Origin of the sequence: Bacillus sp. Y3 (assembly GCF_008123875.1) — a bacterium.
GTDB classification, from domain to species: domain Bacteria; phylum Bacillota; class Bacilli; order Bacillales; family Bacillaceae; genus Bacillus; species Bacillus altitudinis.
The window spans coordinates 1-57,671 of record NZ_VSSC01000003.1 but is presented as its reverse complement, the minus strand read 5'-3'; the positions used below and the strand labels follow the sequence as shown (position 1 = coordinate 57,671).

52 protein-coding genes and 1 other RNA gene (1 of these 53 running past the window's edge) are annotated in these 57,671 nt (G+C 41.4%); 38 read left to right on the top strand and 15 right to left on the bottom strand.

Going from position 1 to position 57,671, the window contains the following annotated elements; translation table 11 throughout:
• Nucleotides 1-10, bottom strand: the 5' portion of a protein-coding gene (locus FXF70_RS05165) for a terpene cyclase/mutase family protein (protein ID WP_148779950.1). Its footprint begins 1,868 nt before the window's first position; only the first 10 of its 1,878 coding nucleotides appear in the window; its start codon is at nt 8-10; its stop codon lies off the left edge, out of view.
• Between the two features lie 50 nt (nt 11-60).
• Here FXF70_RS05165 and FXF70_RS19015 point away from each other — a divergent pair, with 50 nt between their 5' ends.
• On the top strand, nt 61-312 hold the full coding sequence (locus tag FXF70_RS19015) for a hypothetical protein (protein ID WP_187424759.1): 252 nt from the start codon (nt 61-63) through the stop codon (nt 310-312).
• Here FXF70_RS19015 and FXF70_RS05160 read toward each other — a convergent pair.
• Nucleotides 309-1,793, bottom strand: coding sequence for an aldehyde dehydrogenase family protein (locus FXF70_RS05160; RefSeq protein WP_017359492.1), 1,485 nt, complete (start codon nt 1,791-1,793; stop codon nt 309-311). The genes FXF70_RS19015 and FXF70_RS05160 overlap by 4 nt on opposite strands.
• Nucleotides 1,794-2,002: 209 nt before the next feature.
• Here FXF70_RS05160 and FXF70_RS05155 point away from each other — a divergent pair, with 209 nt between their 5' ends.
• The 8 genes from FXF70_RS05155 to FXF70_RS05120 all read left to right on the top strand — a co-directional run bounded on the left by FXF70_RS05155 (nt 2,003) and on the right by FXF70_RS05120 (nt 7,722).
• Nucleotides 2,003-2,215: a DUF6501 family protein gene (locus FXF70_RS05155; RefSeq protein ID WP_008346502.1), complete on the top strand. Its 213-nt coding sequence runs from the start codon at nt 2,003-2,005 to the stop codon at nt 2,213-2,215.
• Between the two features lie 49 nt (nt 2,216-2,264).
• Entirely contained in the window at nt 2,265-2,402 is a 138-nt protein-coding gene (locus tag FXF70_RS05150) for a YozQ family protein (protein ID WP_017359491.1), read from the top strand.
• A gap of 277 nt (nt 2,403-2,679) precedes the next feature.
• On the top strand, nt 2,680-3,021 hold the full coding sequence (locus tag FXF70_RS05145) for a PH domain-containing protein (protein ID WP_008346505.1): 342 nt from the start codon (nt 2,680-2,682) through the stop codon (nt 3,019-3,021).
• Between the two features lie 177 nt (nt 3,022-3,198).
• Nucleotides 3,199-3,846, top strand: coding sequence for an SDR family oxidoreductase (locus FXF70_RS05140; RefSeq protein WP_110487746.1), 648 nt, complete (start codon nt 3,199-3,201; stop codon nt 3,844-3,846).
• Between the two features lie 91 nt (nt 3,847-3,937).
• The gene (locus FXF70_RS05135; protein ID WP_017367441.1) at nt 3,938-4,438 is read left to right on the top strand and encodes a TraR/DksA family transcriptional regulator; all 501 of its coding nucleotides are present in this window, start codon (nt 3,938-3,940) and stop codon (nt 4,436-4,438) included.
• 133 nt (nt 4,439-4,571) lie between these two features.
• Nucleotides 4,572-4,757, top strand: a non-coding RNA gene (ssrS, locus tag FXF70_RS05130) — 6S RNA.
• A gap of 135 nt (nt 4,758-4,892) precedes the next feature.
• Nucleotides 4,893-6,674, top strand: a complete 1,782-nt coding sequence (gene recQ, locus FXF70_RS05125) for a DNA helicase RecQ (protein WP_148779949.1) — start codon at nt 4,893-4,895, stop codon at nt 6,672-6,674.
• Between the two features lie 256 nt (nt 6,675-6,930).
• Nucleotides 6,931-7,722, top strand: a complete 792-nt coding sequence (locus FXF70_RS05120; RefSeq protein WP_007500712.1) for a LysM peptidoglycan-binding and 3D domain-containing protein — start codon at nt 6,931-6,933, stop codon at nt 7,720-7,722.
• Between the two features lie 152 nt (nt 7,723-7,874).
• Here FXF70_RS05120 and FXF70_RS05115 read toward each other — a convergent pair whose 3' ends face one another.
• A complete protein-coding gene (locus FXF70_RS05115) occupies nt 7,875-8,381 on the bottom strand; it encodes a GNAT family protein (RefSeq protein WP_008346514.1) in 507 nt (168 codons plus the stop codon).
• A 204-nt stretch (nt 8,382-8,585) separates the two neighbouring features.
• Here FXF70_RS05115 and FXF70_RS05110 point away from each other — a divergent pair, with 204 nt between their 5' ends.
• The 4 genes from FXF70_RS05110 to prpB all read left to right on the top strand — a co-directional run bounded on the left by FXF70_RS05110 (nt 8,586) and on the right by prpB (nt 12,804).
• Nucleotides 8,586-9,125, top strand: coding sequence for a DUF420 domain-containing protein (locus tag FXF70_RS05110; RefSeq protein ID WP_008346516.1), 540 nt, complete (start codon nt 8,586-8,588; stop codon nt 9,123-9,125).
• A 167-nt stretch (nt 9,126-9,292) separates the two neighbouring features.
• On the top strand, nt 9,293-10,435 hold the full coding sequence (gene mmgD / locus FXF70_RS05105) for a citrate synthase (RefSeq protein ID WP_025207495.1): 1,143 nt from the start codon (nt 9,293-9,295) through the stop codon (nt 10,433-10,435).
• Between the two features lie 2 nt (nt 10,436-10,437).
• On the top strand, nt 10,438-11,874 hold the full coding sequence (locus tag FXF70_RS05100; RefSeq protein WP_148779948.1) for a bifunctional 2-methylcitrate dehydratase/aconitate hydratase: 1,437 nt from the start codon (nt 10,438-10,440) through the stop codon (nt 11,872-11,874).
• A gap of 12 nt (nt 11,875-11,886) precedes the next feature.
• Nucleotides 11,887-12,804, top strand: a complete 918-nt coding sequence (gene prpB / locus FXF70_RS05095) for a methylisocitrate lyase (protein WP_148779947.1) — start codon at nt 11,887-11,889, stop codon at nt 12,802-12,804.
• An 87-nt stretch (nt 12,805-12,891) separates the two neighbouring features.
• On the opposite strand, the gene FXF70_RS05090 is transcribed toward prpB, so the two are convergent.
• Both FXF70_RS05090 and FXF70_RS05085 read right to left on the bottom strand, forming a co-directional pair.
• A complete protein-coding gene (locus FXF70_RS05090) occupies nt 12,892-13,554 on the bottom strand; it encodes a lysozyme family protein (protein WP_017359484.1) in 663 nt (220 codons plus the stop codon).
• Between the two features lie 97 nt (nt 13,555-13,651).
• Complete coding sequence (locus FXF70_RS05085) at nt 13,652-14,977, bottom strand: APC family permease (protein WP_148779946.1); 1,326 nt, start codon at nt 14,975-14,977, stop codon at nt 13,652-13,654.
• A 187-nt stretch (nt 14,978-15,164) separates the two neighbouring features.
• Here FXF70_RS05085 and czrA point away from each other — a divergent pair, with 187 nt between their 5' ends.
• Nucleotides 15,165-15,494 (top strand): Zn(II)-responsive metalloregulatory transcriptional repressor CzrA, encoded by a 330-nt coding sequence (gene czrA / locus FXF70_RS05080; RefSeq protein WP_007500691.1) that lies wholly within the window; start codon nt 15,165-15,167, stop codon nt 15,492-15,494.
• Nucleotides 15,495-15,529: 35 nt separating this feature from the next.
• Here czrA and FXF70_RS05075 read toward each other — a convergent pair whose 3' ends face one another.
• Nucleotides 15,530-16,054, bottom strand: coding sequence for a CcdC protein domain-containing protein (locus FXF70_RS05075; protein WP_025207492.1), 525 nt, complete (start codon nt 16,052-16,054; stop codon nt 15,530-15,532).
• A 118-nt stretch (nt 16,055-16,172) separates the two neighbouring features.
• Between FXF70_RS05075 and FXF70_RS05070 the strand changes: the two genes are divergently transcribed.
• The 7 genes from FXF70_RS05070 (at nt 16,173) to FXF70_RS05040 (ending at nt 22,180) form a co-directional block, all read left to right on the top strand.
• Nucleotides 16,173-17,096, top strand: a complete 924-nt coding sequence (locus FXF70_RS05070; RefSeq protein ID WP_148779945.1) for a helix-turn-helix transcriptional regulator — start codon at nt 16,173-16,175, stop codon at nt 17,094-17,096.
• Between the two features lie 54 nt (nt 17,097-17,150).
• Nucleotides 17,151-17,627, top strand: a complete 477-nt coding sequence (locus FXF70_RS05065; protein WP_148779944.1) for a GyrI-like domain-containing protein — start codon at nt 17,151-17,153, stop codon at nt 17,625-17,627.
• Between the two features lie 38 nt (nt 17,628-17,665).
• Nucleotides 17,666-18,385, top strand: coding sequence for an MBL fold metallo-hydrolase (locus tag FXF70_RS05060; RefSeq protein ID WP_148779943.1), 720 nt, complete (start codon nt 17,666-17,668; stop codon nt 18,383-18,385).
• Between the two features lie 3 nt (nt 18,386-18,388).
• Nucleotides 18,389-18,961, top strand: a complete 573-nt coding sequence (locus FXF70_RS05055) for a TetR/AcrR family transcriptional regulator (RefSeq protein ID WP_008346533.1) — start codon at nt 18,389-18,391, stop codon at nt 18,959-18,961.
• Between the two features lie 151 nt (nt 18,962-19,112).
• Nucleotides 19,113-19,994, top strand: coding sequence for a hypothetical protein (locus FXF70_RS05050; RefSeq protein WP_148779942.1), 882 nt, complete (start codon nt 19,113-19,115; stop codon nt 19,992-19,994).
• The gene (locus FXF70_RS05045; RefSeq protein WP_148779941.1) at nt 19,957-20,562 is read left to right on the top strand and encodes a DUF4166 domain-containing protein; all 606 of its coding nucleotides are present in this window, start codon (nt 19,957-19,959) and stop codon (nt 20,560-20,562) included. Before FXF70_RS05050 ends, FXF70_RS05045 begins: the two co-directional genes overlap by 38 nt.
• A complete protein-coding gene (locus tag FXF70_RS05040) occupies nt 20,555-22,180 on the top strand; it encodes a YndJ family protein (protein WP_148779940.1) in 1,626 nt (541 codons plus the stop codon). Before FXF70_RS05045 ends, FXF70_RS05040 begins: the two co-directional genes overlap by 8 nt.
• Here the strand turns inward: FXF70_RS05040 and FXF70_RS05035 are convergent.
• Nucleotides 22,177-22,656 (bottom strand): hypothetical protein, encoded by a 480-nt coding sequence (locus tag FXF70_RS05035; RefSeq protein WP_007500681.1) that lies wholly within the window; start codon nt 22,654-22,656, stop codon nt 22,177-22,179. The two genes, FXF70_RS05040 and FXF70_RS05035, sit on opposite strands and share 4 nt — an antisense overlap.
• 264 nt (nt 22,657-22,920) lie before the next feature.
• Between FXF70_RS05035 and csaA the strand changes: the two genes are divergently transcribed.
• From csaA to FXF70_RS05020, 3 genes are all read left to right on the top strand, one after another.
• Nucleotides 22,921-23,253, top strand: a complete 333-nt coding sequence (csaA, locus tag FXF70_RS05030) for a chaperone CsaA (RefSeq protein ID WP_148779939.1) — start codon at nt 22,921-22,923, stop codon at nt 23,251-23,253.
• Nucleotides 23,254-23,762: 509 nt separating this feature from the next.
• Nucleotides 23,763-25,154 carry a glycoside-pentoside-hexuronide (GPH):cation symporter gene (locus tag FXF70_RS05025; RefSeq protein ID WP_007500679.1) on the top strand — a complete coding sequence of 464 codons (1,392 nt, stop codon included), beginning with the start codon at nt 23,763-23,765 and terminating at the stop codon, nt 25,152-25,154.
• A gap of 24 nt (nt 25,155-25,178) precedes the next feature.
• Nucleotides 25,179-26,786: a glycoside hydrolase family 43 protein gene (locus FXF70_RS05020; RefSeq protein ID WP_148779938.1), complete on the top strand. Its 1,608-nt coding sequence runs from the start codon at nt 25,179-25,181 to the stop codon at nt 26,784-26,786.
• Nucleotides 26,787-26,832: 46 nt separating this feature from the next.
• Here FXF70_RS05020 and xylR read toward each other — a convergent pair whose 3' ends face one another.
• Nucleotides 26,833-27,993 carry a transcriptional repressor XylR gene (gene xylR, locus FXF70_RS05015; RefSeq protein WP_074041997.1) on the bottom strand — a complete coding sequence of 387 codons (1,161 nt, stop codon included), beginning with the start codon at nt 27,991-27,993 and terminating at the stop codon, nt 26,833-26,835.
• Nucleotides 27,994-28,206: 213 nt separating this feature from the next.
• Between xylR and xylA the strand changes: the two genes are divergently transcribed.
• From xylA to FXF70_RS05000, 3 genes are all read left to right on the top strand, one after another.
• Entirely contained in the window at nt 28,207-29,544 is a 1,338-nt protein-coding gene (gene xylA / locus FXF70_RS05010) for a xylose isomerase (protein ID WP_148779937.1), read from the top strand.
• 33 nt (nt 29,545-29,577) lie between these two features.
• A complete protein-coding gene (gene xylB, locus FXF70_RS05005; RefSeq protein ID WP_148779936.1) occupies nt 29,578-31,071 on the top strand; it encodes a xylulokinase in 1,494 nt (497 codons plus the stop codon).
• A gap of 94 nt (nt 31,072-31,165) precedes the next feature.
• Nucleotides 31,166-31,852 carry a glycoside hydrolase family 11 protein gene (locus tag FXF70_RS05000; protein ID WP_007500674.1) on the top strand — a complete coding sequence of 229 codons (687 nt, stop codon included), beginning with the start codon at nt 31,166-31,168 and terminating at the stop codon, nt 31,850-31,852.
• 46 nt (nt 31,853-31,898) lie between these two features.
• Here the strand turns inward: FXF70_RS05000 and FXF70_RS04995 are convergent, their stop codons facing one another.
• Nucleotides 31,899-33,938: a molybdopterin oxidoreductase family protein gene (locus FXF70_RS04995; RefSeq protein ID WP_148779935.1), complete on the bottom strand. Its 2,040-nt coding sequence runs from the start codon at nt 33,936-33,938 to the stop codon at nt 31,899-31,901.
• 118 nt (nt 33,939-34,056) lie between these two features.
• Complete coding sequence (locus FXF70_RS04990) at nt 34,057-35,253, bottom strand: cytochrome P450 (protein WP_148779934.1); 1,197 nt, start codon at nt 35,251-35,253, stop codon at nt 34,057-34,059.
• Between the two features lie 469 nt (nt 35,254-35,722).
• Between FXF70_RS04990 and proC the strand changes: the two genes are divergently transcribed.
• Genes proC through FXF70_RS04975 form a run of 3 tightly spaced genes read left to right on the top strand, consistent with a single transcriptional unit; the run spans nt 35,723 to nt 38,953 of the window.
• Nucleotides 35,723-36,520 carry a pyrroline-5-carboxylate reductase gene (proC, locus tag FXF70_RS04985; protein WP_019743319.1) on the top strand — a complete coding sequence of 266 codons (798 nt, stop codon included), beginning with the start codon at nt 35,723-35,725 and terminating at the stop codon, nt 36,518-36,520.
• A 27-nt stretch (nt 36,521-36,547) separates the two neighbouring features.
• Complete coding sequence (gene proB / locus FXF70_RS04980) at nt 36,548-37,666, top strand: glutamate 5-kinase (protein WP_135227082.1); 1,119 nt, start codon at nt 36,548-36,550, stop codon at nt 37,664-37,666.
• Nucleotides 37,667-37,684: 18 nt separating this feature from the next.
• On the top strand, nt 37,685-38,953 hold the full coding sequence (locus tag FXF70_RS04975) for a glutamate-5-semialdehyde dehydrogenase (RefSeq protein WP_148779933.1): 1,269 nt from the start codon (nt 37,685-37,687) through the stop codon (nt 38,951-38,953).
• Between the two features lie 200 nt (nt 38,954-39,153).
• Here the strand turns inward: FXF70_RS04975 and FXF70_RS04970 are convergent, their stop codons facing one another.
• Entirely contained in the window at nt 39,154-39,723 is a 570-nt protein-coding gene (locus tag FXF70_RS04970) for a GNAT family N-acetyltransferase (RefSeq protein ID WP_072368380.1), read from the bottom strand.
• Nucleotides 39,724-39,811: 88 nt separating this feature from the next.
• On the opposite strand from FXF70_RS04970, the gene FXF70_RS04965 reads away from it, so the two are divergent.
• Nucleotides 39,812-40,633: a MerR family transcriptional regulator gene (locus FXF70_RS04965; RefSeq protein WP_148779932.1), complete on the top strand. Its 822-nt coding sequence runs from the start codon at nt 39,812-39,814 to the stop codon at nt 40,631-40,633.
• Between the two features lie 59 nt (nt 40,634-40,692).
• Here FXF70_RS04965 and FXF70_RS04960 read toward each other — a convergent pair whose 3' ends face one another.
• The 3 genes from FXF70_RS04960 to gltC form a co-directional block, all read right to left on the bottom strand.
• Nucleotides 40,693-42,522 carry an ABC transporter ATP-binding protein gene (locus tag FXF70_RS04960; RefSeq protein WP_125590408.1) on the bottom strand — a complete coding sequence of 610 codons (1,830 nt, stop codon included), beginning with the start codon at nt 42,520-42,522 and terminating at the stop codon, nt 40,693-40,695.
• Nucleotides 42,519-44,252 carry an ABC transporter ATP-binding protein gene (locus tag FXF70_RS04955; RefSeq protein ID WP_148779931.1) on the bottom strand — a complete coding sequence of 578 codons (1,734 nt, stop codon included), beginning with the start codon at nt 44,250-44,252 and terminating at the stop codon, nt 42,519-42,521. Before FXF70_RS04955 ends, FXF70_RS04960 begins: the two co-directional genes overlap by 4 nt.
• A gap of 94 nt (nt 44,253-44,346) precedes the next feature.
• Entirely contained in the window at nt 44,347-45,249 is a 903-nt protein-coding gene (gltC, locus tag FXF70_RS04950) for a glutamate biosynthesis transcriptional regulator GltC (RefSeq protein ID WP_060832389.1), read from the bottom strand.
• Between the two features lie 153 nt (nt 45,250-45,402).
• On the opposite strand from gltC, the gene gltB reads away from it, so the two are divergent.
• The 7 genes from gltB to FXF70_RS04915 all read left to right on the top strand — a co-directional run bounded on the left by gltB (nt 45,403) and on the right by FXF70_RS04915 (nt 57,099).
• Nucleotides 45,403-49,974 (top strand): glutamate synthase large subunit, encoded by a 4,572-nt coding sequence (gene gltB, locus FXF70_RS04945; RefSeq protein ID WP_148779930.1) that lies wholly within the window; start codon nt 45,403-45,405, stop codon nt 49,972-49,974.
• Between the two features lie 16 nt (nt 49,975-49,990).
• On the top strand, nt 49,991-51,475 hold the full coding sequence (gltD, locus tag FXF70_RS04940; RefSeq protein WP_008346585.1) for a glutamate synthase small subunit: 1,485 nt from the start codon (nt 49,991-49,993) through the stop codon (nt 51,473-51,475).
• 223 nt (nt 51,476-51,698) lie between these two features.
• Nucleotides 51,699-52,391 (top strand): DUF421 domain-containing protein, encoded by a 693-nt coding sequence (locus tag FXF70_RS04935; protein WP_035391798.1) that lies wholly within the window; start codon nt 51,699-51,701, stop codon nt 52,389-52,391.
• 99 nt (nt 52,392-52,490) lie between these two features.
• A complete protein-coding gene (locus FXF70_RS04930) occupies nt 52,491-53,471 on the top strand; it encodes a pectinesterase family protein (RefSeq protein ID WP_148779929.1) in 981 nt (326 codons plus the stop codon).
• Between the two features lie 131 nt (nt 53,472-53,602).
• Complete coding sequence (gene dacB, locus FXF70_RS04925; protein ID WP_148779928.1) at nt 53,603-55,087, top strand: D-alanyl-D-alanine carboxypeptidase/D-alanyl-D-alanine endopeptidase; 1,485 nt, start codon at nt 53,603-53,605, stop codon at nt 55,085-55,087.
• 19 nt (nt 55,088-55,106) lie between these two features.
• Complete coding sequence (locus FXF70_RS04920; RefSeq protein ID WP_035703202.1) at nt 55,107-56,474, top strand: MATE family efflux transporter; 1,368 nt, start codon at nt 55,107-55,109, stop codon at nt 56,472-56,474.
• A 64-nt stretch (nt 56,475-56,538) separates the two neighbouring features.
• On the top strand, nt 56,539-57,099 hold the full coding sequence (locus FXF70_RS04915; RefSeq protein ID WP_017358859.1) for a CatB-related O-acetyltransferase: 561 nt from the start codon (nt 56,539-56,541) through the stop codon (nt 57,097-57,099).
• 31 nt (nt 57,100-57,130) lie between these two features.
• Here FXF70_RS04915 and FXF70_RS04910 read toward each other — a convergent pair.
• The coding region (locus FXF70_RS04910; protein WP_483862045.1) for a BclA C-terminal domain-containing protein at nt 57,131-57,671 on the bottom strand (541 nt) is incomplete at its 5' end.

The window sequence follows — 57,671 nt, the reverse complement described above, 5'->3', positions numbered from 1 at the left end:
AATCTTGCATTCGGCCATGCTCCTTTCCTTTATCACTATATTCAGGAGTCGGCCTGTCACATGCCAGCACAAAAAAAGCCGATGACATCGTCACCGGCTCAGCGTGTAGACAAACCCTCGCATTCTTTGTCAGTTCTGCGTGCCGGTGCTCACGAATGTCAAATTCGCTCTGCGCCGGTACTCGTCCTTCCTAGACTGCAAAGGTTTTCTATCACGCTGAAAAGAAGACAAAGGGCTAAAATCAAGTTCATTTTAGCCCTTTGTCAACAATCTGAGCCGATGACATCGTCAGCGGCTTTCTTAAATGATTAGTCTTGCAGATTAATCCACACGCTTTTGACTTCTGTATAGTTGTTAAGGGCATATGATCCCATTTCTCTGCCAAGGCCTGACTGTTTATATCCGCCAAACGGGGAGGCGGCATCAAAGACATTATAGCAGTTGACCCAAATGGTTCCTGCTTCTAGGCGTGCAGCGATATCGTGAGCATGCTTTAAGTTTTCTGTCCACAGTCCTGCCGCTAACCCATAGTCAGATTGATTGGCCCGTTCGACCACTTCATCAATGGAATCGTAAGGAATCGCAGATAGAACTGGGCCGAAAATCTCTTCTTTTGCGATTGTCATTTCATCTTCTACATCTCTAAAGACAGTAGGGGAGACGAAATAGCCTGCTTCATAAGGGCAGTCACCACCGACTACGGCTGTTGCACCTTCTGACTTCCCTTTTTCGATATAACCTAACACACGTTCATGCTGCTCTTTACTCACTAGAGGCCCAATCTGGGTATCATGATGAAGACCAGCTCCTTGTTTTAAGGATGTCGCATATTTAGCCATTTGATCGACGACTTCATCATATTGGCTCCGGTGCACAAAGACCCTTGATCCTGCACAGCACACTTGACCTTGGTTAAACATCACGCCGTTTAATGCACCTGGAATGGCTTTCTTTAAATCGGCATCTGGTAAAATAATATTCGGCGATTTTCCGCCAAGCTCTAAAGTAACACGCTTGATGGATTTGGCTGCTTTCTCCATGATCAATTTCCCAACACTTGTTGATCCAGTGAAAGCCAGCTTATTGACATCAGGGTGATCGGTTAATGCTTCACCGGCTGTTTCACCAAATCCAGGAACGATGTTAATCACGCCTTCTGGGAATCCGGCTTTATCCACTAATTCAGCTAAATATAAAGCAGATAGCGGTGTTTGTTCGGCTGGTTTTAAAACGATGGTGCAGCCTGTTGCTAGTGCAGCACCCATTTTCCACATGGCCATGAGGAGCGGGAAGTTCCAAGGAATGATTTGTCCCACAACGCCAACAGGCTCATGGCGGGTATAATTAAAATATCCCTGGCTGACAGGAAGGGTTTGTCCAGTCATTTTTGTGGTCCACCCTGCATAATAGCGCATGTGCTCAATGGCAAGAGGGATATCCGCATTGGTTGTTTCATTAATTGGTTTTCCATTATCAAGTGTTTCCAGCTGAGCCAGTTCTTCTTGGTGTTCTTCCATTAAATCTGCCAGCTTAAACATCAAGCGGGCACGTTCGGCTGCAGACATAGAACGCCAAGGTCCATGGAACGCCTTTTTAGCAGCTTTTACTGCCTCATCAATGTCGGCTGCACCTGCTTCATATACATCAATAAGGGTTTCTCCTGTGGCAGGGTTAGGTGTAGAGAATGTTTTGTTATCATGACTTGTGACAAACTGACCGTTAATGTAGAGTTTTTTCGTCCCTTGGAGAAAAGATTCGAGTTTTGAACTGATTTGAAGTGTTGTAGAGCTCATAAATAAACAAACCTCCTTAAAGATATCGGTTGTTCTGCGAGTTCTAGGTGGAAAAAGTGGACATGAAGCCATTTGTATACGCACACACATGTAAACGTATACATTTATCATATTACACGACATCTTTGAAAGCAATCGATAACACTCATTGCATTTCACGAAAAATTGGCTACAATAAATGTATAGATGAAAAAAGGAGTTTTTAAATCATGATCCATCAAAACTGGCAAACGGCTGAAACGATAAAACAAGTAAAATGTGTACATACAAATGCGAAAAAATATATGGTTGACCGAGCATTAACGGTTGGACACACATATGATGTGAAAAATGAAACAGAGGAATTTCTCTTTGTCGTTGATAATACGGGTAAAGTAGGCGGGTACTACAAAGAGTATTTCGAAGACAATTCTGCTGAATGATTTTGAGGGTCATCACTCATACTAAGAAAAACAGTAAAGGGTGATGATGATGAAAAAGCAGCAGCAAGAAGAGCAGAAACATCAAAATGCTTGGCATGACAATGAAGATGCTGATATGGCGATTACACTTGAGCAAATTTCTGATGTGTATGCCGAAGGAACGATTGATACCCCGAAAGATGAATAGTCATTTAAAACAGTGATTTTACATAATCACTGTTTTTTTATGGTTCCATAACGAATGATTTCTTGAAAAAAAATGAAACTTTTTTCCTGCTTTAACAGTCTAAATAAGTAGAGGAAAGAGCATCGGATCAAAAAGAAAAAGTTAAATGAAATTTAATCTATTCGTAATGGAATAACGACGATTTATAGCGTATTCTATAAGTGAGAATAAAACGTACCCACAGAGCCGTGTGGCCGTTTTGTCATAAAGGAATTTGATGCAGGAAGAGGGGGTTTACGTGGGTATTTTTTCTGTCAGTAAACAAAATGATCATAAAAAATTCGAATCCTTATTAATTGAAGGAGAAAGAATTGAGGCTGTTTACAGACTGCGTCACGACCAAATTTGTTTCACTAATAAACGACTAATCTTTGGCGATAACCGCGTATTTTCTAAAAAGAAAGTCAGGGTCTCCTTGCCGTATCGATCAATAGAAAGTTTTGCCATTCAAGAAGCTGGCGTGTTTGATCAGGACACTGGTATGCTGCTTGTTACAAGCTCAAAAGTATTTGAACTCGATTTTTCTAAAGATACAGATTTGAGTGACGTGCAGGCCATTTTAACAAAACATCTTTGCTGATCAACGATGCGATTACATAGATCACATGCACTTTTCTCATTCTTTGTTCTTATTTTTATCTATCGCATATCCCTTAAGCTTTTCCCATTACAGTGGGAAAGGCTTTTTTCTATTCATGTGTTTGAATCACATCAAAAAAGGATAAAGATGAAACAGATACAGAAAGGAGAATGAACAATGAAAGTATTGGTTGCTGGAGCAAACGGACATACAGGGAGACTTGTCATTCGATATTTAAAAGAAAAAGGACATGAGCCACTTGCTCTCATTCGAGATGAAAAACAAGCAGATGCGCTAAAAGAACTTGGGGCAGAGCCTGTCATCGGTGATCTTGAAAAGGATGTGACAGATGCTGTGAAGCAAGCAGAAGCTGTCATCTTTGCAGCTGGTTCAGGCTCAAAAACAGGTGCAGATAAAACCATCGCTGTTGATCAAGAGGGGGCAAAACGCCTCGTTGATACAGCCAAAAAAGAAAATATTCAGCATTTTGTGATGCTGAGTTCTTATAATGCCGACGATCCTCATCAAGGAAAAGGACAAGGCAGTATGGAAATTTATTATGAAGCGAAAAGAAAAGCCGATGAACATTTAAAACAGTCTGGTCTTTCTTACACCATTGTGCGGCCAGGAGCACTGCTGCATGAGGAGAAGACAGGGAAAATAGAAGCAGCGGCTCATATTCCAGACGATCGTGACATTGAGATTTCCAGAGAAGATGTAGCCACTGTCTTAGTGGAAAGCTTAACGGAATCCAATGTGAAAAATAAAGCCTTTGACTTAATCAAAGGTGATACACCAGTAGAAGAAGCACTTCGCAATCTTTAAATGAAGAAAGCTGCTGCCAAAGAGGCGGCGGCTTTTTTGATGTTTTCATTTCGCATGGAGCGGGAAGGTAAAAAGAAAGGAGTGAATGACCGTGAGCTTAACGAAAGAGCAAAAAGCTGATTTATATGAAAGACTTATTCAATTAAAAGAAGATGTGAAAGGATCAAAAAAGAAAGAAGAATCCATGCTGGCCGAATCGAATGAGATTTCAAATGGTGTTGGAAACCATATCGCAGATCACGGAAGCATCTATTTAGATCGCATGACCGAACAGACGCTGGATCAAGTCGACGATCAGCTCGAAGGTGAAATTGATGCGGCGCTTAAGCGGATGGAAGACGGAACATATGGAATTTGTGAAAAAACAGGAAAAGACATTCCATATGAACGTTTGAAAGCAGTACCCTATACTCGTTATTCAATTGATGCAAAGAAAAATGAAGAAACCAATCAAGATCCAAATGAATTTGACCGTTCGTTCTCTGAGCAAATGCGTGATTTAACAAATAGAGAAACAATGGATCAATTACATTCAGATACGTATGAAAGGCTAGAAGAAGAGCAAGATGTTGATGTAGATGAGGAAAAATAACATGATGAGAGGAATTTATGTTTTCTCACCATAATGTTTTCCCACGTCTACATGGACAAAAATCTTGTATACATGAGTATTTTTTTAGAAAAAACATATCTTGAAATTTAATAAACTTTCGTGTAGTATAGTTTAAAGGCTGCGATGCGCGTAATGTTAATTAAGTTTTAACCTTTAAGCTGTAATAGGGAGTTTTATATTGAAGCCGGAATGTCACGCCTCCTTCGAGAGGAAGACAGGAACGTTTCTGCAAACACCCACTTTGAGGAGTGGTGGTTTAAAACTTTCTTACTTAGATTACGGCATCCGCAGCTTTTCCTAGGATGATTCAAGCCATTTTCCATTTTTGGAAAATGGCTTTTTATTTTGTCCAAAATACGATTTTGAACAGACCGAATGTGGATGTACAAATGTATGTTAAAATAGACAAAACAAACGACGGAGAGGGAATTGGATGTTACAACAAGCAGAAGCACTTCTTAAACAATATTATGGCTTTGATGCTTTTAGACAAGGACAAAAACAAGCCATTGAATCGATTGTGAATAAACAGAAGGATACGGTCTGCATTATGCCGACAGGCGGAGGGAAATCGGTTTGCTACCAGATTCCTGCCCTTATGATGGAAGGAACGACAATCGTTGTATCTCCGCTTATTTCTTTAATGAAAGATCAGGTTGATGCGTTAAATGAGATGGGAATACGATCGTCCTTTTTAAATAGTACACTTTCAGCAGGTGAAATGAATACAAGGCTGAAAAAATGTGAACAGGGGGAGTATGATTTGCTTTATATCACCCCTGAACGCTTACAAAATGAACGTTTTTTTCAGCTGCTTGATCGATTGACGATTCCTTTAATGGCTATTGATGAAGCGCACTGTATATCTGAGTGGGGACATGACTTTAGACCGAGCTATCGCTTTATACAAGAATGTGTAAACAAGCTTTCAAAAAGGCCTGTTATTGTAGCATTAACAGCCACTGCTACAAAGAAGGTCCAACAGGATATATGTGAGCAACTTGGCATGGACGAAGAAGAAACAATCTTTACTGGTTTTGCTAGAGAAAATTTGTCTTTTCAAGTGGTGAAAGGGCAAAACAGCGACCAATTCATCACACAATATATGAAGAAAAACAGTCTTGAGTCAGGCATTATTTATACAGCCACACGAAAAGAAGCAGATCAAATTTATCATCGTCTAAAAAAGCAAAAGATCAAAGCGGGTGTTTATCACGGAGGATTAGATGATGAAGTCAGAGAAGAACAGCAAAATCTTTTTTTAAATGATGATATTCAAGTAATGGTAGCTACATCTGCATTTGGTATGGGGATTAATAAGTCTAATGTACGTTTTGTCATTCATCATCAAATTCCAAGAGATATTGAAAGTTACTACCAAGAAGCAGGACGTGCCGGGAGAGACGGGCTTGAAAGTGAATGCATTTTACTGTTTTCACCGCAAGGCGTACGCGTGCAGCGCTTTCTCATTGAACAATCAACAGAAGATGAATTGCGGTATCAGCATGAATTGCTCAAGTTGAGACAAATGGTAGACTACTGTCATACGGAACAGTGCCTTCAGCAATTTGTGATGGATTACTTTGACCAATCATCAAGTGCCCCTTGTCAAAAATGCAGCAACTGTCTAGACGAGAGAGAGCGTGAAGACGTCACGAGAGAAGCACAAATGGTTTTGTCGTGTACCGTTAGAATGAACGAACGATTCGGAAAAATGATGATTGCTCAAGTATTAGCCGGCTCTAAAAATAAAAAAGTGCTTGATTTTGGTTTCGACCGGCTTCCTACTTATGCTTTAATGAAACAGCATTCAGCCCAACATATCAGTGATTTCATTGAATTTTTAATTACAGAAGAGTATTTACGCATGTCTGAAGGAACTTTTCCAACACTAAAAGTGACACAAAAAGGAAAGAAAGTGCTAGTGGGGCAGGAGACCGTCTATAAAAAGCAGGCGATAAAGGCAGAGGCTATTCAAGAAAATGATGCATTATTTGAGCAGTTAAGAATGGTCAGAATGAAGTTGGCAAGAGAGCAGGGCGTTCCGCCATTTGTTGTCTTTTCTGATCAAACATTGAAGGAAATGTCAGCAGTAGAGCCTAAAACAGAAGAAGAACTTTTAAATATTAAAGGTGTCGGTGCACAAAAAAGAGAGAAATATGGAGATGTTTTTTTAGAAGAAATTCGTTTATTTATAGAAAAAGAGAAAAAATAAAGAGTTTGAAGAAGGAAAATAAATTTTTTTCGTTTCACTTGGACGCGTTTTCATCATGATGATTTCCATCCCTACAAAACCTTGATATGATGCGGAATTGAGCCATTTAGTGGGCTGATTTACCAATGGAGAGAGATGTTTCATGTAAAGGAACTGTAATCTAAAACATATCGTTTTGTTATTGAAATGACATTTACATATGTTACGATAGCACTCGTTAGCCGCCATAAAAAGCTAACAAGGGAGGATTTACTTTATGAAGAAGACTATTATGTCCTTGGTTGCTGTTGCAGCAATCTCAACAACAGCATTAGGAGCACAGCAAGCTTCTGCAAAGGAAATCACTGTACAGAAAGGTGATACACTTTGGGGAATCTCTCAAAAAAATGATGTGTCTCTAAAGGACCTAAAGGGTTGGAACAATTTATCTACAGACATGATCTATGTAGGAGATAAATTGACAATCTCTTCAAAAGAGAAAACTCAGGAGCAGTACAAAGTCCAGAAGGGGGACAGCCTCTGGAAAATCGCTCAAAAATTCAATGTGTCAATTAGCGATATTAAGTCTTGGAATAACTTAAACTCAGATATAATTATGATTGGTTCAACATTAAGTGTTGCTGGTCAAAGCTCAGCTCCGGTAAGCTCAGAACCTGTTCAAAAACAGGCACCTGTCCAAAAAGAGCAAACAACGAAAAAAGCTGCTCCTAAAAAGGAAACAGCTAAAGCAGAATCATCTTCTGCTAGTCAAAGTGTTCAAAAAGAAATGACTGTAACGGCTACGGCTTATACAGCAAATGATGGTGGCATCTCAGGTATCACTGCAACAGGGGTAAACTTAAACAAAAACCCAAATGCAAAAGTAATCGCAGTAGATCCTAATGTCATTCCATTAGGAAGTAAGGTTTATGTTGAAGGCTACGGTGAAGCCATCGCAGCAGATACTGGCGGCGCAATTAAAGGTAACAAAATTGATGTACACGTACCAAGCAAATCCCAAGCTAAAAATTGGGGCGTAAAATCAGTCAAAGTGAAAGTACTTAACTAGTAGTCTATTGTTTTTGGAAGAAAGCATCAGGTGGCGGCCTGATGCTTTTATTATACCTTTTTTTGGCCGGAAATACACATATTTTTCTGAAAAATTCGCATTTTCGACAAAAACCAGCGTATAAGTCCATCTCAACGCTGGTTTTTGTGTCGTTAGCTGTCCACCCAATAAATTTCTCCGCTTTGCTCTTTCCAATTAATTTGGACATCAAAATGGTGTTTTTCATAAAAATGAATCAGGCGGTCCACATGGTTCCAATCTCTTTTGACGAGATCCCCAGTAATGACTGGAATGTTTTGCTCTCTTGCGATTTCTTTTAAATGCTTCATACAGATGGATCCATAGCCATTATCAGGCGGGCCTTTAATATCGGCAATGTGAATCTTTCCTTCTTCAGGATATTCCGCGATCAAGGAAAAATCAGATTGTCCGCGAAAAGCTTTTTCACAATCGCTTAACATGATTTTGCACGTATCTGCATTCTCAATTGCAGAGACGATCATCCATTCATCTTCCTTCGCTTGATCAATGCCAATAATCTTTGCTTTTTTTGAAATATCTTTTATATTTTCTTGCATTCGATACATTTGGAACTGCAACTGCTGTAATTCTTGCTCTAATGTCTTCACATCTTTTGTTGTTTCCTGTAAGATTGACAAGTCTATTGCTCCTTTCGTAGAAGAGTTGATAAAAACCACACAAATTCCCATTCTAAAGGAAGTGAGTGGATCTTTCAAGCCGCTAGAAGGCAGGCAATCGGCAAGTTTGTCTAAAATTCGACGAAGACAGCGAATTCATTGACTTTAGAGACAAAGTTAAATAACATACTCTTAGTCGGAACTAATAAAGAGAGGTTTTCAAACATGAACGAACAGAATCAAAAACCGAAAAATTTCACCGGCATTGTTGTCTTTTTAACAATTGCCATAAACGGCTTAATTGCTTTATTATTTTTCATGCCAAAAACAGATAAATTTAGTCATCTGGATATTACATTTCTGCCGTTACTGAATGCCGTGATGAACAGTTTTACGTTTATCTTTTTACTTTCAGCGCTCATTATGATTAAACAAAAGAACATTAAAGCCCATAGACGATTTATCTTTGCGGCTTTTTCAACAACACTTGTCTTTTTAATTTCGTATGTGACGTATCATTCAATGGCAGCTGATACACACTTCGGGGGAGAAGGAATCATTCGTCCGATTTACTTCTTTATTCTCATCACACATATCGTCTTATCTGCCGTCATTGTACCGCTTGCACTGATCACCCTCTTTAGAGGCGCACAAATGCAAGTCGAACGTCATCGTAAAATTGCCAGATGGACCATGCCTCTTTGGCTCTATGTCAGTCTAACAGGTGTCATCGTATATATTATGATTTCTCCATACTACAGCTAACGTATGTCCATCTGGACATACGTTCTTTTATTTACAAGATGAAGTGCTTTGGATAAAATGGGAATTGGGTATCCGACTTGCACGGTATCTTCCCACCTATAGAATCACATCATGTCTGGCCGTTTGCTCGTTTGGAGAACACAATTGAACGAAACGGGGGTTATATGATGACTGAACAATTGCAGTACAAACCGGGGCTTGAAGACATTGTGGCAAGCGAAACGTCAATTTCGTTCCTAGATGTCCAGCAAGAAGAAATTGTGATTCGCGGTTATGACCTCATCGAGCTGGCACAAAACAAGACGTACTTAGAAACAGCCTATCTGCTCATTTATGGAAGATTACCAGATGCAATGGAATATCACCAATTTCAGCAAGATATTTCCTCACAAACAAGCTTACATCCAACCATTCAAACCATTTTGACAAAACTGCCAAAAACCACTCACCCAATGGATGCCATGAGAACGTGTTTATCTGCTCTTGCAGGGTACGATGAACAACTGAATGATCGATCAGAAGCATGCCAACAAGCGCGTGCCGTTCGATTACTTGGCCAGCTGCCAGCGATTGTTGCGGGAAGCTATCATATTCTCACACAAGACACCACACCTACTCCAGACCAGACCAAATCCTACACTGAAAACTTTCTAGCGATGTTAACAGGCCGCACTCCGGCACAAGACGAAATCAAAGCATTTGACCAAACGCTCACGCTTTATAGTGAGCATGAGCTGCCGAATTCCACATTTGCAGCAAGAGTCATTGCATCTACTCATTCTGACATGTATGGTGCTTTTACTGGAGCGATTTCTTCATTAAAAGGTGACTTACACGGAGGCGCAAACGAAGCAGTCATGCACATGCTGCTCGAAGGCAAAACAACAGAAGGTTTCCTTGCGCTCATTGAACGTAAATTAGCCGCAAAAGAAAAAATGATGGGCTTTGGACACCGGGTATACATGAGAAAAATGGACCCAAGAGCGGCTCTTTTAAAACGATCATTGAAAACGCTTACCGAATCAAAAGGAGACACGACGCTTTATGACATGTGCGTCGCAGGCGAGGCATACATGAAAGAAAAGAAAAACCTCTATCCAAACCTTGATTATTACGCAGCACCTATTTATTACGTGCTCGGCATTCCTATTTCACTTTATACACCGATTTTCTTTGCTGCGAGAGCAAGCGGATTAGCAGCGCATGTCATCGAGCAGCATTCACACAATCGGATTTTTAGACCGAGAGTAAGATATTTAGGACCAAGAGGATTAAAAGTCTCAAATGATGATGGAAAAACGGGGGAATGAAGATGAATAAAACAGCAGTAGCCAATCAAACAGATCAACTATTAGCAGATATCGCAGCCTATGCCGTGGATGGAGAAATTACGAGCAAAGAGGCCATTGAAACAGCTCGGTATGTACTTATGGATACACTCGGCTGCGGAATGCTGGCGCTCAACTTTCCAGAATGCACGAAGCATCTTGGACCCATCGTACATGGAACTGTTGTCCCTAACGGAGCAAGAGTGCCCGGCACTTCATTTGTATTAGATCCTGTTCAAGCGGCTTTTGATATTGGCTGTATGATTCGCTGGTTAGATTATAATGACACGTGGCTTGCACAGGAGTGGGGCCATCCATCAGATAACCTGGGCGGGATATTGGCTGTAAGCGATTATATCAGCAGAACGAGGCTTGCAAACGGAGAAGAACCGCTTTCGATGAATGACGTACTGCATGCGATTGTAAAGGCACATGAAATACAAGGTGTGCTTGCTTTAGAAAATTGTTTGAATCGAAATGGCTTGGATCATGTTCTTTTTGTCAAGGTGGCATCAAGTGCAGTCGTTTGTGCAATGCTTGGCGGAACGAAAGAAGATGTACAGCATGTATTATCACAAGCATTTGTGGACAATTCACCGCTTAGAACGTACCGCCACGCCCCAAACACAGGATCGAGGAAATCATGGGCAGCAGGGGATGCAACAAGCCGTGCAGTGAGACTAGCGATGATGACATTGAAAGGAGAAATGGGCTATCAAACGCCCCTCAGTGCAGAAAAGTGGGGGTTTGAAGATGTGTTAATGAAAGGAAAACCACTCACACTTGCCCAGCCGCTTGGGTCATATGTGATCGAAAATGTACTCTTTAAAATTGCTTATCCAGCAGAATTTCATGCGCAAACTGCCGCTGAGGCCGCTGTCATTCTACATGACGCGGTAAAAGACCGTTTAGATGAGATTGACAGGATTGAGATTACGACACATGAATCAGCCATTCGAATTATTGATAAAAAAGGACCGCTTTACAACCCGGCAGACCGTGACCATTGCTTGCAGTATATTACGGCCATTGGGTTAATCTATGGTGAGCTGACCGCTGATCATTATGAAGAAGAGACGGCGCAGAATCCGCTCATTGACCGTTTGCGTGATCAAATGATCGTCAAAGAAGATAAACGGTATACAGAAGACTATTTAGATCCGAAAAAGAGATCAATTGCAAACTGTGTTCAAATCTTCTTTAAAGACGGAACGATGACAGATCGAATCGAAATTGAATATCCGCTTGGTCATCGCAGAAGAAGGCAGGAAGGGATCCCGCTGCTTGAAAAGAAATGGGTATATCATTTGAAAACGAGATTTCCACAAAAACAAGTCGATCAAATTGTTTCACTTTGCCAAAATCCAAATCAATTAAAAACAACGACAGTACCAGCATTTATGGACTTATTTGTCATATAAGGGGGAGCTAGTGTGTGGATCGTGAATGATGAAGTAAATCAAGTTGACTTAGCCGCAGCTTTTAAAGAGCAAATGTACAAATCCGCTTTATTTCAAATTCCAGGCGTTCACGATGGAATGTCTGCGCTCTATGCGAGGAAAATGGGATTTCAAGGGCTTTATTTATCGGGTGCCGCTTTTTGCGCAAGCAAAGGGCTTCCTGACCTTGGTATGATTCATTCCACTGAAATGGCGGAAAAGGCAAAGGAAATCATTCGAGCTTCTCAGCTGCCTCTTTTAGTTGATATGGATACTGGCTATGGCGGTGTATTAAATGCAGCCAGGGCAGCAAAAGAAATGGTGGAGAGCAAGGTAGCAGCTGTTCAAATTGAAGATCAGCAAATGCCGAAGAAATGCGGACATTTAAACGGAAAATCACTCGTTTCTGTAGAAGACATGATGGCGAAAATCAAAGCGATCAAACAAGCGGCACCTACACTTCTCGTCATCGCAAGAACGGATGCGAAGTCAGTAAACGGGATGGAGGATGTCATTCACCGGGCGAATCTCTATCTAGAAGCAGGAGCAGATGCCATTTTTCCTGAGGCGCTGATCACAGCAGAAGATTTCACGTATGCTTCAAACAATATAAAAGGGCCGCTTCTTGCAAACATGACGGAGTTTGGAAAAACACCTTATTATCATGCAGACGAATTTTCTATGTTTGGCTTTCAAATGGTGATTTATCCAGTGACATCCCTGAGAGTTGCTGCAAAAGCGTATGAGCGTTTATTTACAGAGATTAAAGAAAAGGGGACGCAGCAGGGAATGCTGGAGGACATGCAAACGAGAAAAGAGCTATATGAAACGATTCATTATGATGAATATGAAGAAATGGATCAGCATTTAGCCAAAACGATCCTGCCGGAAATCGGGAAAGAGCATTCATAAGATGAAAAGAAGACAAAGGGCTAAAATAAAATTCATTTTAGCCCTTTGTCAACAATTTGAAGCACTTCCGTTTAGGAAGTGCTTTTTTTACGATGATGGTGTGGATGATGAAGCCAATTTCATCTTTTCTTCAACTGTTTTCGTTTTTTCTTTTACTTTTTCAGCATAAGTGAAATCACCGTAGCAATACGGATAGCGAAAGTTATCTTTGTCGCCCCCGCATGTATAGACTTCAGGGTTTCGCTTCACTTGCTTTTTGGAGTATTGCTTTGCCAATTTTTCGGAATGTTTTCCCCCGTTTTTTGCAACAAAATCAATATAGCCGATTCCCATGTTATAGCTTTGAATAATGGTTTCCAAATCAACGCCTTTTTTCTTCCCATGCTTGTACATAGTCGAAAAATGATGGACTCCTTGTTTAATGCTTTTCTGAGGGTCATTGATTTCATTTCGTTTCAAACCAAGAGATTCAGAGGACTGCATTGGATCTCCGCCTCTGCCTTTTGATTCTTGATACATCATACCGAGAATTAACGCGGTATATTGATCTAAATCTTGATCTCTTAACTCTGTTTCTACAAGCGGTTTGTAATCATCCAATCTCGACAAAACAATTGATTCCGTATCAATCGGCAGCTTTTTTAACTCCTTTTGATTAAAGGAAATGACAATGGCCGCTAATACGCAAACAAACAGAAAAATCGTGAAACAGCCTGAAATGGCAAAACATCCTGTTTTTTTCTTTTTCAAGGTCAGTTCACCCCTGTTTTGCCCCGCTTTTAAAAGGGAAGTACAGCCTTTATATTATGCCATATCCTGCACAGGATACCAAGTGAAAACCTTATATTCAATCATAGCCAAACGTAAATTCTGTTCTTGTTTTCAGTCTATAGCAGAAATAAACAAAACCGATCATGAGCCACACCATGCCGATGATTAATGCATTTGTACTGATGCTTGTTAAGAGCCAAATACAAAAAGCCGTTCCGCAAAGAGGGATGATGGCATACCTCAGTGTGTTTAATACACCTCTTTGTTTTTGTTTGATGAAATAGTAGGCGAAAACAGACAAGTTAACAAACGTAAATCCAATTAATGCCCCGAAGCTGATAAACGAGTAAATGACCTCAAGCTCACCAATAACTGCGGTTAACGAGAAAACACCAATTAATAAAATATTAAATACAGGCGTTCTCAATGTTGGGTGAATATAACCGAAGAAACGCTTTGGTAATGATTGATCTCTTCCCATCGCATACAAGAGTCTTGCGGCACTTGCATGTGATGATAGGGAGGAAGAGATGACAGCGACCATGGTGCCGGCTAAAAAGAATGAGTGGAGAAACGCGCCGCCCACAAATTCCGCAATTTCAAGTGATGCCGCATCTGGATGCTTGAACTGTTGAAAATTTGGAAACACCTGCTGTAAAAAATAAGAGGTGAGGGTAAACAGCACACCTCCAATAGCGACCGTTAAAAATATAGCGAGAGGAATCGTTCTTTTTGGTTTAATTGTTTCCTCAGACATGGTCGAAATCGCATCAAATCCTAGAAAAGAAAAACATAAAATCGTTGCGCCGGAAAAAATAAGGGCGGGATCTAAGCTCGCTGAATAAAACGGACGGGTTGACAGTATCTCTCCCGTGCCTGCATGCTGCGTGAGCCCATAAATAATAAACCCAACAAATGTAACAGCGACAATCACCTGAAAGGTCACAAATAGCGCTGTAATGTTGGCTGTAAGACGTATACCGATTACATTGACAGTCGTTATGGCGATAGCAAGTATGATGATCCAAATGTAATGAGGTACATCAGGAAAGGCTGCGGTTAAATATGCACTTCCGATTGCAAAATTCACCATAGGCAAAAATAAATAGTCTAGCAATAGTGTCCAGCCTACAAGAAAGCCAACGTGAGGATGAATACTTTTTTGCGCGTATGTATATGCAGATCCTGCTTTTGGAAAAGCCTTCACCATATTCCCATAGCTAAGCGCTGTCAATAGTAATGCCAGTAAAGTAAAGATATAAGCTGCAGCAACGTGTCCTTTCGTCAGCTGAGCAACAATGCCGTATGAATCAAATACGACAAGTGGGTCCATATAAGCAAGCCCGATCACAACAAGTGGAAAAACAGTCAGGCTGCGTTTTAGTCTTGGCTCTTCAGTCAATTTGCCTATCAGCTCCTCTAAAAAAATGAATAAATAATGCTCATTTTAAAAAGAATGCTACCACGTGTCAATGCTATTTGAATAAATCTTTTTTCAAAAGGTGTGGAAGCTTTGCATGCTACACGTTTTGGTATATGATGATACATAGAATAAGTCGTGAGTTGACTGACAAGAAAGGTGAAGCGAAATGAAGGAAGAACTGAATACAAATCAAGAACAGGAACGGATGGAGCTGGACGAAGAAAGTCTATTTCTTGTCTCCCAAACATTTAAAGCCTTATCTGATCCGACGCGTATTCGTATTCTACATTTGCTGTCTCAAGGTGAACATTCAGTAAATGATATAGCAGAAACACTAAACCTTATGCAATCAACCGTATCTCATCAGCTGCGCTTTTTAAAAAATCTTCGTCTCGTGAAATCTAGACGAGCAGGGACCTCGATTTTTTACAGTCCTGAAGATCAGCATGTGATGGAAGTGCTTGAACAAATGATACACCATGCACAGCATGATTGAGAAAAAACCTTCCTACTTTTATATAGGAAGGTTTTTTATGCATGATGTACTTGGGTTGATCGTTTATTTGCTTTCATCATTTGATAAGAAAACACAATATAGTAAGCCGCTAGAAGGAAAAAGCTGAGTATTGTCAGCGCATCATCGCTGACAATATGCTGATACAATTCAACGATATCCATTTTGGTGATCGCATGTGTTGTCAGATTGACCGATTTAAATGCAAGCCTAGATAAAAACAAACATAAAATAAAGCTTTCAATCCATTTACTTGTTTTCATATACAGCCGGCCATTTTCTAATTTCATCTGAATCGTCTGATAGGCGTGGATGGCGAGACTGCTCCCGAAGATCATGCCAATGACGGCATAGATAAAAATACTGTGATTTTGCCATCCTTCTGATAAGAGAATAAGGGCAGTCAGACTAAATACATACATTCTCATGAAAAGATTTACCGGGCGCACAAGCTGATAGCGTCTCATTCGATTCATTCGAATGATGATCCAGACGAGCATGACGATCCCGATCATGAACAACTGCCATACGTGATGTGTCATGATGCAACCTCCTCCTGCACAGGCAGGGATGTAAACGAATGCTGGCTGTTACTTATCATTACCATTCTTTCTTTTTTTATCAAATCAAAACCTATATTTATGAAAAAGAGGAAAAGTCATGAAAATCGATCGCATTTTGTCCATTGTGATGATACTGATTAGCAAACGGCAAGTACAGGCGAAAGACCTCGCTGAACTACATGAAGTGAGCGTAAGAACCATATACCGTGACATTGATACGATTAATCAAGCGGGGATTCCAGTTGTCACAAAACAAGGCGCAGGGGGTGGAATTTCACTCGTTGACGACTATCGTCTAGAGAAAAAATTATTCACCGATGATGATATTGAACTGATTTTAACAGCTCTTGAAAGCATTACGAGTGCATACACCTTTAAAGAAAGTGAACATGTACTAAAGAAAATGAAATCCCTGATTCCGCCTCAAAATGAAAAACAGCAACATGTATTTATTGATTTAAGCTCTTGGGGGAAAGACAGCTACTTAGAAAAGAAGCTCCAGCTCATTCATACCGCTGCCTCAGCGCATCAATATATCCAGTTCACCTATCGCAATGCAAAAGGCGAAACACTTCCTAGAAAAGTAGAGCCTTATACACTTGTCTTAAAAGGAAGACACTGGTATTTGTATGCGTATTGCTGCGTGAAAAAAGCATTTCGCCTGTTTAAACTCAAAAGAATGTCAGACCTTATCACGCATACAGTATCCTTTCTACCTAAACGAATAAAAAATGAAGAAAAGCCTTGGAATGATTCTTGGCACGAAGAACCTTCCGTCAGTACACTAACGCTCAGGTTGACTGAAGATTCTGTTGGTAAAATGAAGGAATGGATAGATGAAAATGAATTCACCGTATGTGCGAATGGTACGTATCTTGCCACAATCACGTTGCCTCAGGATGATTGGTTATATAGCTTTCTTTTTTATTTAGGGCCAGATGTCGACATTGTCTCTCCGCTATCCGTTCGGGAAGCATTTGATCTCAAGTTGAAACAATTTCAAAAACCAAAAGGAACTTGACACAATGTTGTCAGGTTTCTTTTTATATGATGGAAAAAAAGGAGATGAGAATGTATGTACGATATCGTGATTTTACAGAAACAATGGATCAAGGGATTATCTGTTCGAACAACAAATGAAATGGAGCAAACAAACGAGCGGAAGATTGCACCGCTTTGGCAGCAATTTTTCACGCAGCAGCTCGACGGGGGCCATGCGCCAGTCATAGGGCTGTATTCAGATTATGAAAAGGATGAAAATGGCGCTTATTTGTTCACAGCGGGGCAATTGGTTGACCAGCAGCTAGCACAAGATGCAAAAGAGATTCCAGGCTCCACCTACGCAAGATTTCAAACGAGAAAGGGCCCGATTGAAGAGGTTGTGTTTGAAACATGGCAGCAGATTTGGAGCTGGGATCAGCGTCACTTGCGAACATATACTGGCGATTTTGAATGGTACGACGAACGATCGATTGATCCAAAAGAAGCGCAAATTGATATTTATATTGCTGTCGATGAAAAAATAGTTGCTAAAACTAATGATATTAGTTAATATAAAACTAACGACATTAGTTTTAGGGGGGAAACAAGATGAGATTGACAACATTTGACCGTTTGCACCAGCTTACATTAATGCCGCGTATTTTTCCGGTAAATTGTTATGTATTTGAGGAAGAGAATGAACTCATCTTAATTGATGTAGCTTTGAAAATGGCAGCAAGCTCGATCATTGAATTTGCACATCAATTAAACAAACCCATTAAAAAAATTATTCTGACTCATAGTCATATGGATCATATTGGCGCACTAGATGAAGTGAAAAAGGCTTTTCCAGAGGCAGTTGTTTATTTATCGAAACGAGATGCTCGCCTGTTTGCTGGCGATTTCTCTTTACTTCCTGGTGAGCCAGAGAAAAAAGTCAAAGGCAGTTTTTCAAAAGACATTCACACAAAACCAGACGTGCTTGTTGAAGAAGGGGACGAGATTGGGTCCCTGAAAGTCATTGCCACACCAGGACATACACCAGGAAGCATCTCTTTATACGATGAAAAGTCAGGGGTTGTCATTGCGGGTGATGCAGTTGTGACAAAAGGCGGTTTATTTGTAACGGGTGAGTTTCGCTTCACCTTCCCATTCCCGGCTTTTGCCACTTGGGATGCAGAAACAGCACTAAAAAGCGCTGAAAAATTACTGGCACTTCCCTTGTCTTGTCTCGCAGCAGGGCATGGTGATCTCATCATAGAGCCTGAGGCAAAGCTCAGAGCCGCTATCGAAAAAAGGAAGCAGCAGCTACAAAAGGGGGGACAGTAAGCCATGTCTCCAAGAATGGGTATCACACAAGAAAAAATTGTTGAATCTGCCATCGAATTTGTCGATGAAGAGGGCTTTTCCGCTTTGACCATTGCTACATTGTCCAAACGGCTTAACATCAGACCACCATCTCTTTACAACCATATATCCGGCCTTCATGAAATACAGGCAGCTCTTGCTGTCAAGGGGCTGACAATGCTTTGTGAGGCCGGCAAACAAGTAACAGCGGGGCTGGAAAAAGAAGACGCTGTTTTAGCATTTGCAAGACAATATGTTCAATTTGTTCGTCAGCATCCCGGTCTTTATGAGGCTGCTTTTTCACATATGAATGAAAAAGAAGTCAGTGTGGCTGCAGAGAATCTTGCTGATTTTGTCCAATCCATCATGTCTCGTTTTGGTGTAAAAGAAGAGGACATGACGCATGTCGTCAGAGGGCTCAGAAGCTTACTGCACGGTTTTGGAGATATTTCAAATAAAAAGGGATTTCAACGGAAAGAACAGCTTGAAGATAGTGTGAGCTATGCGGTCCGTCTTTATATTGCAGGCATCAAAGAGCAAGAAGATCTGTCTCATTGACAGGTCTTTTTTATGTATCGAACCGATATGATGAAGGAGATGTAAACAAATCAAAACATTTTTTGGGCAAAAAACCAATAAAGATTTGACAGTTTTGTGAAACATGGTATGCTTATTATGTGAAATAATTCACATAGAGGAGTAGAGGCAGATGAAAAGAAAGCCTGTTTATGTGGAAACAACCATTCAAGCACCTATTGAAAAAGTATGGGAGTATACGCAAAATCCAAAGCTTCATGAACAATGGGATTTGCGATTTTCGACCATTTCATTAAATGGACCTAGTGATGAACAGCCCCAATCCTTTTTGTATGAGAAACACCTTGGATTCGGCATTAGTGTAACTGGGACAGGAGCGTATCGAACGAGCGTGAAGGATGAGCGTCATGAAAGAGCATCCTCACTTCAATTTAAATCATCACACCCTTTGTCTTTCATCAAAGAAGGCGGAGGGTATTGGAAATACATGAAAACGAATGATCACATTGTGTTTCAAACGCAATTTGATTATGAAACAAAGGAAGGAAAAGGGTGGAAATGGGCAGACCGGTTCTTTTTTCGGCCAATGATGGGGGTTATGACTGCCTTTAGCTTTGGCGCATTAAAGACGTGGCTTGAAAAGGGCACGCATCCCCGTTTGCTGCTTGAGAGAACACTTGCCCATTATGGCATTTGTTTGTTGTTTGCCATCGTCTGGTTATGTCAAGCGATCATTCCTTTTTCACCTTCTGCTTTTGATCATAGCACCGGATTTCGATTGTTTTATGCGCTATTAGGTGTATCATGGCTCATGCCTAAACTGCCAAAGAAATATATATTCATCCTTCAAAGCATCTTTCTGCTGCTGATGCTTGGTATAGGGATTTTATCGCCAGAAACGACTCTGCACGAGCCGCTGGTGCTGAGTGCATTTTTCATTTTATCCGTTGCAGGAATGATCAATTTAAAAGATTGTGTAGATGTGTTTTCGATCAAACGAAAAAGGGGAGGTAGACATGGTCGTTCATCATCATCAAGTAAAAGACTACGATAAGCTGCATCCAGCATTAAAAGAACGTTATAACCGCGCGTTTACGGCCGAAGGCATCATGGAGGAAATAGGAGGCGGGACAAAGCTCATCCGATTTTTATTCAAAGTCGGTCCATTGTTTCGCTGTTTTTTTCCTGAAAGAGGGCGAAATATTCCCTTCCAAATTGTGAACAAGCCTTTTACGACAAGTAAGGGAGAAGAAGGGATGCACTGGTTTCGAACGTTCTATTTTCCTGACAAGGAAAGACATTTTGATGCAGATATGATCATTGTTCAGAAGAGCCATCAAGTACTAGACTACTTTGGAAAACCTAGGCTTCTTGTGTCAGAGCTTCATTTTACAGTCACGGAAAAAGGATTCTTGCACATTCAATCAGGTAAGCAAAAGTTTTTGCTGTTTGGGCGGGAGTGGCCGCTCCCTTCTTGGCTTTATGGTGAATCTGATGTAACAGAAGGGTACGATGAGCGTGCAGGTGAGTATACGATTGATGTTCAAGTGAAAAATCGCCTTTTTGGCACTCTTTTTACGTATAAGGGCCGGTTTACGGAAAGGGTGTCATCTCATGAATAAATGGCATTTGATGTGTAGCATCGTGTTGATGGCTTGCTTTCTCCTTACACGTTTGACGACAGCTCCCATACCAGAATTTTTTGTTTTGATTGCGATTTTATTTTTTCTTCCCGCTTTCTTACACTTTTTTTATCAGGAAGAGAAGAAACGGCAGCAGAAGGGGCTGATCGGCTTCATAATGAAAGCCTTTCCAGTAGCAGCTCTATGTGCAACAGGCGCATTCATCTTTCACTCTCTTTGGCTTGCATTGGGATGGCTTTTCTTTACAATGATTCTGGCTTTATTTGGTTTCATCCGTTTGCTGAAAAGAGGGGCCCATCCGCTTCATGAGCTGATGATCGATGGCGCATGTATGTATATCGCTCTAGGTGGACTTTGGTTCTGGCTGTACATAGCAGATATACAAGTGATGACATTTTCACCGATGATTGTACTTTTGACCGCTATTCATTTTCATTATTCGGCTTTTTTTATCCCAATCTTTTATGGCTTATTAGGAAGGCAGCGGAAAAAAGAGACGACGCTATACAAAGTGGGTGGCTGGGTTATTTTACTGTCACCAGTGATGATTGCTGTTGGAATCAGCTATTCTCGCCTGTTTGATACGTTCAGCGTCGTTCTTTATGTGATCGCACTTTATTTGTATGGAATTTTATGTATGACAACTTCTTTTCGTTCAACTGTCGCAAAAGGGTTCGTTGTGTTTTCTAGCATCATGTTAATGGGAACGATCGTCCTATCATTCCTTTATTCTGCCGGAATGCTTTTACATGTTAGCTACATCAGCATGGATCAAATGATTTGGTTTCATGGCAGTATCAATGCAAGTTTGGTTATTTTACCAGGCCTCATTGGATGGTTGATTGAAAAACCAGCTGATCGATTGAAACAGAAGGATTTTCCGGTATCGAGAGTTCACGGTCGTTTTCAGATCATGTCTTTTCAACATGACGACATGCAGCATGATGAGAAGATTGGTTTAGTCGATTCTCTTGACCAATTAAATGGAAAGGCATTTTCAGCAGAGAGTGTGTCACCTGTTATTCGCAGATTTTATGAGGACCCGATGTCCTTTAAGTTAAAAGCAGCCGTCTGTTTTCATTGGTGGGTAAGGCCGTTTGTCTTTTTGCTTCAACCTGTTTTTAGACAAATAGGACAGCTCTATTTAGGGTCATCACGAATGCCATATGAAATGTCGGGGAGTCTTTCAAGATTTCAACATCCTCTTGAAGAAAGGGAGAATGTACGTGTGTGGGTCAGGCGCAATGAGAAAGGCGAGCAAGTCTTTTATGCGCTCTATGCTCAGCACCATGATGAAGAGACAGTCTATATGAATATTGCTTTGCCGCTTCCTTTTTCACAGCTTACGGCTATTTTAAAACCTTTGAATGAAAAGGAAGATTTTCTATTAAAAAGTAAAAGTCCAAATGGCAGTACGGGTGATGAAGGATTGTATTTGCATACGTCTTTCATCACCATGAAACTGCCAATGGAAGAAAGCTTTCATATGAAACCGGAGACGGAAAAAAGTCTCACAGCAATTCATCAAATGAAGCTATTCGGTATTCCTTTTTTAACGATTCAGTATCAAATCGACAGTGAAAGCCACTCATCTTAATCAATGATGTCGCATGGTTCACCGTGACGAATGATGTTCACAATCGCTTGCCCATCACTCGGATGATGATCTGCATACTGTACTGGAAGTAAAGCAAAAAATACATAGTAGACTGAGAAGTAAGCAAATTGATAGAAAAATTGATGTTCTGGCAGGAAATCGTTGGCGATCATTGTGTTCAATATAAGAACACTGAGCAGGTTGCATAATGATCCGCCTAAGTAGACAAGAATGTGTGAGAAACGGTTATTTCTCCTCATTTCTTCATAGTGGCAAAATGCATCAAGAAAATAGATTCTTCTAATTTCAACGACGCCTATTTTCAATACTTTTTTGCCTCGGCCAAGCGCAAACGAAACCTTTGCTCCAAACAGCCAGGCGACTACAATATGGCCCAGCTGATGCAAGATGGCAACGATAGGAAGAATGACGAAAAACGACCAGCAAAACGTCCACATATCTGATAATGTAAACAAGTGTTAACCCTCCCTGAAATATTCGAGAGGAAGCAGTAGGATTATTTGCCATTTTACCGAATTCATTTTCATGATGCAAACATTTAATAGACTACTATAAAATGATTATGTAAACTAAAAAAATTCAATCAATAGTCTTTTTAACCCTTTCTTTTAGAAGAGTAGGGTGTGCTACAATTAAGAAATTAGTGGAAGACAAGTGGTCATCTAGCAGAAGAAAAATGTGACCTTTTTTATGAAAGATTGAAAGGGAGAGAGATTCTAATGGCAGATATTGAACAGTTTTTAGCGTTAGACATTCGCGTTGGGACGATAGTAGAAGCAGCATTTTTTGCAGAAGCAAGAGTACCTGCTTTTAAGCTGAAGATTGACTTTGGGGATGAGATTGGCATAAAACAATCTAGTGCACAGCTGACAAAACGATATCAGGCTGAGAATCTCACTGGGAAACAAATTATTGCAGTGGTCAATTTCCCGCCAAGAAGAATTGCCGGGTTTAAATCAGAGGTGCTTGTCTTAGGAGGCATGCCGTCAAAAGAAGACGTTGTCCTGCTTGCCACCGATGAGCTGGTTGAAAATGGCACCAAAATAGGGTAAGAAAAAAGACATCTTCATCAGAAGATGTCTTTTGCGTATTGAGGCGGAATAACCACACGCCACATTCGTGTGTGTCTCAAAGAGACGTGTTACCCGACTTACACAATTCAGCTCATCGCTTGATTAATATAGCATGGGATTGGTATGAATGCAACCATTATTTGAGTTCTCTTTGTTTTTGGAAGATAAAAAGAAGGTTCATCTCCTCATATCATAGAAAAAATGACAAGAAATCAATTATTTGGATTATTTTTTCAAAAAATATTGAAAAGTCAGATCATATTTTATAAAATGAATTCATCTTAGTTTGTTTAATCGATAAACTAAGATGGCGATCATCTATTGTTTAAAGCACATGATTTGCTGCTATGTGGGCTAAGCTGAAAGAAAGAGCTGTTCAGCTTCATTTTTACAACGAATTGAAAGCGCTTTATTTTTGACCTATTGATTGCTGCTGCCCTGCACCATCTGTCCGCTAGAAGAGGCTAAGTGAAGAAGGGAGAAAACTCATGGTGAGTGAGAATTTAAAGAAGATTCGTATGTCTGAAAAAGTGGGGTATGCTTCAGGAGATTTCGCATGTAATTTAATTTATGCAACTGTCTCTACGTATCTATTATTTTTTTATACGGATGTGTATGGATTATCAGCAGCAGCAGCAGGGACGATGTTTTTGGTGGTTCGGGCCATCGATGCGCTTGCAGATCCGTTTATTGGGGCGATGGTTGACCGAACGAACAGCCGTTTTGGCCGGTTTAGACCTTATTTGTTATTTGGTGCGTTACCTTTTGCCGTTCTTGCCATTCTTTGTTTTACGACACCGGATTTTTCCGAAATGGGAAAACTCATTTATGCGTACATCACGTATGTTGGTTTATCGCTTACATACACGTTCATCAATGTTCCTTATGGTGCTTTAACTTCCGCAATGACAAGAAATAACCAAGAGGTCGTCAGTATTACGTCTGTTCGTATGCTTTTTGCAAATCTCGGTGGTTTAGTTGTTGCTTTTTTTGTTCCGTTTCTTGCGACGTTTTTGAGTGATACAACAGGAAATACAGCACTTGGCTGGCAGATCACGATGGCATTTCTCGGCGTACTTGGGGGCGGATTACTGATTTTCTGTTTTAAAAGTACGAATGAGCGCGTCACACTTCAAAAGCCAGAGGAAAAGATCAAGTTCAGTGATCTCTTTGTCCAGTTACGAGTGAATCGTCCGCTTGTTGTGTTAAGCATTTTCTTTATCATTATCTTTGGTGTGAACTCGATCAGCAACTCAGTCGGGATCTATTATGTGACGTATAACCTCGGCAGAGAAGATTTAGTGAAGTGGTACGGCCTGATTGGCAGTCTGCCAGCTTTAATGGTGCTGCCGTTTATTCCAAAATTGCACAAACTATTAGGAAAGAAAAAGCTGCTGAATTATTCATTATTGCTGAATATTGTAGGCCTTCTTGCATTACTTGTGATCCCGCCGAGTCAAATCACTTTAATACTTATTTTCAGGCTCGTTGCGGCTGCAGGGAGTATTACAGCAGGTGCTTACATGTGGGCACTCATTCCTGAAACCGTTGAATATGGCGAATATAAAACAGGGAAAAGAATGGGTGGACTGATTTACGCAGTGATTGGCTTCTTCTTTAAATTTGGGATGGCCTTAGGCGGCATCGTTCCAGGGCTTGTCCTTGACCGATTTGGTTATATTGCAAATCAAGTGCAAACACCAGAAGCTTTACTGGGCATTTTAATCACGACAACGGTGATTCCTGTATGCTTACTCATTTTAGCGATGGTTGATATTAATTTTTATAACCTAGATGAAGAAAAACATAAAAAAGTCATACGAGAGCTTGAGAATAGAGACAAGGTGTATATCGATCATATGGACGACTTTAAAATGTAGCTCTCTGAAAGAGGAGGAAATTCAATGAACATTACCAATCCAGTGCTCAAAGGGTTTAACCCTGACCCAAGTATTTGCCGTGAGGGAGAGGACTATTACATGGCGGTTTCTACATTTGAATGGTTCCCGGGGGTGCAAATTTATCACTCGAAGGATCTCGTCCACTGGCGGCTCGCCGCGCGTCCCTTGCAAAAAACTTCTCAACTCGATATGAAAGGAAATCCTGATTCCGGCGGGGTATGGGCGCCGTGTTTAAGTTATGCGGATGGTCAGTTTTGGCTCATCTATTCTGATATTAAAGTAGTAGATGGTCCGTTTAAGGATGGTCATAATTATTTGGTCACAGCTGACGCAGTAGATGGCGAGTGGAGCGATCCGGTTCGACTCAATAGTTCTGGGTTTGATCCTTCCTTGTTCCATGATCCAAGCGGAAAGAAATACGTGTTGAATATGCTGTGGGACCATCGAGAAAAACATCATTCTTTTGCAGGTATAGCCTTACAGGAATATAGTGTATCTGAAAAAAAACTGGTCGGTGAGCGGAAGGTCATTTTTAAAGGCACGCCAATCAAACTGACAGAAGCCCCGCATCTTTATTACATCAATGATGTCTATTATTTATTAACAGCTGAAGGGGGAACACGTTACGAACATGCAGCCACAATCGCCCGTTCCTCGCGTATTGATGGGCCGTATGAGGTTCATCCTGACAACCCAATTTTAACGGCTTTTCACGCGCCTAGCCATCCACTACAAAAATGCGGGCATGCTTCCATTGTACAAACGCATACAAATGAATGGTATTTGGCTCATCTGACTGGCCGTCCAATTCATTCAAGTAAGGAATCCATTTTTCAGCAAAGAGGCTGGTGCCCTTTAGGAAGAGAGACAGCCATACAAAAGCTTGAATGGAAAGATGGCTGGCCGTATGTGGTAGGCGGAAAAGAGGGGCTCCTAGAGGTTGAAGCGCCTGCGATGAGCGTAAAAGAGTTCTCTCCAACCTATCACATAGTCGATGAATTTAAAGATTCATCGTTAAATAGACATTTCCAAACATTAAGAATCCCATTTACGGATCAGATTGGTTCAGTGACGGAAAATCCTCATCATTTAAGGCTGTATGGGCAGGAATCTTTAACGTCTAAATTTACCCAAGCGTTTGTTGCGAGGCGCTGGCAAAGCTTTTATTTTGAAGCAGAGACAGCGGTTTCCTTCTTTCCGAAAAACTTTCAGCAAGCGGCAGGTCTTGTGAATTATTATAATACGGAAAATTGGACTGCACTTCAGGTAACTTATGACGATGCGCTTGGCCGTATCCTTGAGTTATCTGTGTGTGAAAACCTGGCCTTTTCTCAGCCGCTAATTAAAAAAATCATCATCCCAGACGAGATTCCGTATGTGTATTTAAAAGTGACCGTTCAGAGAGAGACGTACACGTATTCTTATTCTTTTGATCAACAAGAGTGGGAAAAAATAGATGTACCGCTTGAATCGACCCATTTGTCAGATGATTTTATTCGAGGAGGGGGGTTCTTTACAGGGGCTTTTGTTGGAATGCAGTGCCAAGACACAAGCGGTGAACGTCTGCCTGCCGATTTTAAGTATTTTCGATACGAAGAAACAACTGAATAAAAAAAGACAACACTCTAAAGGCTGTCTCTCTTTAACATGTATTCCATTATGGTGAAGGCGTGACATCACGCAAAAAAGCTTCAGTGACAAGAGATGTCATCCCTAAGGCTGGTGCGTTTTGTCCTAATGACGAAGGGAGCAGCTCCACCCGTGAGCTGAATTGTGCATCCATTCTAGAGGATACTTCATCTTGAATGACACTTAGAACGGCCTGCTCAGATTCAATGACCTTGTTTCGTAAAATAACGGCTTGTGGGTTGAAGGTATGCAGAACGTTTGTGAGACCTACCCCAATGTAAAAGCCAAAGTTACGCAAGGCATTGAGTGTTTTCATATCATTTAACTTCGCCAGCCGCTCAATATCTTGATAGGTGAATGGCTGACCATCTGTTTGGAGCGATTGGAACAGTGCTTTCTCAGATGCATACAGTTCCCAGCAACCACGATTTCCGCAGCTACATGTCGGTCCATTAAAGTCGATCGTCATATGTCCCATTTCACCAGAAAAACCGTTTGTACCTCTATATAAATGATGATTGATAATGATGCCTATTCCAATACCAGTGCCGATACTTGCATAGATCAGATGGTCATAATGTTTAGCAGCACCGAAGATTTTTTCACCGTACGCACCGGCATTTGCTTCATTCTCGATAAAAACCGGTACTTGGAATGTGTCTTGGAGACTTGTTTTCAGATCGACATTTTTCCATTTTGAATGAGGCGTAAACACAATTTGTTCATCTGCATCGACCAGACCAGGTATACAAATCCCTATACCAATCAGCCCGTATGGAGAAGAAGGAATGTGTGAACGTAACTGCTGAATCAATTCAATTAAAATACGGACGGTCACATCAGGTGTGCTGGATGGGAGCTTGAGCTGCTCATCATGAATCATCGACCCTTCAAGGTCTGTTAAAATGCCGTTGACATAATCAACACCGACATCAATGCCGATAGAGTAACCTGCACGTTTATTAAACATGAGAAGCACGGGTCTTCTTCCGCCGCTAGATTCGCCTTGACCGATTTCATAAACAAGATGTTCTTTCATTAATGTACTCACTTGAGAAGAAACGGTCGATTTATTTAACCCAGTGCGTTCAGATAATTTTGCTCTGGAAATTGGTGCATGGTGAAGAATTTCGTTTAGCAATAGCTTTTGATTTATTTTTTTCACAAAGTTCTGATCCGCAATATCCATTGTATCCACTCCATTTGTTTCGTCTTTAGATTAAGTGAAGAAAAGCCATTTTTTGTAGTGTTCATTCTCTATAAAACATGCTTTTCACTTTATTATAACGAAAATATTTCTAAAAAACTAAAAAATATGGAAAATTCAAAGAGATTAGTCGGTAAACTCGTTCATTTGTTTGTTGAATCAACTTACTAAGTGAATATATAGGGGGAATCACTTATGGTCAAATCAAATATGACTTCGTTAAGTCGTTTACAAGGGATTGGCAACATTCAATATGAAGGAAAACATTCAAAGAACCCATTCGCATTTAAATATTATGATCCGAGCGAAATGATTGGCGGAAAGTCAATGAAAGACCACCTGCGATTTTCCGTCGCTTATTGGCATACACTGACTGCTGATGGAACAGACATGTTTGGAACTGGCACGATGAAAAGGGCCTGGGATTCTTATAGCGGAATGGATTTGGCGAAGGCTAGATTGGAAGTGGCTTTTCAGCTCTTTGATTTATTGGATGTTCCGTATTTTTCATTCCATGACCGTGATATTGCACCAGAGGGCGACACGCTTCAAGAGACCAATCAGCAGCTAGACATCATCGTAGAAAGAATGAAAGATTACATGCAACAAAGCGGGGTTCGTCTTCTATGGAACACGGCTAATATGTTTAAGCATCCAAGATTTGTTCACGGTGCAGCGACATCCTGTCATGCAGATGTATTTGCCTATGCAGCTGCACAAGTGAAAAAGGGCATCGAAACAGCAAAGGAACTCGGCGCAGAAAATTATGTTTTCTGGGGAGGGCGAGAAGGTTACGACACACTACTGAATACAGATATGAAAAGAGAGCTTGACCATTTGGCGGCCTTTTTGCATATGGCGGTCGATTATGCAAAAGAAATTGGATTTACAGGTCAATTTTTAATTGAGCCAAAGCCGAAGGAACCGACAACTCATCAATATGATACGGATGCAGCGACATCAATCGCCTTTTTAAAACAATATGGATTGGATACACACTTTAAATTAAATATCGAGGCCAATCATGCGACATTAGCGGGTCATACGTTTGAGCATGAGCTGCGTGTAGCAAGAATTCATGGACTGCTCGGTTCCGTTGATGCCAACCAAGGAAACTCCCTTCTAGGCTGGGACACTGATGAATTCCCAACGGATTTATATGCCACAACTCTCGCCATGTATGAAATTTTGCAAAATGGCGGACTTGGAACAGGCGGTCTCAATTTTGATGCAAAAGTCAGAAGAGCCTCCTTTGAACTGGAAGATCTTCTGTATGCCCATATTGCGGGGATGGATGCATTCGCAAAAGGGCTGCGGGTGGCTCATAGACTCATAGAAGACCGTGTGTTTGAAGATGTGATCAAGCACCGGTACCGCAGTTTTTCTGAAGGAATTGGACGGGAGATTTCAGAAGGAACGGCAAACTTTCATACATTAGAAGAATATGCACTGAAACATCCGCTCATCAGAAACGAATCTGGCAGAGAGGAACAGCTGAAAGCCAGATTGAATCAATATTTGTTAGAAGATTAATGGAGCGGGCTGATGTTTTGAAGGAGTGAACACATGAAGTATGTGATGGGAATTGATCTTGGAACGAGCGGAGTCAAAGCGATATTAGTAGATGAGAGCGGGAAGGTATGCTGTGAGACGACTAAATCTTACCGCCTCATTCAAAGCAAACCAGGTTATTGTGAGCAAAATCCTGAAGACTGGGTAGAGCAGACGATGGCCGCGATGACAGAACTTATGGAGAGAAAGCCTGTTCAGTCAAGGCAAGTAGAAGGCATCAGTTTTTCTGGACAAATGCACGGACTTGTTTTATTGGATGAATCCCTTCAAGTGCTCAGGCCTGCCATCTTGTGGAATGACACAAGAACAACACCGCAATGCGTGCGCATGACAGAAAAGCTAGGAGGCAGGCTGCAAGCGATCACAAAAAATCAGGCGTTAGAAGGGTTTACACTGCCAAAGTTGTTATGGGTAAAGGAACATGAACCAGAAATTGATCAACGAATCCATTTGTTTTTACTTCCAAAAGATTATGTCAGATATCGATTAACCGGCGCTATTCATATGGACTATTCTGATGCGGCTGGTACGTTACTGTTGGATATGGGAGAACAAACATGGAGCGAGGAGATTTGTCAAAGCTTTGATATTCCGATTCGTATTTGCCCGCCACTCGTTTCATCGGAGGCGGAGGTTGGAACACTCTTGCCGCAGATCGCAAAGAAAACCGGGATGACAGAAGAGGTGAAGGTTTTTGCGGGTGGAGCAGATAATGCTTGCGGTGCCATTGGCGCCGGCATTTTATCATCAGGTCACACATTATGCAGCATTGGCACATCAGGTGTCATTCTTTCCTATGAAGAAAATCATAACAGAGAGCTGAATGGAAACTTGCATTTGTTCCATCATGCAAAAAAAGACGCTTTTTATACAATGGGAGTCACTTTATCAGCAGGTTATAGCCTCGATTGGATTAAATCTTTACTTGCTCCAAATGATTCGTTTAAAGACCTTTTAGCCGGAGCAAAAGATATAGCGCCTGGCGCAAATGGATTGCTATTTACGCCATATTTAGTTGGGGAAAGAACGCCTCATGCAGATTCAGTCATTCGTGGAAGCTTCATTGGATTAGACAGCCGGCATGAAAAAGCGCATATGGTTAGAGCTGTGCTCGAAGGAATCACTTTTTCATTAAATGAATCGATCGCTTTATTTAGGCAGGCCGGAAAAAGAATAGATGCTATTGTGTCCATAGGTGGAGGTGCGAGAAGTCATACATGGCTTCAAATGCAGGCAGACATTTTTCAAGCTGAAGTGATTCAGCTTGAAAATGAGCAAGGGCCCGCATTAGGTGCAGCGATGCTTGCAGCAGTTGGATGCGGCTGGTACGAGTCACTTGAGGCGTGTGCGGATCAGTTTATCCATCAAGCAGCCGTATTTACACCAAATCAACAGCATGTCGATGTATATGATCATCTCTTTCGTTTGTATCAAAGCATTTATACACACACAAGAGACATTCATGCGGGGCTAGCACAGTATCGATAATCTAGTAGTAAGTGGGGGCATGAAAGGAGGTGATGAATTCGTTTCATCTTAGAGATGACAGAATCAAAAGGATGAAAAAGGAGAGGAATGGACGATGAATTTGAGAAAATTAAGACTGTTGTTTGTGATGTGTATTGGACTGACGCTTATACTGACGGCTGTACCAGCCCATGCGAGAACCATTACGAATAATGAAATGGGTAACCATAGCGGGTACGATTATGAATTATGGAAGGATTATGGAAACACCTCGATGACACTCAATAACGGCGGGGCATTTAGTGCAGGCTGGAACAATATCGGAAATGCTTTATTTAGAAAAGGGAAAAAGTTTGATTCCACTAGAACTCACCATCAACTTGGCAACATCTCCATCAATTACAACGCAAGTTTTAACCCAGGCGGGAATTCCTATCTATGTGTCTATGGCTGGACACAATCTCCATTAGCAGAATACTACATTGTTGATTCATGGGGCACATATCGTCCAACAGGAGCGTATAAAGGATCATTTTATGCTGATGGAGGCACATATGACATTTATGAAACAACCCGTGTCAATCAGCCTTCCATTATCGGGATCGCAACCTTCAAGCAATATTGGAGTGTACGTCAAACGAAACGTACAAGCGGAACGGTCTCCGTCAGTGCGCATTTTAGAAAATGGGAAAGTTTAGGGATGCCAATGGGGAAAATGTATGAAACGGCATTTACTGTAGAAGGCTACCAAAGCAGCGGAAGTGCAAATGTGATGACCAATCAGCTGTTTATTGGCAACTAAAAAAGTCAAAGAAAAGAGCCGGGAGCAAAATGCCTGGCTCTTTCTATCATAATTTTTCAACTTCGACTCTGCCGGAAAAGAACGTCGCACCGCCGCCCATATCTGCCAAACGATCAGGTGTGAGGCCATTCACCAAATGTTTTTTGCCTTTTTGGTCTGCCCATAATCCCTGGCTGACAACAACACCAGATAACACATTTTGTCCGACTGACACGATCAGCTCGCATTCTCCTCGATCATTCAGCACACGAACCATGTCCCCATCTTCAATCTGTCTTTCTTTTGCATCTTGTTCATTCATATGAAGCTTCGGACATTTCTCAAGCTTTTGATGCTTCTCATGAAGAGAGAAGGTGGAATTAAGAAAATTGTGGTTTGGTCCCGGTATAAACGTCAGTGGATAATCACTTTCCTTGAATAAAGGTACATAGGTTGGGAGGGCTGGATATCCATCTTTTTTCATTTGTTCAGAGTAAAGCTCAATTTTCCCGCTTGGGGTAGGGAGCTTTAAATCTTTGAAAGGCCCTCGTTTTGCTTTGATCCACTTTTTCTCTTTTAACGCTTGATATGAGATGTTTTTATAGTGCGGATTTTCAGGATGATGAAGAGCTTGTTCCATTAGTTCCGCATCTGTGTCTTTAAAGGCTTCATCTTCAAAGCCCATCGCATGAGCCAAAAGACGAAACACTTCTGTGTTTGATTTGCTTTCTCCATAACGTTCAATAACAGGTTCTTGAATTTGAATGTAATGATGCCAGTAAGAAGTATAAAAATCCTCGTTTTCAAAGGCAGATGTCGCTGGCAGAACAATATCCGCATAAGTGGCTGTCTCTGTCATGAACAAGTCATGGACAACCGTAAATAAGTCTTGCCGCATTAAACCGTCTCTTACTTTATTTGCTTCAGGTGTCACAACAGCCGGGTTGCAAGAGTAGACAAAAAGAGAATCAATAGAAGGTTCTGCGTTCGTTAGCACGCTGCCCAGCTGATTCATATTAAATGTTCTAGGTTCGCGTTCCTTTAATAATTCCGGTCGCTGAAGAGCGGTTTCATTATAACTAAGAAAAGAAGAGTTCGATTTCATCGCACCGCCGCCTTTGTGCAGCCATTGACCGGTGAGGGCAGGGAGACAGGAGATGGTTCGAATACTCATGCCGCCATTATCGTGATGCTGTAGCCCATTGCCAATACGAATGAGAGACGGCGTTGTCTCTGCGTACATTCTCGCAAGTGTGATGATGTCTTCTTTTGGGACACCCGTGATCTGTTCGACTGTTTCTGGATCGTACTGCTTCACATGCTCGCGAAGTTCATTGTGACCGACCGTGTAAGTCTCTAAAAATGACGTATCTGTGAGGTCTTCTTTAAAAAGGACATGCATGATCCCAAGAGCTAGCGCACTGTCAGTGCCAGGGCGAAGCGGAATGAACCAATCTGCCATCCGGCCCGTTTGGTTTTTGTGCACATCAATGACGACAATTTTAGCCCCTTGCTTTCGAGCTTTTTGTGCCAACGTGATTTGATGCATATTGGTTGAAACCGCATTGATGCCCCAAAAGATAAATAGTTTCGTATGAATGGTCTCTTCTGGGTCTGTCCCGATGCTTGCGCCCATTGTATATTTATAGCCAGTTGTTCCGGCTGACTGACAAATGGTTCGGTCTAGCTGACTTGAGCCAAGTCGATAGAAAAAGCGGCGGTCCATTCCTTCTGCATTGAGATTCCCCATATTCCCATAGAAGCTGTAAGGCAAAATGCTTTCTGGTCCTTTTTCTTCGATCAGCTTTGTCCATTTTTGACGAATGGTTTCAATCGCTTCTTCCCACGTAATTGGAGCAAACTGCCGGTCACCTTTTTGACCTACACGTTTTAATGGTGTTGTCAGACGTTTTTCATCATATAAACGAGCTGTGACATTCCGCACTTTATTGCAAATGTTTCCTTGAGTGACTGGATGATCTGGATCTCCTTGAACTTTAACGATCTTTCCGTTCTCTTTATGTATTAAAAGACCGCACTGATCAGGGCAATCTAACGAACAAACTGATTTGAATATTCCGTCTTTCATTGTTGTGTAATCGGTCATACGTTTAGCTTCCTTTCCGAATTCCGTGATCACTGTACATATGGACTTTATTTTAGCATGTTCAGACGAGGAAGGTAAGGAGAAGCATATGAAAAAAAGCCCCTAATGAAAGGGACTTTTAAAAACGGGTGACCTGCACAGGGAATTCTTTGACCCCAAACACAAACGTGCTTTGAATTGGTTTCAGCTGATCTGCCGCACAGGTGATTTCTCGAAACGTACGAAGTAAAATCTCAAGTGCTAGATGAGCCTCAAGCCGGGCGAGAGGGGCACCAAGACAAAAATGGATGCCGAAGCCAAAGCTCAAATGTGGATTTGATTTTCTGTCAAGACGAAACGTATCTGGATCGTCAAACTTCCGTTCATCACGATTCGCAGATGCCACCCAGCTGATGAGATAGTCTCCTTTTTCAATGTGAGAACCGGCAATCTGAACATCCTCTGCTGCAACTCGCCCAATCGCTTGAACAGGCGGATAATAGCGCAGCGTTTCCTCCGTCAATTGAGGAATGAGAGACAGGTCTTGCCGCACTGATTCGGCGATATGCGGCTGCTCTGTTAAAAGTCGTACGGCATTTGTAATTAAATTCGTCGTTGTTTCATTACCAGCAACGAGTAAGAGTATACAAAAGCCAAGCAGTTCATTTTCTGATAAACGCTCACCGTCAATTTCCGCTTGGATGAGAAGGGAGATTAAATCATCGGCTGGCGTTTCTTTTCGTTTTTGGATCAAATGAGCAAAGTATGCTGACAGCTCTTTTTCTGCTTGTTTTTGCATGTCGACAACGGCTTGAACAGCTTCTTTTGAATCATCTTTGGCTCCTGCAACTAGAGCATCTGAATGTTTTTTGATCAGCTCTCTGTCTTTCACTTCTGCCCCGAGAAGCTCGGCGATGATCATGACAGGTAGGGGAGCGGCAAGATCTTGGACAATATCGAAGGTCCGTTGATCCTTTACTTGATGTAATAGATCATGGGTCAAGTCTTTGATCTTTTCTTCTATTTGTTTGATCGCTTTTGGCGTGAAGGCTTTATTGACGAGTGCTCTCATTTTGGTATGTTTTGGAGGGTCCATTGTTAAAATACTCGTTTTAGATGTGCTTCTTCCTCGCTGTGATGAAAACACTTTTGGCTGCTTCAGAACGGACTGAATATCAGCATATCGAAAGAGATCCCAGCACTTTCTCGTTTCATCGTATCGAATATCACCCTGCGATCGTAATTCATTGTAGATAGGGAATGGGAAAAGAAAGTCATCAGTAGATCGGATTTCTTTCATTGGGATGACATTGACGTAATTTTCTTTTACTTTCATTATGAACGCTCCTTTTTCTCTTGATTCCCTTTCACGGTATCACCACGAAAAACGCATTTCAACGGACATGTTTTCTAAAATATGTCAATAGTCTAATCGAAAGATTCAAACACATTCATCCTATAGGAAAATAGAAAGTCATCAAAAATGATAGCGCTTTCTAAAAACTAGAATTGAAGTCACCGAAACCAAAAATAAAATGGTGAATTCAGTCGAACGAAAGGGTACTATGATTCAAATCTATATAGTTCTTTTGATCTAAATTAATGATTTAAAAAACACGGCTAACATACATACCGCAAGCTGTTCAGCGTGCATTCGGGACTTTTGAAAAGCGCTGGCTCTTTCTTGACACGATTTCTCATCATGTTACGATAACTAACGTGCGAAAAACACGAACAAAAAGCGAACAAGGGAGAGGATCAATATCATTGATCAAAAGAAAGTTGCTTTCATTGGAGCAGGTTCTATGGCGGAAGGAATGATTGCAGGTATTGTGCGATCAGGTCAGATGCCGCTCAGCCAAATTTACGCAACAAACAAGCAAAATAAGCAGCGATTAAACGAACTAACGAAACGCTACGGAATCCAAACAGCCACAATGGATTCATTTCCTTTTGAAGAGATGGATATGTTGATCCTGGCAATGAAGCCAAAGGATGCTGAAACAGCACTTGAATCATTAAAACCTCATATTCAGAAAGATCAGCTCATCCTGTCTGTGCTTGCAGGTGTGAAATCATCGTATATTGAAGACATGCTGCATGAAGGGCAGCCTGTTATGCGAGTAATGCCAAATACGTCAAGTACGATTGGGGCGTCGGCGACCGCTTTATCTGCTGGACGTGATGTGAAAAATGAACATGTAAGCATGAGTCGAGCTCTTTTATCTGAAATGGGAGAAGTATATACCATTCAGGAAGAGCAAATGGATATTTTCACAGGAATTGCCGGAAGCGGTCCAGCTTATTTTTATTTCTTAATGGAAAGAATCGAAGAGGCTGGAGAAGAAGCTGGCTTATCAAAAGAAATGTCCCGTCAAATCGGTACACAGACACTTCTAGGTGCAGCGAAGATGCTGCAAGAAACAGCTGAAAATCCTTCTGTCCTCAGAGAAAAAATTACGTCACCTAATGGAACAACGGCTGCAGGACTAGATGCATTAGATGATTTTGGCGGAGGAGAAGCCATCAAGCAGGCCGTCAAACATGCCGCCAATCGATCAAAAGAAATAAGTGAACAGCAAAAACAAAAAGTAACGATATAAATAGAGCCTCAATACAGGAGTGATAAGGTGTACGCAGATAAAGAGAGAAAACGAATTGTTGTGAAAATCGGAAGCAGCTCTCTTACTAGCTTTCAAGGTGAGATTAGTTTAAAAAAACTAGAAAACCTCGTCAATCAAATTGTAAAACTCAAAGATGAAGGACACGAAGTCATTTTGGTCTCATCTGGTGCGGTTGCAGCTGGTTACCGAAAATTAGGATTTATTGATAGACCGAAAACACTGCCAGAAAAACAGGCGTCTGCCTCAATAGGGCAAGGGCTTTTAATGGAGTCATATTCTACTTTATTTTTATCGCACGGTTATATTGCTTCACAGCTATTAATTACAAGAAGCGATTTTTCAGATGAAACGCGCTATCAAAATGTGCGAAATACAATGAATGTGTTATTAGATCGAGGGATCATCCCGATTATTAATGAAAATGATACAGTGACGATCAATCGGTTGAAGTTTGGAGATAATGATACATTGTCTGCAAAAGTAGCTGGACTGATTGATGCGGATTTCCTCGCTATTTTATCTGATATTGATGGCTTGTATGAAGATAACCCTCATACAAACCCGAATGCGAAGAGAATTCTAGAAGTCACAGAAATCACAGAAGACATCGAAGCAGCCGCTGGAGATGCGGGAAGCAGCGTTGGCACAGGCGGAATGAAATCAAAACTCGATGCCTTTAAAATTTCAATGGCCGCAGGCATCAATGGCTTTTTGGGAAAAGCCGATACGCCTCACATTTTAGACAAAGCCATTAATGGGACAGAGGACGGCACTTATTTTACAGCTGACGAAAATTTAGCGCCGCTGAATTATAAAAAACAGTGGATTGCTTTTCATTCTGGCCCAAAAGGCGAAATCGTTGTTCAAGAGAAAACACAGGAGCTTCTCATGCATCGTGAGAAAAGTCTGGATTCTGACGGCATAGTCGATGTAAATGGTTCGTTTAAAAAAGGCGATGTAGTCCGTATTTTAGATCAAGATGAAAGAGAAATAGGGCTTGGCATTGTCAATTATGCGTCCGACGAACTCGCACTGAGCGGTGACTTGCTACAGGATGAAGTGGTGCATGTCGTAGATCTTGAAGCGTTTGTTTGTCATTTAGATTTATCAATACCAGTTTGCTAATCATAAGGGAGGAATTTCATGACACTGACAGCTGAAGTTGTCACATCGGTCAAAGAAAAAGCGAAAAAAGCAAAGCACGTATCAAAAAAACTAGGTTTACTTCAAACAGAGGAAAAAAATGAGGCGCTGCTGAAAATAGCAGAAACACTCGAACAGCAAAGTGATTTTATTTTACAGAAAAATCAAAAGGATTTAGAGGCAGGAAAAGAAAAGGGCTTCTCTGAAGCATTAATGGATCGATTAATGTTAAATGAAGAGAGAATTCATGAGTTTGCAGAAAGTTTGCGGCTTGTGACGAGATTAACAGATCCTGTTGGAGAAATATTGGATGAATGGACTCTTGAAAACGGCTTACATGTGAAAAGCCGAAGAGTACCGCTCGGCGTGATCGGGATGATCTATGAAGCGAGACCGAATGTCACTGTCGATGCAGCAGGGCTTGCCCTCAAGGCAGGCAACTCAGTGATTTTAAAAGGCGGTTCCTCCGCTATTTCTTCCAACAAAGCCATCGTCCGCGTCATTCATGAGGCATTGGATCAAACAAAGATCCCTCGTGATGCGGTACAGTTTATTGAACAAACAGACCGTTCATCGGTTCAAGCGATGTTTCATCTAAAAGAGTGGATTGATGTTTTAATCCCGAGAGGCGGGGCTTCTTTAATCAAAACCGTTGTAGAAGAATCGACCATTCCAGTTCTTGAAACAGGGACAGGGAACTGCCATATCTTTATTGATCAAACAGCGAATGTAGAAAAAGCCATTCAGATTGTCATCAATGCGAAAACAAATCGTCCGGCCGTTTGTAATGCGCTTGAGACTCTGATCGTTCATCGCGATTGGCTGAAAGAAAATGGTGCAGCATTGAATGAAGCACTGCTTCAGCACCAAGTCACTGTGCACGGGGATCAAGACGCTCAATCCTTCTTTTCCGAAGCGGTTCCTGCGGAGGAAGTGGATTGGACAGATGAGTATTTAAGTCTGGATCTTGCGGTGAAAGTGGTTGACTCAATTGAGGACGCCATTCACCACATTGATCAGTACGGGACCAAACATTCAGAAGCCATCGTAACAGAGGATGAAAAAAACGCACAAATCTTTCTAAACGAAGTCGATGCGGCCGCTGTTTACCATAACGCATCTACACGTTTTACAGATGGCGGTGCACTAGGATATGGTGCTGAAATTGGCATTTCTACTCAAAAACTGCACGCAAGAGGGCCAATGGGACTTCCTGCTCTGACAACAACAAAGCTGCTTCTATCTGGTGATGGTCAGATTAGAAGCTAGAATGAATGTAACGAACACTACCTTTCTAACTTGGGGTAGTGTTTTTTTAGTGTATGAGAAAAGAAGAGAGAAAAAAGGGGAACGACATGGAAACGATGCTGAAGCACTGACAACTCTTGAAAAAGAAGACAAAGGGCTAAAATGAAGTCCATTTTAGCCCTTTGTCAACAATCTGAAATTCCCCATAAGAGGGAGTTTTTTTATGAACTTGAACGGTCTTTTTTCATGACTTTCTCAAATTTGAAAAATTCAAATGTCTCAGGTGCTAAAGGGTCATTTTCTTGATTCTTCTCATGAGGGAAGCTCGGATCTGGATGGTGTAAGTGATAAAACTCAACAATCTGAAACCCGCATTTGTTCACATAAAAATGAATGTTGCGCTTTTCAAAATAAGGAGTGACAACTTCCCACACCTTCGTTTCTGGATATTGCGCCTCAATGGCTTTCCATGCTGCCTGACCAATGCCGCGGCTATGAGATGATGAAGAGATATATAATAGGTCCACCGAATTGCGGTGTGTGTGATGGTTGATTTTTAAGACAACCCCTCCTGCCTTTTGACCATTTAGTAAAATATGATAGACAAGGTTCTCTGTCGAATAAAAAGATTCATCAATCGACTCATCAGGAGGAATTGGTCCACCTTCTGCATCGCCAAATGCATCAATGATGCCAGCTGTGAAAGCATCTTGCAGTTCTTTTTTCATCAAAGGGAAGTCCTCTTGTTTTGCAAGTGATAATGTGACTTGATCTTGTGCGATTTTGTTCATGTGTAAATCCTTTCTCCACATACGTGGTGTTTATGCATGTTATCATAAAGGATAGAGTAACTCCATAGTCAAGAAAGGAGCCCTAAAAATGATGAGCGATGGTCAAAAAACATTTTTAACTGGAGAATTTGCGTCATTATTTGAAGTGAAAAAAGATACACTGCTCTATTATGATAAAATCGATTTGTTTAAGCCGGCAGGTGTTCAGGAAAATGGGTACCGTTATTATACATTTGAACAGTTTGATCATTTCATGGCCATTCAATCCCTTCGTGCTGTTCAATTTCCGATCAAACAATTAAAACAATACTTTACTGAGCCTTCTCAGGAGAAATTGCAAAGCCTTGCGGTGGAGCAAGCAGAAAAGGTCGGGGAGGAGATCCAAAAACTACAGGATATTCAATCTTTTCTTTTTCGTGTGATCGAGACAACGAATGAATTATCATCAGTGAAAACAGGGGAGGTCTTGCTTCAAGAACTGCCAGAAGAACCGATCGTCCTCAGTACATCAAACCCAATTGATTCAAACACACCTATAGAAGAAATTTCTCGAATTGTAGGAGAATTTCTGAAAGGGATTGGTATTAAAGGTGCGGCGGCAAATGGTTCTATTTTAAACAAGGAGCAGTTTTTGCAGCGTCATTATCATCAATCTGATCGGCTGTTCTGCCGAATGGAAGGACCGGATGCAGTCAAAAAGCCAGCGGGTCTATATGCAGTCATGTATCAACAAGGAACATATGAAGAAATGGAGACTGCCTATTCACGTTTATTAGATCACATCGAAGCAGAGGATATGATACTGGATGGGGATGTCTTTGAGGAGTATTTACTTCATTCTCTGATGTCTAAAAATGAAGCGGATTACATGACGAAACTTAGTGTGAAAGTCAGAAAACGGGAAGCTTAAGGCATCACAAAAAGGATAGACAGGCATTTTTACATGCTGTCTATCCTTTTTGGTGCTGTTTAACCGACTTGGTTTTCGGCAAATTGACTCATATAGAGGTCTGCATAAAAGCCTTTTTCTTTCAAAAGCTCACGATGAGTTCCTTTTTCAATGATCGTGCCATCTTTCATGACTAAAATGAGATCGGCATCTTTAATCGTTGAAAGTCGATGTGCAATAACGAAGCTTGTTCTGCCGTTCATTAATTCATTCATTGCTTTTTGAATATGCATCTCTGTCCGTGTATCGACACTGCTTGTTGCTTCATCTAAGATTAATATCTTCGGATCAGATAAGATGGCACGGGCGATGGTTAACAGCTGACGTTGACCTTGTGAGAGGTTGCCGGCATCTTCTGTTAAGAGTGTGTCATATCCATCTGGAAGGGTGCGGATGAAATCGTCTGCATAGGCATGTTTAGCGGCCTTCAACACATCCTCTTTTGAAACATGCGGTCTACCATATGCGATGTTGTCATAAATTGTGCCTTCAAAGAGCCATGTATCCTGAAGAACCATCGCAAATAAGTCACGTACTTGCTCTCGGCTGAGGTCGGTTGTTTTTACGCCGCCAATGCGAATGGAGCCTTGATCTAGCTCGTAAAAGCGCATTAACAGATTAATAATCGTTGTTTTTCCAGCGCCTGTTGGCCCAACAATGGCCACCGTTTGTCCTTCTCGGACTTGTAAATTCAAATCTTTAATAATGGGTTGATCTTTCTCATAACCGAAGTGAACGTGCTCAAAGGCCACATCTCCGGAAAGGGATTTAAGATCAATCGCTGCATCTTCTTCCGCATGTTCTTCTTCCTCATCCAGAATTTCAAACACCCGTTCAGCTGAAGCGATAGCAGATTGAACTAAGTTTGCAACACTGGATGCTTGCACAAGCGGCTGCGACATTTGCTGTGTGTATTGGATAAATGCTTGCACATCCCCAACACGAATATTCCCGTTAATGACAAGAATTCCGCCAGCAACACTTACCGCCACATAGCCAAGATTCCCAATAAAGGTCATCATCGGCATCATTAAGCCGGAGATAAATTGTGCTTTTCTTGAAGATTCATATAGTTGTTCGTTTAATTGATCAAATGTATCAATGGCTTTCTTTTCATAGCCATACGCACGAACCGTCTGATGTCCTGTGAACATTTCATTAATATGTCCATTGATCATCCCTAGTTCTTTTTGCTGTGCTTTAAAATGCTTTTGCGAAAATGATGTAATGCCTCGAATCGCAAACAAACTAAGAGGCAGCGTCAAACAAACAAGCAGTGTCAGCAGCGGACTGATGAAAAGCATCATGACGACAATACCAATGACTGTAATAACAGATGTGATCACTTGTGTGAGTGCCTGCTGTAAAGAAGTATTAATATTATCAATGTCGTTCATCACCCGGCTCAGCGTGTCTCCGTGTGTTGTTTTATCAAAATAACGAAGAGGGAGACGTGTGAGTTTGTCACTCGCTTCTTGTCTTAGTTCAGCAATGGTCTGCTGCGAGACACCCGCCATCACATATTGCTGCACGAATGAGAAGAGAGAAGCCACGACATATAATAGAACAAGCAGCAATAAAATGCGTGAAATGACATCAAATTGAACGCCAGTTCCTTGTGTAAAACTTTCAAATAGGGAAGAGGTGGCATCCCCAAGTAATTTTGGACTGATGACATTAAAAACGGTTGAACCGATCGCTGCAATCAGGACAACGATCAACTGAAATTTCCTCGGTTTTAAATAGCCCGTTAAACGAAGAAGTGTTTTTTTAAATTCTTTCGGTTTTTGTACTGGGCCCCTTGGGTGACCGCCTTTATGTCCCATTCCAGAAGACATTTTTTTACTCATCCTTGCTCCACCTCCTGACCTTCCTGTGATGCGACTATCTCTTGATAGACAAGGTTATCTTTCAGTAACTGTTCATGTGTACCGATACCTGCTATTTTTCCATCATCTAACACAATGATTTTATCGCTATGCTTCACTGTGCTGATTCTTTGAGCCACAATAATCAAAGCAGCATGCTCTTTTTCAGCTTCTAGCGCTGACCGAAGTTTTGCATCCGTTTTGTAATCAAGGGCAGAGAAGCTATCGTCAAACAGGTAGAATGCAGGTTTTCTTACGAGTGCTCTTGCAATCGAAAGACGTTGTTTTTGACCGCCAGAGAGATTCGAACCCCCTTGGTCTATCTCTGCGTGAATTCCGCCATCTTTTTGCAAAACAAATTCTTCGGCCTGTGCTGTCCGCAGTGCCTGCCAAATCTCGTCATCTGTAGCATCTCGTTTGCCAAAGCGCACATTATCAGCAATGGTTCCGCTAAATAAAATGGCTTTTTGAGAAACATAACCCATCTGACTTCTCAGTTTCTCTTGAGGCAATTCTCTAATATCGACACCATCTAATGTAATTTTTCCTTCTGTTGCTTCATAAAAACGTGTCATCAGCTGAAGAAGGGTCGTTTTCCCGGAACCTGTACTGCCAATGATCGCCGTCGTTTCACCCTTTTTGGCTTCAAACGTCATGTCTTGAACGGCTGGTTTTTCAGCATTTGAATAATAAAATGACACATTCTCAAAGCGAATGGACTGGGCTGGCTGATCAAGTTTAGTGACAGCCTCTTTTTTGTCTTTAATTCTTGGTTCTAGATTTAACACTTCATTCATCCGTTTAGCTGATGCCTGAGCTCTAGGCACCATAATAAAACTCATAGACAGCATAATGAGTGCCATTAAAATCATCATCGCATATTGAATGAAGGCGATCAGATTCCCGACTTCCATCTGTCCGGCATCAATCCGATTAGCGCCAATCCAGACAATGCCGATATTCGTGAAGTTCATGATAATGAGCATAAAAGGGAACAAGTACGCCATTAATCGATTGACCTTAAGGCCAGTATCCTTATACGATGTATTGGCTTCTTGAAAACGTTCCTTTTCGTCATCTACTCGGTTAAACGCACGAATGACCCGAATGCCTGAAAGCGACTCTCTCATAATCAAGTTCAGCCGGTCCGTTTTTTTCTGAAGCTGGCCAAAGAGGGGGATCGCTTTTCTTGACACCAAATAAATGAACCCGCCAAGAAGGGGGAGAGCTGCTAAAAAGATGAGAGATAACACAGCATCTCTAGATACAGCCAAAATAATTCCACCAACGAGCATAAGAGGCGCCCGTGTCATCATTTGTAAGATCATGATCGTGACATCTTGAACTTGTTTCACATCATTTGTGGATCTTGTAATAAAGGAAGATGTCCCGATTTTTTGAAATTCTTCTAATGAGAATTGTTCGACATGCACAAACAGCTGTCTTCTCATATCACGCCCGAAGCCTAGAGCTGTCTTAGATGACAAGTAGGACTTCCAAATCGTGAGCAAGATGGCAAGTAAAGAACAAGCCACCATCCAGCCCCCAACCTTCCATATATAAGCGACATCTCCTTGGACGATCCCGACATCAACGATATCTGCTGTAAGCGTCGGTAAATACAGCTGGAGCATACTGCTTAAAAAGGTGAGAATCACAATGGACACAACGGATAGCCGATAGGGCTTTAAAAACGATAAAATTGATTTCATACGAATACCTTTCTTCCATATAGTCTGTTGTTCTGTAACCCATCATATACAAAGAGGGATTATTTCTACAAATGAAATGTCTTGTTTTAGTGAATTATTTATATTGTTCAATTTTAGAAAAGAAATCCTTCACAAACACATAAAAATCATGGGCAGAAGGAGACATTTCTCGCGTTTTAGATGCAATAATGCCAACCGTTCTTCTCACTTGAGGAAAATCGATCGGAATTTTCACTGTAAATCGCGGTGTTGTTTCATAAAAGGCACTTTCGGGTAATAAGGTAACACCCATTCCTGCCGATACGAGACCTTTTATGGCATCCAAATCTTCTCCTTCAGATGAGATGGTAGGCTCATAGCCTGCCTGCTTGCAAGCATCAACCGCAATTTGTCTCAGCACATACCCTTCAGGAAATAACACGAAATGATCCTTTCTTAAATCACTTAAATGAATGCTCCTTTGTCCGCTAAAGGGGTGGCTAACCGGCAAAAGGGCATAAATGCTTTCAGAAAACAAGATATTTCCTTCTATTTGAGGATCGTTTGTCGGGACGGGTCCTAAAAAGGCAAGATCAATGTCTCGATTTTTGACAGCTTCAATCAGAAACTTATAGGAACCTTGCCGAAGTAAAAAATCGACCTCAGGATATTCCAGCTTAAATGCGGAAATGACAGAAGGGAGCACTTGGCTTGCTAGACTTGTAGGAAATCCAATGTTCACTGTCCCTTTGTGGGGATCTAAGTATTCATCAATTTGTTCTTTGGCGTAATCAATGGCTTTGAGTGCAGTTCTGACATGATCTAAAAATTGTCTGCCGATTTTCGTTAATTTGATATTTCGTCCTTCTCGTTCGAATAAAGCCACTCCAAGTTCTTCTTCTAAATTGGCAATCTGCCGGCTGATGGCAGATTGGGCAACGTGTAAGTTTTCAGCCGCTTCTGACACGTGTTCACGGTCAGCAACTTCTACAAAATAACGTAATTGACGAAGCTCCATTTTTGCACTTCACACCCATCTATCTCAAAAAGAGATTGTTTTGATCTAAATTATATATTGTTTATATTAATTTGAAAACTTAAAATAAGTTACAGAGTTTGTGAGATTTTATTACTGTGAAAAAACGGATCTTTTAAACGGGGGAGAGAAACGATGACTTATAATCAACTACCACAACCACAAGGTCTCTACCGTCCTGAATTTGAACATGATGCATGTGGAATCGGACTGTACGCCCATTTAAAAGGGGAGGCGACACATAGCATCGTCAAAAAGGGATTGCAAATGCTGTGCCAGCTTGATCACCGCGGCGGGCAAGGCAGTGATCCGTATACAGGTGATGGTGCCGGTTTAATGGTACAACTGCCAGACGCTTTTTTTAGAAAGAACTGCCAAGACTTTGCACTTCCAGAAAAGGGCCGTTACGGGGTAGGAATGGTGTTCTTTTCAAAAGATGATGATGCCAAAACGCGTCAAGCGATCGAACAAAAGATCAACGGCTTCATTAAACAAGAAGGGCAAACATTAATTGGCTGGAGAACGGTCCCTGTTGATGCTGGGAAAATTGGAACGGTTGCAGCGAAGAGCTGTCCGGTTGTGAGACAGGTCTTTATCGGAGCAAACGACAACGTAACAGACCGTTTGTCATTTGAACGAAAATTATACGTCATCCGCAAGCAGGCTGAAAACTGGGGAACAGCAGAGGAAAAACAATTTTACTTTGTCAGCCTGTCTAGTCAAACCATTGTATATAAGGGGCTTTTAACATCAGATCAAGTTGATGCTTTTTATCTTGATCTACAGGATGAAACATTTGTTTCTGCATTTTCACTCGTTCATTCAAGATTTAGTACAAATACATTCCCGACATGGGAACGAGCGCATCCAAACCGTTACTTAATTCATAACGGAGAAATCAATACATTAAGAGGAAACATCAATTGGATGAGAGCAAGAGAACAACAATTCGTGTCTGAAGCCTTCGGAGAAGATCTAGACAAGATTTTGCCAGTGCTGAATGCAGACGGAAGTGATTCATCCATTTTAGACAATGCCTTTGAATTTTTCGTGCTTGCAGGGCGTACTCCTGCTCATACAGCGATGATGCTGATTCCTGAGCCGTGGACGGAGAATACGCACATGTCTAAAGAGAAACGGGCATTTTATGAATACCATAGTTCATTAATGGAGCCGTGGGATGGCCCGACAGCGATTTCGTTTACGGACGGTAAACAAATCGGCGCCATCTTAGACCGTAACGGATTAAGACCTGCGAGATACTATGTGACAAATGACGATCATATCATTTTCTCATCTGAGGTCGGCGTCATCGACACAAATGAAGAAGATGTGAAGTATAAAGACCGTCTTGAACCAGGTAAAATGCTGTTAATCGATTTAGAAGAAGGACGCATTATTTCTGATGAAGAAGTGAAATCTTCGATTGCGAATGAACTTCCTTATCAAAAATGGCTCGATGAAGAAATGGTTCACGTCAATCGCTCTGAAGAAAATTCAGAAAATTCTAGTATAATGAGTGATTTGTTAACACGTCAGCGTGCTTTCCATTATACGTACGAAGACATTCAAAAGTATTTAATTCCTTTACTCGAAGAAGGAAAGGACCCAATTGGCTCAATGGGAAGTGATACACCGCTTGCTGTGTTATCAGATCGTGCGCAGTCGCTGTTTTCTTATTTCAAACAGCTGTTTGCTCAAGTGACGAACCCGCCAATTGATGCCATTCGTGAGCAGCTTGTCACATCGACCATGACTTGGTTAGGTGCTGAGGGAGATATTTTACATCCAAATGAATATTCATGCCGAAGAATTAAACTTTATACACCAGTTTTAACAAGCGGGCAGTTCAACGGATTGAAAACGATTGTTCATAACGCCTTTAAAAGCAAAACGATTCATACACTTTTCACTGATGACCTAAAACGCGGTCTTGATGCGATGTTTGAAGAGGCAGAAAAAGCCATTCGTGAAGGGGTATCTTTACTAATTCTTTCCGATCGTGACATGACGGAAGAAAAAGTGCCGATTCCACCACTTCTTGCATTGAGTGCACTTCATCAGCATCTTGTGCGTCAAGGCTTACGAACAAAGGTGAGCTTAATCGTCGAATCTGGAGAAGTAAGAGAGGTTCATCATTTTGCCGCACTGATTGGCTACGGTGCAGATGCGATCCATCCGTACCTCGTTTACGAAACATACAAACAGCTTATTGCTGAAGAAGCGATTGCGATTAGCTTTGATGAGGCTGTCACAAAGTTTGGGAAAAGTGTGACTGAGGGCGTCGTTAAAGTAATGTCTAAAGTGGGAATTTCCACTGTCCAAAGCTATCGAGGCGCACAAATTTTTGAAGCAGTCGGCATTAGTGAAGATGTCATCCAGGCGTATTTCACAGGAACAGCTTCACAGCTAGGTGGAATTGATCTTGATACCATTGCAAGTGAAGCAAAACTTCGTCATGAGGCTGGGTATCAGGCATCAACTGATCAAACGCTAGAATCAGGCAGTGAATTCCAGTGGAGAAAAAATGGAGAGCATCATGCCTTTAACCCAAAAACCATTCATACCCTTCAGTGGGCATGCCGCAACGAAGATTATGATTTATTTAAACAATATACGAAGGCAGCGGATGAAGAACGAATTGGTTTCCTTAGAAATCTATTTGCTTTTCGTTCAAAACAAAAGCCAGTTCGTCTAGAAGAAGTTGAATCTGCTGAATCCATTGTACGCCGCTTTAAGACAGGTGCGATGTCATTTGGTTCATTAAGTAAAGAAGCGCATGAAGCACTAGCGATTGCGATGAACCGAATTGGCGGCAAAAGCAACAGCGGAGAAGGCGGGGAAGACCCTGTACGCTTCACAGTAGATGAGCACGGGGATGATCGCAGAAGTGCGATTAAACAGATTGCTTCTGGCCGCTTTGGCGTGAAAAGTCATTATTTAGTCAATGCAGATGAACTGCAAATTAAAATGGCGCAAGGTGCAAAGCCGGGAGAAGGCGGACAGCTGCCAGGAAATAAAGTATATCCTTGGGTTGCAGACGTCCGTGGTTCTACGCCAGGTGTTGGCCTAATCTCACCACCGCCTCACCATGATATTTATTCAATCGAGGATTTGGCTCAATTGATCCATGATTTGAAAAACGCAAACCGTGACGCACGCATCAGCGTCAAGCTAGTTTCTAAAGCTGGCGTTGGAACGATTGCAGCAGGTGTTGCAAAAGGGACAGCTGATGTCATCGTAATTAGTGGATATGATGGCGGTACTGGAGCTTCTCCGAAAACAAGTATTAAACATACAGGACTTCCTTGGGAGCTTGGATTGGCAGAAGCGCATCAAACCCTTGTCTTAAACGGCCTTCGAGAGCGAGTCGTTCTTGAAACGGATGGCAAATTAATGACAGGACGCGACGTTGTCATGGCTGCGATTTTAGGAGCAGAAGAATACGGCTTTGCGACAGCTCCACTTGTCGTATTAGGATGCGTCATGATGAGAGCATGTCATTTAGATACTTGCCCAGTCGGTGTCGCTACTCAAAACCCGGAACTTCGTAAAAAATTCATGGGTGACCCTGATCACATTGTCAACTTCATGATGTTTATTGCAGAGGAAGTAAGAGAAATTTTAGCTGAACTTGGCTTTACATCAATGGATGAATTGATTGGGCGTACAGATGTTTTATCAGTAAGTGAAAGAGCAAAAGCACACTGGAAAGCAGGACAGCTGAACCTTGAAACCCTGCTTTATCAGCCAGAGGGAGCACGCACATTCAGAACGCCACAAAATCATAAAATTGATGAATCACTGGATATGAATGAGATTCTCCCTTATGTACAGGAAGCGCTCGATCATCAAACACCGGTTGATCTGTCACTAAACATTCGCAACATTCACCGTGTAGCTGGAACGATTACGGGCAGTGAAGTGTCTAAGCGCTACGGCGAAGAAGGTCTGCCAGAGGATACGATCACACTTCGGTTCACTGGTTCAGCTGGACAAAGCTTCGGCGCATTTGTTCCAAAGGGGATGTCCTTATATTTAACAGGTGACTCAAATGACTATATCGGCAAAGGACTCTCTGGAGGCAAAATTGCTGTCAAAACATCTGATCACTTTGTACAAAATGGACATGAGAACGTGATTGTCGGTAACGTTGCATTTTACGGTGCGACAAGCGGAAAAGCGTATATTAACGGCCGTGCAGGTGAACGATTTGCGGTTCGTAATTCAGGTGTCAATGTGGTCGTTGAAGGAATCGGTGATCACGGCTGTGAATACATGACTGGCGGACGTGTTGTCATTTTAGGTGACGTCGGGAAAAACTTTGGCGCAGGGATGTCTGGCGGTATCGCTTACGTGCATACATCTGATGCAAAACAGTTCAAAAGAATGTGCAACATGGAAATGATCATGTTTGAAAAACTCACAGATCACGAAGAAGAACAAGAAGTGAAGCAAATGATTCAGGAACACCTTGATTATACAAACAGCTCAAAAGCAGCAGCGCTTCTAGAGAACTGGGCAAAAGAAAAGAATCAATTCATTAAGATCATTCCGAGAAATTACAAAATGATGCTTCAAAGTATTGAGGAACAAAAACAAGCAGGCCTCAGCCACGAGGAAGCTGTTATGTTCGCATTTGAAGCAAACACAAAACCGAAAAATAAAGAAACGGCAAACGGGCAAAAAGCAGCCCTCGCTCATTAAGAAAGGGGAGAGGACAATGGGCAAAGCAACAGGTTTTATGGATTATAAAAGAGAAAAGCCAAATGAACGTGACCCTCTCACTCGTCAAAATGACTGGAAAGAATATTCAGCTCCTTATACAGATGAGGTATTGAAACAGCAGGGTGCTAGATGTATGGATTGCGGAACACCGTTTTGTCAAATTGGGATGGAGATCAGGGGCGGCGTTTCTGGCTGCCCGATCTACAATTTAATTCCAGAATGGAACGACCTTGTCTACCGGGGCAGATGGAAAGAAGCGCTTGAAAGACTACAAAAAACGAACAATTTCCCTGAATTTACTGGAAGAGTATGTCCAGCACCTTGTGAAGGCTCATGTACCGTCGCGATCAATGATCCAGCAGTATCGATTAAAAATATCGAACGGACGATCATTGATAAAGGTTTTGAAAATGGCTGGATTACACCAAGAATTCCTTCAAGTCGTACAGGGAAAAAGGTTGCTATTGTCGGATCAGGACCAGCAGGACTGGCAAGTGCAGACCAATTAAACCAAGCAGGACACGCTGTAACCGTGTTTGAACGATCTGATCGTCTTGGCGGATTGCTCACTTATGGTATTCCGAATATGAAGCTCGACAAAGAAGTCGTTGAGCGCAGAGTCAAACTTTTAAGACAAGAAGGCATTGACTTTGTGACCAATACAGAAATTGGTGTGGATATCACGGCTGATGAACTGAAAGAGCAATTTGATGCGGTCATCCTTTGTACAGGAGCACAAAAGCAGCGTGACCTGTTAATTGAAGGTAGGGAAGCAAAAGGGATTCACCTGGCAATGGATTATTTAACACTCGCAACAAAAAGCATGCTTGATTCAGGATTCAAAGATAAAAACTTTATTGACGCAAAAGGGAAAGACGTCATTGTGATTGGCGGAGGAGATACAGGCGCTGACTGCGTCGCAACTGCACTTCGCCAAAAAGCAAAAAGTGTTGTTCAATTCGGAAAGCATCCAAAGCTTCCAGATACACGTGTAGGGGATAACATGTGGCCAGAACAGCCTTATGTCTTCTCTCTAGATTATGCTTACGAAGAAGCACAAGCAAAATTTGGAGAAGACCCGCGCCAATATTCGATTCAAACCACAAAGATTGTGGCTGATAAAAATGGGAAGTTAAAAGAGCTTCATACCATTCAAATGGAAAAGGTGAAAAACGAGCAAGGGAAGTTTGAATTTCATGAGATTCCAGGAACAGAGAAGGTATGGCCAGCTCAGCTAGTCTTTATTGCGATTGGTTTTGAGGGAACTGAACAGCCGCTAGTGAAACACTTCGGCGTGGACAGCAAAAACAATCGGATTGACGCAAAATATGGGGAATATACAACGAATGTAGAAGGCGTATTTGCAGCGGGAGATGCAAGACGCGGTCAAAGCTTGATTGTCTGGGCAATTAACGAAGGCAGACAAGTGGCGCATGAGGTAGACCGTTATTTAATGGGGAGTTCGGTTCTGCCAAAATAGGTCAAACAAAGGGTGTTTACCATATATAGAGAAAAGCCATGACCAAAGAGTGGTCATGGCTTTTTATGATTCAGACATGATGGGATTTGAAATTCTAGATGATGGATCTAACAAAACGCTTGAGGAAGACGACGTCTTTATTTTACTGCCTTCATAAATGGTTTAGAACCTTCCTTTCCTGTACATGCTGTAAGTACATGCAGTGAGAAAGGAAGGTATATGTGTGCCATTTTTTAATATTTTGATTGAACTCTTTATCGGATTTTTTGCTTTATTTTCCATTACGAAGCTATTAGGGAAAACACAATTTGCACAAATCACGCCGTTTGATTTTATTTCTGCACTGATTTTAGGGGAGATGGTCGGTAACGCCATTTTTGATCCAGAAGTCAGCGTGCTACATATCCTTTTTGCGGTTGCAGTCTGGGGCGTTTTAATCTACACAGTTGAATGGCTTTCACAAAAATTCAAATCCATTCGCGCTTTTTTAGAAGGAAGACCGACTCTTGTGATTGATAAAGGAAAGATTCACTACAATCGATTAAAGAAAAATATGCTCGATTTAAATCAGCTGCAGACACTGATTCGGGCGAAAGGGCATTTTGCTCTTAATGAAATTGAATATGCCATTTTGGAAACGGATGGGTCTGTGAGTGTGCTTCCGAAAATGAAGTATGCACCAGCTACAGCCGAAGATGTGAACGTGAAAGGAAAAGAAGTCACATTGCCTAGAACGTTTATTATCGACGGAGAGATTTTAAGAAAAGATTTAAAGGAAGCTGGATTTGATGAAGCCTGGCTGAGAGAGCAATTGAAAAAGCAGCACATTTCCTCCTATAAAGACGTCCTATTTTGTGAATGGATTGAAAATGAAGGAATTTATGCGATGAAATATGAAAAAACATCCACAACCTAACACAGTGGATGTTTTTTTGTGTTTTTTTGTTTTATCACTGAATAGGATCAAAAAGAATACGTCAATGAAAACGTTCACAATATAAGGGGGAGATGTGTGATGAAGTATGGAAAACGATTGCTGATGATGGTATTGGCCTTACTGCTTTTTGACTCAGCTTATGCGCAAGCAGCTGGACACAACCATCAAACAAACCGCGTGCTTATTGTCGATCAAAAAGGAAATGGGACATTTCGAACGGTTCAATCTGCCATTGATGCGATACCAGTGAACAATCAACAGCAAACGACGATATATATTAAAAATGGTGTGTATAAAGAAAAGATTCTCCTTCCGCAAAATAAGCCGTATGTGTCCTTTATTGGAGAAAATCAGTATCAGACGATTCTGACGTATGATGATACAAATGCAAGCAGCGGGAGCACAACCAATAGCTCTAGTACAATGATTCGGGCAAATCATTTTTACGCAGAAAATATCACGTTTCAAAATACAGCTGGCCGAAACGCAGGGCAGGCGGTTGCCCTTTATGTATCCGGGGACCGGGCTGTGTTTAAACACGTACGTGTTCTCGGTTATCAAGATACACTATATGCTACAGGCACAGGAAGACAGTATTATGAAGATTGCTATATCGAGGGCACGGTTGACTTCATATTTGGTTCAGCAACGGCTGTATTTAAAAGAGCTGAAATAAAAAGTCTTGGAAATGGGTATATTACAGCGGCATCCACAACAGAAGCGCAAAAGTATGGCTACGTTTTTATTGATTCCACATTAAATAAAGGAACGGCCGCGTCTCAATCTGTGTACTTAGGCCGTCCGTGGAGACCTCATTCGGCTGTCACGTTCCTCCAAACAAAAATGGATGAACATATTAAAGCTGAGGGATGGCATAACTGGGATAACAAAGACAACGAAAAAACGGCTAGATATAAAGAATATGGATCAACGGGCGCAGGGAGTCATGTGGCAAACCGGGTGAAGTGGTCAACGATATTAAAAAAAAACGAAGCAAGTCAAATCACCGTTCAAGCCGTGCTTAGCGGAAGCGATGGCTGGAATCCTGAAAAAAGGTAAAAGAGGCTTGTCAGTTTTCGTCAAAGAAAGCTGACTTTTCTGTTTAAAAAACCTTTGAGAACAAACGTTCTTTTGTGTATAATGAACATAATCTGCTAAATTTGGCTGCTTTTCTAAAAAGGAGGGATTGCGTGAAACGTTTCTCACAGGTCATGTTTTTACAACTATGTATTTTGTCGATGTTATTTCTCCCTTTTTCAGTGAAAGATGAACAACTAACAGCTCATGATGATCAATCAAAATGGATCACTTCCTTAGACGAATTCATTCGAACAGCACCTGATCTAGAGGGCGCGATTGCTGGCATCAGCGTACGCGATACTTCTGACACTTCCCTTCTTTATGAACATCAAGCAGACATCCGTCTGACTCCTGCTTCTAATATGAAACTACTCACATCTGCTATCGCACTCGATCTACTGGGTGAAACACACACTTTTCCAACAGACGTTTGGATGGATGGTTCAATCCAAAAGAAAACATTGCACGGCAATCTTTATCTCCGAGGCACTGGAGACCCGACATTGTTAGAAAGCGATTTTGCCGCATTAGCCAAACAAGTCAAAAAGGCCGGAATACATACGATTCGTGGACAGCTTGCGGCTGATGATACTTGGTTTGATGACACAAGGTATTCCATCGATCTGCCGTGGAGTGATGAAGATCAATATTACGGCGCTCAAATATCTGCTCTTACTGCTTCACCGAATGAGGATTATGATGCAGGAACGATCATTCTCGAAGTTAAGCCGGGAAAGAAAGCAGGGCAGAAGGCCAGCTATGAGATGATCCCGAAGACTGACGTCGCTCAAGTTATCAATCAAGTGAAAACTGTGCCAGAAGGCGGAAAGAAGAAAATATCTTTTAAACGCTCTCACGGTACAAACAAAATTACATTGACTGGGACGATTCCACTAAAAGCATCCTCGTCTAAACAATGGGTCGCATTATGGGAACCGACAACGTATGCTTTAGACTTAATGAAACGAGCATTAAAGGCTGAGGGGATTCAGCTGAAAGGATCACTCAAAACAAAACAAGTTCCTAAAAAATCGAAAAAAATCGCTTCCCATTCATCAATGCCTTTATCCGATCTTCTTGTTCCGATGATGAAATTAAGCAACAATACACATGCAGAAATTCTGTTAAAAGAACTTGGGAAGCGGGTAAAGAACAAAGGAAGTTTTGACAAAGGGCTTGACGTGCTGAATGAACGTCTTCCTGCCTATGGCATCGATGCATCTATGACTGTGTTGAGAGACGGATCAGGCATATCACCCATTAACCTTGTTTCTGCAAACCAATTCACTTTATTTTTGACAAACATTCAAAAGGAAAAATGGTTTAACACCTATGTCCATGCACTTCCGTTAGCTGGGGCAAGTGAGCGTATGGTGGGAGGTACATTAAGAAACAGATTGAAAGAACCAGCTACACTAAAAAAAGTGCGTGCAAAAACAGGTACGCTATCAACGGTCAGCACACTATCTGGATACATTGAAACGCAGAGTGGAAAAACGCTTGCTTTTTCCATCTTATTGAATCATCTCGTTGATGACGAAAAAGGAAAAGAGATAGAAGACCGCATTGTCAGCATATTAGCTGAGGATCTTTAGACAGAGAAGGAGAACCATCATGACGTTAGATAATAATCAATCTTTAGTAAAAACCATGTCGATCTTTCTAATTCCACTTTTATTAAGCAATATTTTGCAATCAATTGGACAGCTTGTTTCCATTGTGCTTGTCGGTAGATGGATTGGAGAGGATGCAGTAGCTGCGATTTCTGCATTCTTTCCACTTTTCTTTTTACTTGTTTCTTTTTCCATTGGGATTGGATCAGGAAGCTCGATCCTGATTGGACAAGCATACGGAGCAAAAAATGAGCAGAGGTTAAAGGAAATTATCGGTACAACGCTTTCGTTCACCTTTTTAATCGGACTTTCTTTAGCTGTCATTGGAGGTTTTTTTGCCACAGATATTTTACATTTGATGGGGACACCTGCAAATATTGTGGAGGAAAGTGCGGCATATGCCAGAATCCTATTCATCTCCATGCCCATCTTATTTCTTTATTTTGTCTATACAACTTTTTTACGAGGAACAGGAGATTCGAAAACTCCATTTTATTTCTTAATGATTAGTACAGGAACAAATATTTTACTGCTACCGATCTTATTATTCGGCTGGCTTGGTTTACCGGCATTTGGTTTATATGGTGCTGCGTATTCTTCTGTGATTTCTACAATCGTTACGTTTATCATTCTTCATATCTACCTTTATAAAACAAAGCACCCGCTGCGCATTGATGCGTCGGTTAGAAAGCATCTATTGATGAAAGGGGATTTATTAAAAACGCTATTAAAGTTAAGTATCCCTTCTAGTATTAATATGATTCTCATTTCTTTATCAGAAATTGCTGTCATTTCTTTTGTCAACGATTATGGATCACAGGCGACCGCAGCTTATGGTGTTGTCAACCAAGTCGTAAGTTATGTACAGATGCCCGCAGTGAGCCTTGGTATTGCTGTTTCTATCTTCGCCGCACAATTCATTGGCGCAGGAAACATGAATCGTTTGAAAGATGTCATTAAAATTGGGCTGGGGCTAAACTTTGCGATAGGCGGATTGATTATTATTTTCGTCTATATTTTCGCACCACAAATTTTATCTATCTTTTTAACAGATCCTGCAACAATTGATATTGCATATAGTTTGGTCGTGATCACCCTATGGAGCTATCTCATTTTTGGAACAGCACAAATCGTTGCAGCCACAATGAGAGCAAGTGGCACAGTTCTATGGCCGACCATCTTTAGTATTTGTTCCATTTGGCTTGTTGAAGTACCAGTGGCTTATGTGCTATCACACCATACATCGCTTGGGATCAAAGGAATATGGATAGGATATCCTGCTGCCTTTTTTGTAAACTTATTGCTCCAATACGGCTATTATCGACTGGTATGGAAGAAAAAGCAGATCGTTGCACTTGTCCAATCATAATGTGAGCCTATCATCTGGCATATACATACGAAGATCGATTACTTTGTAGGGGGTCTGATCTTCTATGTTTTTAAATCAAAGAAGTGAGCTCAGTTCGTATGATATCGGTGACTTCACTTATGCCGGACCAGATTTTCAAGTCTTGACGTGGGGAGAAGGAACAACGCTGAATGTAGGGAAGTTTTGTTCCATCGCAAACGAAGTAAAAGTTTTTCTTGGTGGTGAACACCGAACAGATTGGGTCACCACATATCCCTTCAATCAAATTTTCACAGATGCTGCCCATATTGAAGGACATCCACGATCAAAAGGGGATGTGTGTATAGGGCACGATGTTTGGATTGGATATGGAGCAACAATCATGTCAGGAGTACAGATAGGAAACGGGGCAGTCATTGGAGCAAATAGTCTGATTACAAAAGATGTGCCTCCATATGCGATTGTCGCAGGGAACCCGCAGCGGCTCATGAAATATCGGTTTTCTTCGGATATCATTGAAAAACTTCAGTTATTAGAATGGTGGAATTTAGAGTTTTCTTTCATACAGTCTATTTTTCACCTCTTGCAATCTCCTGATATTGACCGTTGTATAAGCGTAATTGAAGATAGAAAAAAGAAAGGCTGACAGAGCCTTTCTTTTTTTATCTTCGTTTCACTTAGCTGAGTCTGATGATGGTAAGTGATGCACCGGTTGCACCACCACCTATTAGAATGGCTGTTACAATCGCTCCGAAAAATTGTAATGAAATTGTATTTCCTGCTGTTAAATTGACAATAACTGTATTGCTCATAAAAGTTGTGGATACGGCAGAGGACTGAATTGAACCTGGAATAGCAGTTGATCCATTCAACCATAGCCTTGTGCTCACTAAAAGTGCAGTAGTGGTATTTACTTGATATGTGATATAGTATTTACCTGTTTGCTGGACTGTGAATGTATCATTTGAACCATTCGGCGTAAATCCATTAATATTTTGATTACTTGGTAAAGCAATGTTCGTACCACCAGCAATAGTAATGATTGTAGGACCTGTTGTATTTCCAGCATAAAGTGCCGTATCAGTTGGACCGGTAGCTCCAGTGGCACCAGTGATTCCGGTAGCTCCAGTTGGACCGGTGCCTCCAGTGGCACCAGTGATTCCGGTAGCTCCAGTTGGACCGGTGCCTCCAGTGGCACCAGTGATTCCGGTAGCTCCA

What these genes read in the sequence shown, in the direction of transcription:
- FXF70_RS05100 (WP_148779948.1), top strand. Translation starts at nt 10,438, where the DNA reads ATGAATAAAACAGCAGTAGCCAATCAAACAGATCAACTATTAGCAGAT.
- FXF70_RS04990 (WP_148779934.1), bottom strand. Translation starts at nt 35,253, where the DNA reads ATGAAAGTAAAAGAAAATTACGTCAATGTCATCCCAATGAAAGAAATC.
- czrA (WP_007500691.1), top strand. Translation starts at nt 15,165, where the DNA reads ATGAAGGAAGAACTGAATACAAATCAAGAACAGGAACGGATGGAGCTG.
- recQ (WP_148779949.1), top strand. Translation starts at nt 4,893, where the DNA reads ATGTTACAACAAGCAGAAGCACTTCTTAAACAATATTATGGCTTTGAT.
- FXF70_RS04970 (WP_072368380.1), bottom strand. Translation starts at nt 39,723, where the DNA reads ATGAACAAAATCGCACAAGATCAAGTCACATTATCACTTGCAAAACAA.
- gltC (WP_060832389.1), bottom strand. Translation starts at nt 45,249, where the DNA reads ATGGAGCTTCGTCAATTACGTTATTTTGTAGAAGTTGCTGACCGTGAA.
- FXF70_RS05150 (WP_017359491.1), top strand. Translation starts at nt 2,265, where the DNA reads ATGAAAAAGCAGCAGCAAGAAGAGCAGAAACATCAAAATGCTTGGCAT.
- FXF70_RS04965 (WP_148779932.1), top strand. Translation starts at nt 39,812, where the DNA reads ATGATGAGCGATGGTCAAAAAACATTTTTAACTGGAGAATTTGCGTCA.
- FXF70_RS05045 (WP_148779941.1), top strand. Translation starts at nt 19,957, where the DNA reads ATGGTCGTTCATCATCATCAAGTAAAAGACTACGATAAGCTGCATCCA.
- FXF70_RS04920 (WP_035703202.1), top strand. Translation starts at nt 55,107, where the DNA reads ATGACGTTAGATAATAATCAATCTTTAGTAAAAACCATGTCGATCTTT.
- FXF70_RS05160 (WP_017359492.1), bottom strand. Translation starts at nt 1,793, where the DNA reads ATGAGCTCTACAACACTTCAAATCAGTTCAAAACTCGAATCTTTTCTC.
- proC (WP_019743319.1), top strand. Translation starts at nt 35,723, where the DNA reads ATGGCGGAAGGAATGATTGCAGGTATTGTGCGATCAGGTCAGATGCCG.
- csaA (WP_148779939.1), top strand. Translation starts at nt 22,921, where the DNA reads ATGGCAGATATTGAACAGTTTTTAGCGTTAGACATTCGCGTTGGGACG.
- FXF70_RS05140 (WP_110487746.1), top strand. Translation starts at nt 3,199, where the DNA reads ATGAAAGTATTGGTTGCTGGAGCAAACGGACATACAGGGAGACTTGTC.
- FXF70_RS05070 (WP_148779945.1), top strand. Translation starts at nt 16,173, where the DNA reads ATGAAAATCGATCGCATTTTGTCCATTGTGATGATACTGATTAGCAAA.
- FXF70_RS05065 (WP_148779944.1), top strand. Translation starts at nt 17,151, where the DNA reads ATGTACGATATCGTGATTTTACAGAAACAATGGATCAAGGGATTATCT.
- FXF70_RS04930 (WP_148779929.1), top strand. Translation starts at nt 52,491, where the DNA reads ATGAAGTATGGAAAACGATTGCTGATGATGGTATTGGCCTTACTGCTT.
- FXF70_RS04975 (WP_148779933.1), top strand. Translation starts at nt 37,685, where the DNA reads ATGACACTGACAGCTGAAGTTGTCACATCGGTCAAAGAAAAAGCGAAA.
- FXF70_RS05075 (WP_025207492.1), bottom strand. Translation starts at nt 16,054, where the DNA reads ATGACACATCACGTATGGCAGTTGTTCATGATCGGGATCGTCATGCTC.
- FXF70_RS04955 (WP_148779931.1), bottom strand. Translation starts at nt 44,252, where the DNA reads ATGAAATCAATTTTATCGTTTTTAAAGCCCTATCGGCTATCCGTTGTG.
- FXF70_RS04995 (WP_148779935.1), bottom strand. Translation starts at nt 33,938, where the DNA reads ATGACCGATTACACAACAATGAAAGACGGAATATTCAAATCAGTTTGT.
- FXF70_RS05060 (WP_148779943.1), top strand. Translation starts at nt 17,666, where the DNA reads ATGAGATTGACAACATTTGACCGTTTGCACCAGCTTACATTAATGCCG.
- xylB (WP_148779936.1), top strand. Translation starts at nt 29,578, where the DNA reads ATGAAGTATGTGATGGGAATTGATCTTGGAACGAGCGGAGTCAAAGCG.
- gltD (WP_008346585.1), top strand. Translation starts at nt 49,991, where the DNA reads ATGGGCAAAGCAACAGGTTTTATGGATTATAAAAGAGAAAAGCCAAAT.
- FXF70_RS04960 (WP_125590408.1), bottom strand. Translation starts at nt 42,522, where the DNA reads ATGAGTAAAAAAATGTCTTCTGGAATGGGACATAAAGGCGGTCACCCA.
- FXF70_RS05110 (WP_008346516.1), top strand. Translation starts at nt 8,586, where the DNA reads ATGAACGAACAGAATCAAAAACCGAAAAATTTCACCGGCATTGTTGTC.
- FXF70_RS05055 (WP_008346533.1), top strand. Translation starts at nt 18,389, where the DNA reads ATGTCTCCAAGAATGGGTATCACACAAGAAAAAATTGTTGAATCTGCC.
- FXF70_RS05155 (WP_008346502.1), top strand. Translation starts at nt 2,003, where the DNA reads ATGATCCATCAAAACTGGCAAACGGCTGAAACGATAAAACAAGTAAAA.
- mmgD (WP_025207495.1), top strand. Translation starts at nt 9,293, where the DNA reads ATGACTGAACAATTGCAGTACAAACCGGGGCTTGAAGACATTGTGGCA.
- gltB (WP_148779930.1), top strand. Translation starts at nt 45,403, where the DNA reads ATGACTTATAATCAACTACCACAACCACAAGGTCTCTACCGTCCTGAA.
- FXF70_RS05025 (WP_007500679.1), top strand. Translation starts at nt 23,763, where the DNA reads ATGGTGAGTGAGAATTTAAAGAAGATTCGTATGTCTGAAAAAGTGGGG.
- xylA (WP_148779937.1), top strand. Translation starts at nt 28,207, where the DNA reads ATGGTCAAATCAAATATGACTTCGTTAAGTCGTTTACAAGGGATTGGC.
- FXF70_RS05120 (WP_007500712.1), top strand. Translation starts at nt 6,931, where the DNA reads ATGAAGAAGACTATTATGTCCTTGGTTGCTGTTGCAGCAATCTCAACA.
- xylR (WP_074041997.1), bottom strand. Translation starts at nt 27,993, where the DNA reads ATGGATATTGCGGATCAGAACTTTGTGAAAAAAATAAATCAAAAGCTA.
- FXF70_RS05040 (WP_148779940.1), top strand. Translation starts at nt 20,555, where the DNA reads ATGAATAAATGGCATTTGATGTGTAGCATCGTGTTGATGGCTTGCTTT.
- FXF70_RS04915 (WP_017358859.1), top strand. Translation starts at nt 56,539, where the DNA reads ATGTTTTTAAATCAAAGAAGTGAGCTCAGTTCGTATGATATCGGTGAC.
- FXF70_RS05020 (WP_148779938.1), top strand. Translation starts at nt 25,179, where the DNA reads ATGAACATTACCAATCCAGTGCTCAAAGGGTTTAACCCTGACCCAAGT.
- FXF70_RS05050 (WP_148779942.1), top strand. Translation starts at nt 19,113, where the DNA reads ATGAAAAGAAAGCCTGTTTATGTGGAAACAACCATTCAAGCACCTATT.
- FXF70_RS19015 (WP_187424759.1), top strand. Translation starts at nt 61, where the DNA reads ATGCCAGCACAAAAAAAGCCGATGACATCGTCACCGGCTCAGCGTGTA.
- FXF70_RS05000 (WP_007500674.1), top strand. Translation starts at nt 31,166, where the DNA reads ATGAATTTGAGAAAATTAAGACTGTTGTTTGTGATGTGTATTGGACTG.